We start from the raw sequence: 57,082 nt of genomic DNA on the forward strand, positions 1-57,082 counted from the left end.
GCCCCCCGCGCCGCGGCCGGGGGGGCCGCCGCCCCGGCGGTGGGGGTGCTCGTGGTGGTCGGCGGGGACCCTGCCCCCGCCGACCGGGCCGAGCCGCCGCCCCGCCACTCGCTCGACACCCCCCGTACCGCCGGCGGCTGGACCCTCGACCGCACGCCGGCCGGCCGGGCGCGCGCGGCCGAGCAGGTGGCGGCCGTGGGCGACATCGGCGCGTTGGTGGTCTTCGCCGAGTACGCGCGGGCCGCGGGCGGGGCGCTGGCCTTCCTCGGCCTGGTGCCCGACCCAGACAGCGAGCTCGGCCGCGAGCTGGCCCGGCCGCGCACCGCGCTCGCGGGGTACCTCGCCAGCGCCGGCGTACCTCGACCGACCTTCGCCGACGCCGGCGCCCTCGGCGGGGCGCTGGCCTGCGCGGCCGTGACCGCCCCGCGGGTCACCGACCAGCTCACGTCGTGCGGCTGGGCGGACGCCACCACGCTCGGCGTCGTGACCTACGCGATCGAGGGGCTCAGCCTCCCGGCCGCGGCCGAGCTCACGCGCGACTTCCGCCAGCACGTCACCGTCGACGCACCGTGACGTCAGCCCGGTGACGGGCTGCTCGACGAGGTCCTGCCGCTACCACGAGCGTCAGCCGACCGCCTTCTCGGCCAGCTCGCGCAGCCCCTGGATCGCCTCGGGGCTGGTGCCGAGCACGGTGGAGAACTCGTAGGAGGTGTCGCCGTCGAGCACGTAGATGGTCGACGTGCTGAGGTAGGAGTCGTCGCCGAGGTCCAGCTCCTCGATGTCCTGCATGAGCTCCTTGGTGTCCTCGTAGAGGGACTTCACGGTGACACCGGCGTCCTCGAAGCCCTCGGAGAGGTGCCCCTCGCGGTAGACGACGGCCGAGAACTGCTTGACCGGCGGCGGGTCGGAGTTGCCCCAGATGCATTGGTCGCCCCCGGTCTGCTCCAGGTGGGTGGCCTCACCGTCGTCCCACGGACCGCCGAAGACGGCCTCGATGTCGGCGGTCGCCAGCAGTCCGCAGACGTCGAACGGGCCGTCATCACCCGAGTCGTCGCCCGAGTCGTCGCCCGAGTCGCCGCCGCCGTCGCCGGAGTCGCCGGAGTCGCCCGCGGCGCTGGAGCCGTCGCCCCCGCCGCCGTCGTCGCCGGAGTCGCCGCCGCAGCCGGTCAGCAGCAGGACGGTGGCGAGGAGCAGGGCGAGGAGCTTCCCGAGGAAGGTCGTCATGCTCGCGACCCTAGGGAGCGCCCGGAACTCCGGCAATGGCCCGTTCGGGGCATCCCCGCCGTGCTCAGGCAAAGAAACCCGGGGTGAGGTCAGGCGGTCGGGTCGTCGCCGGCGTCGCTGGGGGCGACGAAGTCGGGGTCGGCCGCGGGGACGTCGGTGGTCACGCCGGCACCGGCCTGCGCCTGGCTCGACCAGGTCTCGAGCTCGCTCATCACCGCGGCGTGCTTGTCGACGCAGATGACCACGAGGTCGCCGGGGTGGGAGCGCGTCATCGCCCGGCGGACCGCCGCGATCTCGTCGTGCACCTCCTCGACCTGCTTGCACCGGGCGCCGTCGGCCATCGCCTGCCGGACCCCCTCGGTGACCAGACCGGCCACCTCGCCGGGCTCGCGGCCGCGCGGGTTCGCGTCCTCGCGGACGATCACGACGTCGAAGTGGCGGGCGGCGATCGCACCCAGCTCGCGCATGTCCTCGTCGCGACGGTCGCCGGCGGTCGCGACGATGCCGATCCGCGACGGCCGGGCGAGCTCGTGGCTCGACTCCAGCGAGTCGCCGACCCGGTCGACGAAGTCGCCCAGCATCTTCATCCCGGGGGCGTTGTGGCAGTAGTCGACGATCACGTTGACGCCGTTGACCTCGACCTCGTTGAGGCGGCCGGGGGAGAGGTAGTAGTTGGTCGAGAACGACCGCAGGCCCTGGCGGATGTCGTGCAGCGGCGCACCGGCCGCGAACGCCGCGGCGGCGGCTGCGAGCGCGTTCTGCACGTTCATCCGGGCCCGGCCGCCGAAGGTCGACGGCAGGAGGTGGGTCCAGGCCAGCTGCATCTCGCGGGGCCCGTGCTTGACCACGATCATCTCGCCGCGCTCGGATGGGTTGAGCACCAGCGCCTTGCCGCCGCGACGGCAGTGTGCGTCGATCATGTCCCGGATCTCCGAGCCGGGCTCCTCCATCGAGAACCACACCACCTGGCCCGAGCAGCGGCGGCGCATCTCGCGCACCAACGGGTCGTCGGCGTTGAGCACGGCGTGGCCGTCGCGCGGCACCGCCTCGACCAGCACCGCCTTGACGTCGGCAAGCTGCTCCACGGTGTCGATGCCGCGCAGGCCGAGGTGGTCGGGCTGGACGTTGAGCACGACGGCGACGTCGTTGCGCTCGTAGCCCAGACCCTCGCGCAGGATGCCGCCCCGGGCCACCTCGAAGACGGCGAAGTCGACGCGCGGGTTCTGCAGCACCATCCGGGCCGAGCGCGGACCCGACGCGTCGGCCCGGATCACCAGCCGCTCGTCGATGACCACGCCGTCGGTGGAGGTCATCCCGACCTTGCGGCCCATGCCCTTGAAGATGTGGCTGATCATCCGCGAGGTGGTGGTCTTGCCGTTGGTTCCGGTCACCGCCACGATCGGGATCCGCGACGTGGCTCCGGGCGGGAACAGCATGTCGACCACCGGCTTGGCGATGAACTGCGGCTCGCCGATGGTCGGGTGGGTGTGCATCCGGAACCCCGGCGCGGCGTTGACCTCGCAGATCGCGCCGCCGGTCTCGCGCACCGGCTCGGTGATGTCGGGGCAGATGAAGTCGATGCCGGCGATGTCGAGGCCTACCATCCGGGCGGCCTCCTCGGCGATCTCGACGTTCTCGGGGTGCGCCTCGAAGGTGCGGTCGATCGAGATGCCGCCGGTGCTCATGTTGCCGGTGAGTGCGAGCCGCACCACCTGGCCCTCGGGCGGCACGTCGGTCATCTCGAACCCCTGGGCCCGCACCCGCTCGACCGCGGCGTCGTCGACCTTGATCCGGGTGAGCACCTTCTCGTGCCCGACGCCGCGGCGCGGGTCGGCGTTGGCGGTGTCGACCAGCTGCTCGACCGTCGAGATGCCGTCGCCGGTCACGCTGGCGGGCACCCGCTCGGCGATCGCGGCGACCCGGCCGTCGATGATCAGGCAGCGGTAGTCCTTGCCCGTGATCTGCGACTCGACCACGATGACGCCGCGGCGCGACTGCTCCTGGGCGACCGCGAACGCCGCCCGCACGTCGTCGGCCGACCCGAGGTCGAGGCAGACCCCACGGCCGTGGTTGCCGTCGAGCGGCTTGACCACCACGGGGTAGCCGATCCGCTCGGCCGCGCGGACGGCGGCGTCCTCGGTGCGCACGGTCTCCTGCTTGGGCACCGGCAGGCCGGCGGCGCTGAGCAGGCGGGTGGTGAGGTCCTTGTCGGAGGCGATGTCGACCGCGATCGCCGAGGTGGCCGACGTCATGGTGGCGCGGATCCGCTTGGCGTGGACGCCCTGCCCCAGCTGCACCAGCGAGTGCTGGTTGAGCCGCAGCCAGGGGATGTCGCGCGAGACGGCCTCGTCGAGGATGGCCTGGGTGGAGGGGCCGAACGCCGTGCGCTCGGCGCGCAGGATGAACGACTCCAGCTCGTCGTCCCAGTCCAGCTCGGGGTCGGCCTGCACCAGGTGGTTGACCAGGCGCACGGCGAGCCGCGCGGCCGCGAGCCCGACCTGTTCGTCCTGGTAGCCGAACACCACGTTGTAGACGCCCTCGCGGCCCTTGACCTGGCGGGTCTTGCCGCGCCGGATGTCGTGACCCACGACCTGCTGGAGCGCAAGGGCCGTGTGCTCGGCGACGTGCCCGAGCCAGGTGCCCTCGTGCAGCCGCTCCACGAATCCGCCGCGCCGGCCGCGCGAGCAGGAGTGGTCACGCAGCCCCGGCAGCATCTCCAGCAGGTTCTCGGTGAACCCGGGCAGCGTGTCGGTGGGGAACCGCTCCAGCGCGCCGAGGTCGACGACGAGGTGGATCGCCTTGTCGTAGGACCAGACGTTGGCCCCGCGGTAGACGCGGGTCTCGAGGATGGTCAGGTCGGGGGTGGGACGCTCGGTCACGCGGGATCTCCGTCCGAGGTGCGGGAGGGGTCGCGGGGCGTGTCGGTGGACCGGTCCACCGACTGGTTCGGGGGCTCCGCCGCCCGGCCGGGACCGGAAGGCCGCGACCGGGTGCGACGGGCCAGGCGCCGGCGCAGCACCGAGGGGGAGGCGTCGGCAGCCGCGATGTCGCGCGCCAGCTGGCGCAGGTCGCGGCCGGCCTCGGCCATCTCGGCGGCCTCGTCGGGGTCGGGGGTGGCGGCCTGCGGCACCAGGGTGCGGGTGGTGAGGTCGAACTCCGCGCCGTCGGGCAGCACGTGCAGCACGACGCCGCTGACCAGCAGGGCCGCCGAGCGGCGGGCCTCGTAGGAGTTCGTGACCAGGCGGGCGGGGTCGACGATCGTGACCGCCCCCTTGCCGATCACCCGGAGCAGCTCGTGGGTCTCGCCGTCGACGTCGGCGCGGGTCACGACCGCGGCGGTGTCCTCGTCGACCCCGATCCCGAGCAGCTGCGGCGACTGGCTGACGATCATCAGCAGCCGCCCGTAGCGGTTGCGCTGGTCGAAGTGCTGGTCGATGACGGTGGCGGAGATCAGCCCGAGCCCGGCGGCGACCTGGGTCATCCGCTGCTTGGGGGTCGCGCCGCCGACACCGAACGCCACCATGTGGCTGGACTGGATGCTGGCCCCGGCCGAGGTGCCGCCGACCACCGCGCCGCGGTGGTGGGCCGCCACGATCGCGTCGCCCACGGGGGTGCCGCCCAGGATGGCGCTGAGCTTGAGCTGGTTGCCGCCGGTCATGAAGACGCCGGTCGCCTGCTCGAGCCGCTCGACCAGGGCGGGGTCGTGGGCGCCGTCGCGGTCCTCGGGCCGCACCGACAGGACCTCGGCGGCGCCCTCGGCGCGGAACACGGCGTCGTAGACCTCCACCACCTCGTCGCCGAGGCTGGAGGCGGTCGGGACTACCGCGATCCGGGCCTCCGGGCCCCCGCTGGCAGCGACGAACTCCTTGAGGATCCGGCGCTTGCGCAGCTTGTCCTCGGCGCCGCCGATGACGAAGAGGGGTCCGCGGGGCATGCCCGCCACCCTAGTGGGGCGGGTCCTCCGACCGGGCTGTGGCGGGGTCGGGTGGAGCCTGCCACGCTGGGTGCGTGAAGACGATCGTCGTGATGCGCCACGCCAGCGCCGAGCAGTCGGCTCCCACGGACTTCGAGCGACGACTCACCGACCGCGGCCTGGCCGACGCCGAGGAGGCGGGTCGATGGCTGGCCGCGCGGGGGCTGGCGCCCGACGCCGCGCTGGTGTCGGCGGCCGCACGGACCCTCCAGACCTGGGAGTCGGTGGCCGAGGGCGCGGGCTGGGACCTGGAGGCGCAGCCGGACGAGGCGCTCTACGACGCCGGGCCGGAGTCGGCCCTCGACCTGGTGCGGCTCACTCCCGAGGAGGTCGGGACCCTGGTCGTCGTCGGGCACAACCCCACCGTCGGCCACCTCGCGCAGCTCCTCGACGACGGCCAGGGCGACGAGGACGCCGGCAACGAGATGGCGCTCGGCTTCCCGACCGCCGCCCTCACGGTGCTGGAGCACGACGGCCGCTGGGCCGACCTGGAGGAGGCCTCGGCCCGGGTGGTGGCGTTCCACGTCGGCCGCGGCCCGGAGGCCTGAGCCCGGCTCAGACCGGGGGCGAGGGCGTCACGATGCCCACCTCGGCGTCGGCGGCGACGATCTCCTCGCGGGAGATGCCGAGCAGGTAGAGGATCGCGTCGAGGTAGGGGACGTTGACGGAGGTGTCGGCGGCCTGGCGCACGACCGGCCGGGCGTTGTAGGCGATGCCGAGGCCGGCGGCGTCGAGCATGTCGAGGTCGTTGGCGCCGTCGCCGATCGCGATCGTCGCCGCCTCCGGGAGTCCCAGCTCGGCGGCGAACTCGCGCAGCGCGCGCGCCTTGCCGGCGCGGTCGACGACGTCGCCGACCAGCTCGCCGGTCAGCACGCCGTCGACGACCGCGAGCTGGTTGGCGCGGGCGTAGTGGATGCCGAGGTCGGCGGCGAGCCGGTCGGTGATCTGGCTGAAGCCCCCGGAGACCAGGGCGAAGCGGTAGCCGAGCCGGCGCAGGGTGCGCACGAGGGTCCGCGCACCGGGGTTGAGCACGATGGCGTCGTAGACCTGGTCGAGCGCGGCCTCCGGCACGCCGGCCAGCAGCTTGACCCGGGCCCGCAGCGACTCCTCGAAGTCGAGCTCGCCGCGCATGGCGGCCTCGGTGACTGCGGCGACCTCGTCCTCGAAGCCGGCGTGGGCGGCGAGCATCTCGATGACCTCGCCCTGGATCAGGGTGGAGTCGACGTCCATCACGATCAGCCGCATCCCGCGGCGGAGCAGGTTGGCTGGCTGGACGGCGATGTCGACGCCCTGGGCCGCGGCCTCCAGGGCCAGCACCCGACGCAGGGCGTCGGGGTCGGCGCCCGAGACGTGCAGGTCGATGGCGGTGACGGGGTAGCGCGCCATCCGCTCGATCCGGTCGATGTTGGCGCCGCTGTCGGCGATCCGCCCCGCCACCGCGGCCATCGCGGCGGCGCTCAGGGGGGTGCCGATCAGGGTGACGTGGGAGCGTCCCGACCGGCGGGCCTGGTTGTCGCCCGACCCGCGCTCCACCTCGACGGCCATGTCGAGCTCCGCGGCGGTGCGCTCGACCGCCTCGCGCAGCCGGCGCCAGTCGCGCGGGACCGTCACGAGCAGGCCGAGGATCAGCCTGCCCCGGAGCACGATCTGCTCGACGTCGACCACCTCCACCCCGGCCCGGCCCAGCGTGGCGAACAGCGTGGAGGTCACCCCGGGCCGGTCCTTGCCGGTGAGGGTGATCAGCAGGGTCTCGGGGCGGGAGCCGTCACGGTCGGTCATGTCGGCACGAGGCTAGGGCATGGCCCGTCCCGGGCCAGGTGTCTGGGCCACCCGCCAGGAGTTCCGGCGTTCCGCTGCGCGGGTGCGCGGGCGCGCGCACCATCGACGGGTGACCACCCTCCCCGCAACGCCGACGGCCTCGTGCCGCGAGTGCGGCTCGACCCGGGTCGACGACGTCGCCGTCGACAGCTGGGCCTGGGCCAACCTCGAGGGGGCCACGGGGTCCGACGAGGGCCACGAGCCGGCCTGGCCGCACCTCGCCACCACCGCACGGCACTGTCGCTCGTGCCACGCGGAGTGGGCCCCGGTCGACGTCTGAGCGCCTGGTCCGTGCGGCGGTCAGTCCGGGGGCCACGCCTCGGGCGACGACGCCGCGACCATGGCGTGCCGGCCGGCGCGGGCCAGCGGCTCCAACGCGGCGCGCCGGGCCTGGATCTCGTGCAGGCTCACGGCTCCGCCGTCGTCCTCGAGCGCCAGGTCCACCACCTGCAGCGCCTGCACCGCCCGGGACAGCAGGTCGACGCTGCGCTGGGGAACGCCGTCGGGAGCGAGGAAGCTCCGTCGGTGCCGGAGGTTCATCAGCTGGTCGGCGACCTCGGGGCGCCAGCGGGCGACGTCGAGGGAGGCCAGCTCGTCGGCGGCCGCGAGCAGAGCGGCGCGCAGGCCCCGGTCGGCCTCCCCGAGGTCGGGCAGCTGGCGCGGTGCCGCGGGCAGGGCGTGCCAGGTGACCACCGCGCCGACCCGCACCGGCACCAGCCCCACGCCGGCGCCCGACGCCACCACCGCTTGGCCGGCATCGACGGCCTCGCTGTTGAACGCCGGTGGGCCGCCCAGGCCCACCAGGTCACCCTCGACGGGGTACGCCGCGCCGAACGACGTCGCGCCCTCCACCCGCAGTCGGGCCAGCCCGGCCATCAGGGTCACGGCGGCGTCGTCGCCGCCGAGGCCCAGCGCCGCCAGGCCGGCGACCGTGTGGGTCGCCTCCTCGCCGATCACCGCGTCGAGCAGGTCGTCGGGGGCCGCCCAACCGCGCAGCCAGGCGGTGCCCCACCAGGCGAGGCGGGTCGCCCAGGGCGCGGCGGTGGCGGGGGAGTCGGGGCTCACGGCGCGCGACGATACGCGCCGCCCCGCGGTCCGCCGACGGCCGCTCCGGGCCACGCCGCCGCGGTGCGGCGGGAGGTCGATAGGGTCGGACCATGTCCGCCGTCCTCGAGCTCACCGACGTGACCGTGAGGAGGGGGGACAACCTCCTCCTCGACCGCGTCAGCTGGACCGTGGAGGAGGACGAGCGCTGGGTGGTGCTCGGCCCCAACGGCGCGGGCAAGACCACGCTGCTCCAGATCGCCGCCGCCCAGCTGCACCCCACGTCGGGGCGGGCGGCAGTGCTCGAGGAGGTGCTGGGACGGGTCGACGTGTTCGAGCTCCGGCCCCGGATCGGGCTCACCTCGGCCGTGCTCGCCGAGCGGATCCCGCGCCACGAGAAGGTCGCCGACGTGGTGGTGTCGGCGTCGTACGGCGTGCTCGGCCGGTGGCGCGAGGACTACGACGAGCTCGACCACGACCGGGCCCGGTGGCTGATGCAGGAGATGGGCGTGACCGGCTTGCGCGACCGCACGTTCGGCACCCTCAGTGAGGGCGAGCGCAAGCGGGTGCAGATCGCCCGGGCCCTGATGACCGATCCCGAGCTGCTGCTGCTCGACGAGCCCGGCGCCGGCCTCGACCTCGGTGGGCGCGAGGACCTGGTGGCCACGCTCTCCACGCTGGCCTACGACCCCGACTCGCCCGCCACCGTGCTGGTCTCGCACCACGTCGAGGAGATCCCCCCGGGCTTCTCCCACGCCCTGCTGCTGCGCGGTGGCCGGGTCACCGCCCAGGGGCTGGTCGACCACGTGCTGACCGAGGAGAACCTCTCGCGCACGTTCGGGATGCCGCTGACCCTCGACCGCGTCGACGGCCGGTTCGCGGCCCGCCGGCGGACCCGCCGGGCCGCCGGCCAGTGACCCGACCAGTGACCCGACCAGTCACCTGCCGGTGACGGGGCCCGGTCCCCGGCCGCGAGCGGCGGAGCGAGCCCTCCGCCGGGGGAACCACCCGATAGGGTCGGGCCATGGACTGGTTCCGCGATCACCTCTGGGAGACGTGGCTCGGGGTGGGCATCGTCCTCGGCATCGCCGAGATGTTCTCCCTCGACCTGTTCCTGGCCATGCTCGCCTTCGGTGCGCTGGTCGGCATGCTGGCCGCGCTGCTCGGGCTGCCGTTCGTGGTCCAGGCGCTGCTCGCCGCCGGCGCGGCGGTCGCCACCCTGGGGCTGGTCCGCCCGCGGCTGGTCCAGCGCCTGCACCAGGGCCCCGAGCTCGCGCTCGGCCACGGCAAGCTGGTCGGCCAGCAGGGCGTGGTGACCGAGCGGATCACCGGTCTCGACGTCGGCCGGGTCCGGCTGGCGGGCGAGATCTGGTCCGCGGCGCCGTACGACTCCACCCTGGTCATCGAGCCCGGTGAGACCGTGGAGGTCCTGCAGATCCGCGGCGCCACGGCGTACGTCCACCCCATCCCCTCCCTGGAAGCGTGAGGAGACGCCCATGACCGTCGTCGTCCTGGTCCTGCTCGTCCTGCTGTTCCTGTTCGTGATCACGGTGCTGGCCAAGACCGTCCGCATCATCCCCCAGGCCCGCGCCGGTGTCGTCGAGCGGTTCGGCAAGTACAAGGAGACGCTGCCGGCCGGCCTCAACATCGTGGTGCCGTTCATCGACAAAGTGCGCTACCTCATCGACCTGCGCGAGCAGGTGGTGAGCTTCCCGCCGCAGCCGGTGATCACCGAGGACAACCTCGTGGTCTCGATCGACACCGTCATCTACTTCCAGGTCACCGACCCGATCGCGGCGACCTACGAGATCGCCAACTACATCCAGGCCGTCGAGCAGCTCACGATGACCACGCTGCGCAACATCGTCGGTGGCATGGACCTCGAGCAGACGCTGACCAGCCGCGAGGAGATCAACCACGGCCTGCGCGGCGTCCTCGACGAGGCCACCGGCAAGTGGGGCATCCGCGTCAACCGCGTGGAGATCAAGGGGATCGACCCGCCGCCCTCGATCAAGGACGCGATGGAGAAGCAGATGCGCGCCGACCGCGACAAGCGGGCGCTCATCCTCACCGCCGAGGGCCAGCGGCAGTCGGCGATCCTCACCGCCGAGGGCAACAAGCAGTCCGCGATCCTCAACGCCGAGGGCGACCGCGAGTCGCTGATCCTGCGCGCCCAGGCCGACCGCGAGGCCGCCATCCTGCGCGCCCAGGGTGAGGGCCAGGCCATCCAGACCGTCTTCCAGGCCATCCACGACGGCCAGCCCGACCAGTCGCTGCTGGCCTACCAGTACCTGCAGATGATGCCGAAGATCGCCGAGGGCGACGCCAACAAGGTCTGGATCGTGCCGAGCGAGATCGGCAAGGCGCTCGAGGGCCTGGGGTCGACGATGAGCAACCTGCAGGGGATCCCGCAGGAGGTCGACGGACCGCGCACCCGCATCGACATGGGTCCGAGCGAGCCGCAGCTGCCCAAGGGCTCCGGCAACGACGCCGAGCAGAGCGAGGCGCAGGCGGCGGTGGAGGCCGCGATCGCCGAGGCGCGCAGCGCCGCCAACCCCGGTGCGGGCGCCGGCGTCGCCCAGACCGACGCCCAGGCCCCGGCCCCGGCACAGCCCGACGCGCCGCCGGCCGCACCGGGTGACGACGGCTCCGGAGCGGCGCCCGGGGCGTGAGCCCGGCCGAGATGGCCCTGGTGCTCCTCGCGGGCACCGGGGCCGGTGGCATCAACACGCTCGTGGGCTCAGGCACGCTGATCACGTTCCCGACCCTGCTCGCGCTCGGCGTGCCGCCGGTGACCGCCAACGTCTCCAACAACATCGGGCTGGTCTCGGGGTCGGTGTCGGGGGCGATCGGCTACCGCCGCGAGCTCGCCGGGCAGCGCGCCCGGGTGCTGCGGCTGCTCTCGGCGTCGTTGGTCGGCGGGTTGGTGGGCGCGGTGCTGCTGCTGGTGCTGCCCGACGACGCGTTCTCGGCGATCGTGCCGGTGCTGATCATGGTGGGCGTGGTGCTGGTCGTGCTGCAACCGCGGCTGCAGCGCTGGGTCGCCGGTCGCCGGACCGCGGCCGCGGGCGACCGACCGGCCGGCGACCCGTGGTGGGCGTGGCCCGCGGCCCTGGGCACGGGGGTCTACGGCGGCTACTTCGGCGCCGCCCAGGGCGTGATCCTGATGGGCGTGCTCGGCATCGCCGTCGACGAGCCCCTGCAGCGGCTCAACGCGGTCAAGAACGTGCTCGCCGCCGGCGTCAACGGCGTCGCGGGGCTGCTGTTCGTGGTCGTGGCCGACGTCGACTGGGTGGTGGTGCTGCTGATCGCGGTGGGTTCGACGCTGGGCGGCGTGCTCGCGTCGGCCTACGGGCGCAAGCTGCCCGCGATCGTGCTGCGCTGCCTGATCGTCGTCGTCGGCCTCACCGCAGTGACGGTGCTGCTGCTCACCTGACCGCCCGACCCGGGCGGCCGGCGATGCGACCGGGCTGACGACCGGTGCGCCCGGACCTGTCGGCCAGAACCTCGACCTCTCGGCCAGAACTCCGGCCGAGAGGTGCGGATTTCCCCGGTGAACCGGGGAAACCACCCGCCCCGTCAGGCAGCCTTGCGGGCCGCCCTGCGCGCCTTCCTCGCCGCCCGGCGGTCGGCGCGCGAGGTGGTGCGCAGGCCGAGGACCCCCGCGAGAACGGCGCCCGCGGCCGGGGCGGCGAGGGCCAGGCCGGTGCGCTGCGGCACCTCGCCCTGCCGCGGGCCGATCAGGCCGGTGGCCAGGTCGGCGGCGTCGACAGCGATGCCCAGCGTGACCAGGCCGGTGCGACCACGGCCCTTGGCGAACAGCGTCGCGAGCCCGATGGCGATCTCGCGGGAGCCGAACATCCGCGACAGGTAGGGCAGCTGCGGGTTGGCCCGGGCGTCGAGCTGGAGGGCCTGCGCGGCCAGGTCGGGGCGGGCCAGGGCCAGCGTGCCGACGGCGATCCGGCCGAGGGAGAGTCCGGTGACTGGGTTCACCCCAGGGAGACTAGCGCCCGCCCCTCGGCGACGGTGCGAGCCCTCGCCGCGCGGTGCTGGGTCCGTGGCGGGGCGCCACCAGCGGCATGGCACCCTCGCAGCGTGGACGCACGGGTGAGCGGACGGGGCTGGGTCGCGATCGGGGCGGCGGGCGCGGTGGTCGCCGCCCTCCTCGTCGCGTGGGTGGTGACCCGCGGCGGCTCCGGGGAGGAGGACGGCGCCGGGAAGCGGTCGCGGATCGCCGAGCTCGGCCCGGTGGTCCTCGACGGCGACCTGGTCGTGGGTGGGGCGACCGTGAGCGACGGCGACCTGCCCCCCACCTCGGTGGGCTCCTCGACCGACGGCTACGTCGTGAGCTACCAGGAGCGCAGCAGCGGTGCGAGCCGGGTGCTGGTGCTCGACCGCGACGGCGCCGAGCTGCGGCGCGTCGACGACACGTTCGGCCTCGCCATCACCGACCCCGGGTCGGGCTCCGCGGCCTGGGTCGAGGGCACCGGGCGCCGCCGCGAGCTGGTGCTGGCCGAGGTCGGCAGCGGCGACGAGCTGGGCCGCTGGCCGGTCGACGCCTTCGCCCTGCCCGGTGCCGTGCACGGCGCGGAGGTCGCGGTGAGCGACGGCGAGACCTCGCAGGTGTACCGGGCCGGCGACGACGAGCCCGCCACGCTCGGCTTCGTGCCCGCCGGCGACGTCGTGCTCGACCTCGACGACGACCTGCTGGTGACCGGCGACCTCGACGGTCGGGTCACCACCTGGACCCGCGACGGGGAGGTCCTCGGCGAGCTCGAGGGCATGTTCTCGGCCGTCCTCGACCCCGCCGGCGACCGGCTCGCCGGCATCGGGCAGCCCGAGCCCGCCGTGGTCGCCGGGACGGACGGGGCGGTCGAGCCCCTCGACCTCGACGACGAGGCGGTGCTCGGCGTCGCCTGGCACGGGAGGTCGACGGTGGTCGTCGACGTCGGCGTCGCGGCCGCGGAGGAGCAGGTGGGCGCCCGCTACGCCTGCGACGCCGCCGCCCGGTCCTGCCGAGCGGTGCCCGCCCCCGACGGGGCCACCGTCGGCACCCTGGTCTCCAACGACGCCGTCGGGCAGCTGCTGGTGAGCGGCGGCTGACTCAGATCAGGTCGCGCTTGGGCGGGGCGACGTACGCCGCCAGCCAGCGCCCGATCTCGTCGTAGGCCTGCTTGCGCGGCCCGGGGCGCGAGAGCACGACGTCGTGGCGGGCCCCGGCGACGGCGATGTAGGTGACGTGGCTGCCGTAGGACGTCGCCCAGCGACGGATCTGCGGCACCGAGAGCACGATGTCGGTGCCGTGCACGTCGTCGCCCATCGCCGTGGGGGTCGACGACCGGTCCGACGACAGCACCAGCACCGGGCAGTCGAGCCCCAGGCCGCGGTGCAGCCGGGCGTGACCGCGACGGATGGCGGCCAGCCACCCGGCGTAGACCGTGAACGACGAGACCGGCTTCCAGTCGAGGTTGAACTCCCACTCGCCCTCGTGGTCGACGTGGAGGCTGCGTGCGTAGAGCCCGGTCACGGTGCGCTTGATCTCGCGCATCGGCCGCCGGGTGGCCACGCCCTTGATCACCGGGGTGCCCACCACCCGCATCACCGCCGAGCCCTGGAGGTCGAGCCAGGGGGAGTTCATCACGGCGCCCCTGAGCTCATTCGGACGCCGCTCGTCGGCCCACAGCCCGCTGATCAGGCCGCCGGTGGAGTGGGCCGAGACGACCACGTGGTCGTGCCCGTCGCGCACGGTGACCCGGCGCCAGGCCTCGTCGAGCTCGGGGAAGTAGTCGCGCAGGTCGGTGATGAAGTTGGGCGTCTGGTGCGGGCGGAGCGAGCGACCGTACTTGCGCAGGTCGAGGGCGTAGAAGTCGTAGCCGCGCGCGGTCCACCACTCGGCGAACTCGGCCTGGAAGAAGTAGTCGGCGAAGCCGTGGAGGTGCAGCACCGCCTTGGTCGTCGGCACGTCGGAGGCGCGGGAGACCAGCGTGGCGACCACCTCGCCCTCGTCGTCGCGGGGGAGCGGGATCGTCTCGGCCGCGAAGGGCCGGCCGAGGACGTCGGTGACGGCGTCTGCTGGGTCCACGGGCACGCCTGCATCCTCGCAGGCCCGGGCCGAAGTCGGCGGCAGCCCCACCCGGTCGCGGACGCGGGGGCCATTGACCCTCAGCCGCGGTACGACGCCGCGGCGGCGACCAGGCCGGCGAGCAGGCCCACGTCGGCTGCGGTCTCGGGGTGCCACTGCACGGCCACGCAGAACCGCTCGCCAGGGGCCTCCATCGCCTCCACGGTGCCGTCGGCGGCGTGCGCGACCGCGGCGAAGCCCGGGTGGGCGGCGACCGACTGGTGGTGGTGGCAGTTCACGGTCAACGACGGTCCGACCAGCCCGCCGACCCGCGAGCCGTCCGCCGTGGTGACGTCCACGGCACCGAACGCGTCGCCACCCGGGTCATGGCCGTCGTGGCCCACCAGGTCGGGGGTGTGCTGGTCGAGCGCGCCCCCGGCGTGCACCGCCATCAGCTGCATGCCCCGGCACACGCCGAGCAACGGCACCCCTGCGGCGGCTGCCGCGTCGAGCAGCGCGAGCTCCCAGGTGTCGCGGTCGGTGCGCCACGAGCGGGTGCGCTCGTGGGGCTCGGCGCCGTAGCGACCGGGGTCGACGTCGGCGCCGCCGCTGATGACCAGCCCGTCGATCCGCCCGACCACCGCCTCCGCCGCTCCCACCGGGTCGACCGGAGGCAGCAGCACCGGCACGCCGCCCACCGACCGCACCGCGTCGGCGTAGTCGCTGGGCAGCAGGTCGGCGCGCTGCGACCAGACGCCCCAGCGGGCGTCCTCGCGGTAGGTCGACAGGCCGATGACCGGAGCCGTCACGGCCGCCTCACAGCGGGGTGACGTAGGCGCCGGAGATGCCGCCGTCGACCAGGAACGTGCTGGCGGTCATGAACGAGGAGTCGTCGGAGGCCAGGAAGAGCACGGCGGCCGCCATCTCCTCGGGCTCGCCGAACCGGCCCATCGGCACGTGCACCAGCCGACGGGCGGCGCGCTCGGCGTCCTTGGCGAACAGCTCCTGCAGCAGCGGCGTGTTCACCGGCCCGGGGCACAGCGCGTTGACCCGGATGCCCTGGCGGGCGAACTGGACGCCGAGCTCGCGCGACATCGAGAGCACGCCGCCCTTGGAGGCGGAGTAGGAGATCTGACTGGTGGCCGCGCCCATCACCGCCACGAAGGAGGCGGTGTTGATGATCGAGCCGCGGCCCTGCTCGAGCATGTGGGGGATCGCGGCCTTGCAGCACAGGTAGACGCTGGTGAGGTTGACCTCCTGCACCCGGCGCCAGGCATCGAGGTCGGTGTCGAGGATCGAGTCGTCCTCGGGCGGGCTGATGCCGGCGTTGTTGAACGCGATGTCGACCGAGCCGTAGGTGTCCTTGGCGGTCTGGAAGAGTGCGTCGACCTGCTCCTTGTCGGTGACGTCGACGTGCACGTACGTCGCGACCTGCTCGCCGCCGAGCTGGCCCACCACCTCGTGGCCGCGCTGGTCGTCGATGTCGCCGATCACGACCCGGGCGCCCTCCTCGACGAAGCGCTGCACGGTCGCCAGGCCGATGCCCGAGCAGCCGCCGGTGACGACCGCGACCCGGTCCTGGATGCGTCCTGCCATGGGTGGTGGTTCTCCTTCGTGCCGAGGTGGGGGGTGGATCGGGTCAGTGGGCGAGGAAGACGTTCTTCTCCTCGGTGAACGCCATCGGGGCGTCGGGGCCGAGCTCCCGGCCGAGGCCGGACTGCTTGTAGCCGCCGAACGGGGTCCAGTAGCGCACCGAGGAGTGGGAGTTGACGCTGAGGTTGCCGGCCTCGACCGCTCGGGCGACCCGCAGCCCGCGGCCGAGGTCGGAGGTGTAGATCGAGCCGGAGAGGCCGTACTCGGTGTCGTTGGCGAGCTCGACGGCGTGGGCCTCGTCGTCGAACGGCATCACCGCCACCACCGGCCCGAACACCTCCTCGCGCCAGATCCGCGCGGCGGGGTCGTCGACGGCCACCACGCTCGGCGGCACCCACCAGCCGGCCCCGTCGGGAGCCTGCCCGGCGATCGCCACCTCGACCTCGTCGAGGTAGCCGCGCACCCGGTCCCGCTGACCCGAGGAGATCAGCGGGCCCATCTCGCTCGCCTCGTCGCTGGGGTCGAGCACCCGCAGCGCCTCGACGGCCGGGGCGAGGTGGGTCAGGAACTCGTCGTACGCCGAGCGCTCGACCAGGATCCGGGAGCGGGCGCAGCAGTCCTGGCCGGCGTTGTCGAAGACGGCGTACGGCGCGCTGGCGGCCGCCGCGGCCAGGTCGCTGTCGGCGAACACGATGTTGGCGCTCTTGCCGCCGAGCTCCAGCGTCACCCGCTTCACCTGGTCGGCACAGCCGGCCATGATCCGCTTGCCCACGTCGGTGGAGCCGGTGAAGCAGACCTTGCGGACCAGGGGGTGGGTGACGAACCGCTCGCCGACGACCGAGCCCTTGCCCGGCAGGACGGTGAGCACGTGCTCGGGCAGCCCGGCCTCCAGCGCCAGCTCGCCGAGCCGGACCGCCGTGAGCGGGGTCAGCTCGGCGGGCTTGAGCACCACGGTGTTGCCGGCGGCCAGCGCGGGGGCGAACCCCCAACCGGCGATCGGCATCGGGAAGTTCCACGGCACGATCACGCCCACCACGCCGAGCGGCTCGTGGAAGGTGACGTCGGTGCCGCCGGCCACCGGGATCTGGCGGCCGAACAGCCGTTCCGGAGCGCCGGCGTAGTAGTTGAGGCAGTCGCGGACGTTGCCGGCCTCCCAGCGCGCGTTGCCCCAGGTGTGGCCGGCGTTGCGCACCTCCAGCTCGGCCAGCTCGTCGACGTGGGCGTCGACGACCGCGGCGAACCGGCGCAGCAGCGCGGCCCGGTCGCCGGGGGAGACCGCGCGCCAGGCGTGGAAGGCCTCATGGGCGGACGCGATCGCGGCGTCGGCCTGCTCGACCGTGGCGAGCGGCACGTCGGCGACCGGCTGCTCGGTCGCGGGGTTGACGACGGTGAAGGTGTCCATGGGTGGTGCTCTCAGAGCCTTTCGAAGCCGCGGCGCAGCTCCCAGTCGGTGACGGTGGCGTTGTAGGCGGCGAGCTCGACGTCGGCCATGTTGACGTAGTGGTCGACGACCTCGTCGCCCAGCGCGGCGCGGGCCACGGCCGAGGCCGCGAACCGCTCGCGCGCGGCCCCCAGGGTCTGCGGGACCCGGGGGCGGTCGGAGGTGTAGGCGTTGCCGACGAGCTCGTCCTCGAGCTCCAGCCCGCTCTCGATGCCGTGCAGCCCGCCGACGAGCATGGCGGCGATCGCGAGGTAGGGGTTGACGTCGGCGCCCGGCAGCCGGTTCTCCATCCGGGCGCCGGCGCCGTGGCCGACCAGCCGGAGGGCGCAGGTGCGGTTGTCGAGACCCCAGGCGATCGCGGTCGGCGCGAACGAGCCGTCGGCGAACCGCTTGTAGGAGTTGACGTTCGGCGCGTAGAGCAGGGTGAAGTCCGCGGCGGTGGCGAGCACACCGGCCACGAACTGGTCGTAGAGCGGGGTGCGTGCCCCGGACTCCTCGTCCCAGAACACCAGCTCGCCGTCGGTGCCGCGCAGCGAGAGGTGGATGTGGCACGAGCTGCCCTCGCGCTGGTCGTACTTCGCCATGAAGGTGATCGCCTTGCCCTGCTGGGCCGCGATCTCCTTGGCGGCGGTCTTGTAGACGACGTGGTTGTCGGCGGTGGTGAGGGCGTCGGCGTAGAGGAAGCCGATCTCGTGCTGCCCGAAGTTGCACTCGCCCTTGGCACCCTCGACGTCGAGCCCGGCGTCGTACATGGTGTTGCGGATCGCCCGGAGCAGCGGCTCCACGCGCGTGGTCCCGAGGATCGAGTAGTCGACGTTGTACTGGTTGACCGGCACCAGGTCGCGCCAGCGCGCGTCGTGGGCAGCCTCGTAGGTGGTGTCGAACGCGATGAACTCCAGCTCGGTGCCGGCCAGCGCCACCCAGCCGTGCTCGGCGCACCGGCCGAGCTGGCGCTGCAGGATGCTGCGCGGCGACTGCGCCACCGGGGTGTGGTCGGGCCAGACCAGGTCGCACTGCACCATCGCGGTCGCCGGCAGGTGGGTCAGCAGCCGGATCGTGCGCTCGTCCAGCACGAACTCCATGTCGCCGTACCCGCGCTCCCACGACGAGATCGCGTAGCCGTCGACGGTATTCATGTCGACGTCGACCGCGAGCAGGTAGTTGCAGCCCTCGGTGCCGTGGTCGACGACGTGGTCGACGAAGTAGCGACCGTGCAGGCGCTTGCCCTGCAGGCGACCCTGCATGTCGGTGAAGGCCACGACGACTGTGTCGACCGCGCCGTCCTCGATCCTCCGGACCAGATCGGCCATCGAGAGGTGCCGGTCGTTGCGCAGGTCCACGTGCAGGGGGTCGGCCACGGGCGTCTCCTTCATCCCACGAGCCCGCGCAGCAGCGCGGCCGTGTCGTCGCAGTGCTCCGCCATCGCCCGGCGGGCGTGGTCGGGCTTGCCGGCCAGGACCGCCCGGGCGACCCGGGCGTGCTGGCGGTCGGAGTGGGCGATGTTGGTGTCGAGCACCGGGATCGCCAGCAGCATCTCGTGCAGCACCGACTGCACCTGGGTGACCGCCTCGACCGTGCGCGGCGAGTCGGTGAGCGCGGCGACGGTGAGGTGGAAGCGCGAGTCGGCCTGCCGGTGCTCGGCGGGCCGGCGCGCCGCCTCCACCTCGGCCAGCGCCTGCTCGAGCTGTATCCGCCGGTCCGCCGGCAGCCGCCGCGACGCGGCGAGGTGGGCGGCGCCGGGCTCGACGATGCGCCGGTAGTCGAGGGCGTCGAGCCAGTCGCGACGCCGGGCAGCGGTGGTCCGCGCGGCGGCGCGGCCCGAGGGCGTCGAGGGCTTGAGCGTGACCACGGTGCCGCCGCCGCGACCGCGGGTGGTCTCGACCAGCCCCGCCTCGCGCAGCGCCGCCATCGCCTCGCGCAACGTCGCCCGAGAGACCCCCAGGCGCGCGGCCAGGTCGCGCTCCGGGGGCAGCGTCGACCCGCGCGGGTAGACGCCCAGCCGGATCGCGGTGGCCAGCTGCTCCACGCACGCCTCGAACGCGTGGTGACCCCGGACCGGACGCAGCACCGCCTCGGGCAGGTGCTCGGGGGTCGCGGTCATGGCGCAATCCTGTGGTCGGGGTCGGGGGGCGTCAACGGGACCCGACGGTAAAGGTCGGAGTTCATACCAATTTTACGGCGACCTGTTTACACCCTCCGGCGCCCGGGTCTAGGTTCCCGTTCACGATTGCACGATCGTCTCCGAGAGGTTGTCCATGACAGACCAGATCCACAACGACGACGAAGCACTCCTCGCCAAGCTCGGGTACAAGCAGGAGCTGAACCGCACGTGGTCCAGCTTCTCCAACTTCGCCATCTCGTTCTCGATCATCTCGATCCTGGCTGGCTGCTTCACGACCTTCGGTCAGGCGTGGAGCAACGGCGGACCGATTGCCATCTCGTGGGGCTGGCCGATCATCTCGCTCTTCATCCTGATCATCGGCTTCACGATGTCGGAGCTGGTGTCGGCATACCCGACGTCCGGGGGCATCTACTGGTGGTCGGCCAAGCTGGGTGGGCCCGCCGCCGGGTTCTTCACCGGCTGGCTGAACCTCATCGGCCTGATCGCGGTGACGGCATCGGTCGCGTACGGCGCGGCCAACTTCGTCGACATCTTCTTCAGTCTGCTGAGCGACGAGTGGGCAGCCAACTACAGCCTGCAGCGGGTGTTCCTCGTGTTCGTCGTGATCCTGGCGTTGGCCGCGCTGGCCAACATCTTCTCCAGCCACCTGCTGGCGATCATCAACAACATCTCTGTCTGGTGGCACGTGGCGGGAGCCGCGATCATCATCGCGCTGCTGATCGTCGTCCCCGACGACCACCAGAGCCTGGGTTGGGTGTTCAGCGAGCGGATCAACAACTCCGGCTACGACGACGGGGCCAGCAGCGGCCTGATGTTCTGGTTCCTGGTGCTACCGCTCGGCTTCCTGCTGACCCAGTACACGATCACCGGCTTCGATGCCTCCGCCCACCTCTCGGAGGAGACCGACGCCGCATCCAGCTCGGCCGCCAAGGGGATCTGGCGCTCGATCTTCTACTCGGCCGTCGGTGGCTGGATCCTGCTCCTGGCGCTGCTCTTCGCCGTCCAGGACCCCCAGGCGGTGACCGACGGCATCAACGTCGGCGCCTACGGCTCCAACGTCATCCTCGACCAGGCGCTCGGCGATGCCACGCACACGATCGTCATCGCCATCTCCGCCTTCGGACAGCTGTTCTGCACGACGGCCTGCCTGACCAGCGCCTCCCGGATGACGTTCGCGTTCAGCAGGGACGGAGCGATCCCGGGGTCGGGTCTGTGGTCGAAGGTCAACCGCAAGAGGGTGCCGGTCAACGCGGTCCTCTTCGTCACCGTCATCGCCGCCCTCATCACCCTTCCGGCGCTGATCGAGGTCAACTTCGGCACCGAGGAGGCGCCGATCATCCTGCCGACGGCGTTCTACGCCGTCGTGTCGGTCGCCGTCATCGGTCTGTACTCGTCGTTCGCCATCCCGATCTGGCTGCGCTGGCGCAAGGGCGACGACTTCGAGGCCGGCAGCTGGACCAACGGTGCGAAGTACAAGTGGATGAACCTGGTCGCCGTCGTCGAGATCGTCATCATCTCGATCTACTTCATCCTGCCGCTCTACCCGTCGGGCTGGATCACCAGCGACGACTTCGAGTGGAAGTTCGTCAACTACGCACCGATCCTCACCGGCGGCACCATCATCCTGGTGGCGCTCTGGTGGCACCTGTCGGCCAAGAAGTGGTTCACCGGACCAAAGCACACCATCGACCGCGCAGTCATCGACGCCTTCGACGACTGAGTGATCGCCAGCCCAGCCGCCCTGGACCGCCTCGCCTGCCTGGCGGGGCGGTCCTGGCGCGTCGCCGAGCTGCCTGGCGGCCTGACCAACCACAACCTCCGGGTCACCACGACCGACACGGGTGAGCCGCTCGACGTGGTGGTGCGGTGCTCGCAGGGCGACGCCGGGCTGCTCGGCATCGACCGCGACGCCGAGCACCTCAACACGGCCACCGCGGCAGCCGCGGGGGTGGGCGCGGAGGTGGTCGAGTACCGGCCCGAGCTCGGCATGCTGGTGATCACCTACCTCGGCGGCCGCGCCCTCACGAACGCCGACTTCGCCGACCCCGCCGTGCTGGCCCGCGCAGCCGACGCCTGCCGGCGGCTGCACGCCGGGCCGTCGTTCGTGGGCCGGTTCGACATGTTCGAGCGCCAGGCGTCGTACCTCGCCACGGTGCGCGAGCGCGGCTTCGCCCTGCCCGCGACGTACGACGACCACGCCGACCGCTGGGAGCAGGTACGGCGGGCGCTCGGTGCCGCGCCCCGGCCGAGCGTGCCCTGCAACAACGACCTGCTGGCCGCCAACTTCATCGACGACGCCGGCTGGCACGGGGAGGGCCGGGTCTGGCTGATCGACTACGAGTACTCCGGCAACAACGACGCCTGCTTCGAGCTCGGCAACACCGCCACTGAGTGCGACTTCGACGGCGACCGGGTCGAGGCCTGGGTCGAGGCCTACTTCGGCAGCCCGTCCCGCGCCGACCTGGCCCGGGTGCGGCTCGGCGCGCTGTGCAGCGAGTACGGCTGGTCGCTGTGGGGCTTCATCCAGGCCGCCACCAGCCCGCTCGACTTCGACTTCCACGCCTGGGGGAGCGAGCGGTTCGAGAAGGCCGAGGCGACGTTCCGGGGGCCGGCCTTCCCCCGCCTGCTCGAGGAGGTCGTCGGATGACCGGGCTGCCGCAGCGGGCCCGGGTGGTGGTCGTCGGCGGTGGCGTCGTCGGCTGCTCGGTGGCCTACCACCTCACCCGGCTCGGGTGGACCGACGTGCTGCTGCTCGAACAGGGCCGGCTCTCCTCCGGCACCACCTGGCACGCCGCCGGGCTGGTCGGGCCGCTGCGGGCCTCCGAGAGCGGCACCCGGCTGGTGCAGTACTCCGCGGAGCTCTACACCGCGCTGGAGGAGGAGACCGGGCTCGCCACCGGCTACCGCAACGTCGGCGGGGTGATCGTGGCACGCACCGAGGACCGGATGGTGCAGCTGCGGCGCACGGCGGCCAACGCCGCGGCGTACGACATGGACTGCGAGCTGATCGGGCCGGAGCGGGCCCGCGAGCTGTGGCCGCCGATGCAGGTCGACGACGTGCTCGGCGCGATCTGGCTCCCCGGCGACGGCAAGGTCAACCCCACCGACGTCACCCAGTCGCTGGCCAAGGGGGCCCGCCAGCGCGGCGCCCGGATCGTCGAGAAGGTCCAGGTCACGGCCTTCGACGTCACCGAGACCGCCGCGGGGCGGCGGGTGACGGGCGTGCGCACCGACCGTGGCGACGTCGAGGCCGAGGTCGTCGTCAACTGCGCCGGTCAGTGGGCCAAGGCGCTCGGCGACCTGGTCGGCGTACCCGTGCCGCTGCACTCGGCCGAGCACTTCTACGTCGTCACCGAGGAGGTCGAGGGCACCCACCCCGACCTGCCGATCATGCGCGACCCCGACGGGTGGACCTACTTCAAGGAGGAGGTGGGCGGCCTGGTCGTGGGTGGCTTCGAGCCGGAGGCCAAGCCCTGGCGCTCGCCCGACGACCTGCCCCACCCCTTCGAGTTCCAGCTGCTCGAGGAGGACTGGGAGCACTTCTCGGTGCTCATGGACGAGGCGCTGGTGCGGGTGCCGGCACTGGAGCACACCGGGATCCGGAAGTTCTACAACGGCCCCGAGTCGTTCACCCCCGACAACCAGTTCCTTCTCGGCGAGGCGCCCGGCCTGGCCGGCTTCTTCGTGGGAGCCGGGTTCAACTCCGTCGGCATCGCCTCGGCCGGCGGGGCCGGGCGGGCGCTGGCCGAGTGGATCGTGGCGGGGGAGCCGCAGGACGACCTGGTCGGCGTCGACCTGCGCCGGTTCGCGTCGTTCCACGCCGACAACGCCTGGCTGCGCTCGCGGGTCTCGGAGGTGCTGGGGCTGCACTACGCCGTCCCCTGGCCCAACCGCGAGCTCGAGTCGGGGCGTCCGCAGCGCACCTCGCCGGTGCACGACCGCCTCGCCGCCCGGGGTGCGGTCTTCGGCACCCGGATGGGCTGGGAGCGGCCCAACGTCTTCGCGCCGACCCCGGCCGAGGCTCGGCTGGACTACGCGTGGGGCCGCCCGTCGTGGCTGCCGTGGTCGGTGCGGGAGCAGGAGGCGTGCCGCGGCGACGTGGCGGTCTTCGACCAGACCTCGTTCTCCAAGTACGTGGTCGCGGGCGCCGACGCGCTCGCCGGCCTCCAGCGGGTCTGCGCGGCCGACGTCGACGTGCCTGTCGACCACTGCGTCTACACGCCGTTCCTCAACAGCCGGGGCACCTACGAGGCCGACCTCACCGTCACCCGCACCGGCACCGACTCGTTCCTGCTGGTCTCGAGCTCGGCCACGACCGTGCGCGACCTCGACTGGCTCACCCGCCACGGCGTCGCGGCCAGCGACGTCACCGACGAGCACGCCGTGCTCGGCGTGATGGGGCCCCGCTCGCGTGCGCTGCTGTCGGGGCTCTCCGACGACGACTGGGGCGAGGAGGAGTTCCCGTTCGCGACCAGCCGTGAGGTGGCCGTGGCCGGTGTCCGGTTGCGGGCGACCCGGATGACCTACGTCGGCGAGCTCGGCTGGGAGCTGATGGTGCCGGTCGCGGGGGCCGGGGAGGTGCTCGACGCCCTCTCGGCGGGCGGGGCCGCCGACGCCGGCTACTACACGATCGACTCGCTGCGTCTCGAGAAGGGCTACCGCGCCTTCGGCCGCGAGCTCACGCCCGACGTGACCCCGGTCGAGGCCGGGCTGGTCTTCGCGACCGCGCTCAAGGGCGACAAGGACTTCCTCGGCCGGGCCGCGCTCGAGGCGCGGCGGACCGAGCTGGCCGCGGGCGGCCCGCGCCGGCGGCTGGTGTCGTGGGTGGCGAGCGACCCGGAGGTGATGCTGTGGGGCGGTGAGCTGCTGCTGCGCGACGGCGATCCTGCCGGCCAGGTCACCAGCGCCGCGTGGGGCGCCGCCGTCGGCGCCTCGGTCGGGCTGGCCTGGTACCGCGCGCCCGGCCCCGTCACCGCCGCCGACCTCGCCCGCGGCGGCTTCCAGGTCGACGTGGCCGGCGCGCTGGTCGACGTACGCGTGACGCTGAAGGCGCCGCTGGTCTGAGCGCCGCCTGCCGCTTGTAACGCTCAGTTATCCGAACTGGTGCGCCCCTACAAGGGCGCGGTAGTTCGGATAAACGGGCGTTACAAGCGGCGCGCGGCGCGGATCCCCAGCGCCCGACGGGGGAAGTTCGTCGTGACCAGCCAGGCCCGGCCGGGCCGCATCCAGTAGCGCAGGGCGCCAGGGGTGTCGACTGTCCACACCAGCAGGGGCAGACCACGCCGCCGGGCGAACGCACGGACGCCGAGCCGCGCCAGCGTGTGCTTGGCGACCACCAGGTTGGCGTGGGACTGGCTGACCCGCAGCTGCGGCCGCAGCTCCGAGACCCGCACCCGCACCTGCTCCCACCACGGCAGCCCGCGCACCGAGCGACCCAGCGACAGCCCGACCAGCAGCTGGTGCCCGTGCGCGTCGGCCCAGTCGCGCACCGCCCGCACGCCCTTGTCCTCCAGCGTCGTGACGATCACGTTGTCCACCCCGAGCGCCTCGACGGCGAGCCGGGTCGCCTCCACCTCGTACGCCGCCCCAGGATCGCGGTACTGCTCGTGGCTGGAGGTCATCTTGAGATCGAGGTGCGCACGGGCGCGGCCCCGGATCGCGTCGAGCACCTCGGCGTAGAGCAGCACGTCGGGCTGCAGCACCCGCAGCTGGTCGAGAGTCAGCGCGGCGATCCGCGCGCGGGCGTCACCGATGCGCACGTGCGCGGAGTGCGAGACCACCAGCGTCCCGTCGAGGCAGCGCTGCACGTCGAACTCGACGTACTCGATCCCCAGCTCGAGCGCGCCGAGCAGGGCCCCCATCGAGTTCTCGGCCTCGACGGCGTCGCCGGCGCCGAAGCGGTGGGCACTCAGCAGGGTCTGCTGGCGTTGCCGGGTGCGGAGGAGTCCAGCCACGCCGGACAGCCTGCCAGCACCGCGACCGGACCCGGAGGCGGCCCCGGAGCGGGGCTCCAGCCTGCGACGTGACTCACCCCCAGGGGCGGGGAGGAACGACCACGCACACCCGCATCGGTGACTAGGCTCGTCGTCATGGAGCGGACGGGGAGGGGACGCGAGGGCGCAGCCCTACGCTTCGTCCACGACCGCGTGCAGAGCTGGCGCAGCGGCTCGCCGCGCAGCCAGCTCAACGTGCTGGCCGTGCTGCTCACCGGCGTGACCGGCTCGTTCGCCGTCTCGCTGTGGAACTACTCCTACATGCCGCTGACCACGTACTTCGCCTGGCTGCTGCTCGGCATGCTGCTGCTCCGGTTCCGGCCCCTCACCGTGCTCTCGCTCTACGCCGCCACCGCGGCCGTGGTGGCGATGGTCGTCGACGTGCGGCCGATCGATGGTGCCCGGGTGGCGGCCCTGGTCACGCTGGCACTCTCGGTGGTGCTGATCCTCTACCAGTCGAGCCGCCAGCGCAGCGGGTTGCCGGTCACCCTCGGTGAGGCGATGCTGTCGGACCTGCGCGACCGGCTCCAGGCCCAGGGCCGGGTGCCCGAGCTGCCGGGGGAATGGCAGTCGACGTCCGCGATGCTGGCCTCCCACGGCGTCGGCTACGCCGGCGACTTCCTGGTCGCCGATCTCAGCGACGACGGTCGCCGGCTGGAGATGGTGCTCGTCGACGTCTGCGGCAAGGGGGTCGCCGCCGGGGCCCAGGCCCTGCAGTTCGCCGGTGCGCTCGGCGGCCTGATCGGCGCGATGGACCAACCCGACCTGTTCCGCGCCGCCAACGCCTTCCTGCTGCGCCAGCGCGCCGACGAGTCGTTCTCGACCGCGGTGCACCTGCGTGTCGACCTCGACACCGGCGCCTACCGGGTCACCAGCGCCGGCCACCCGCCCGCCCTGCGCTACGACGGTCGCGCGGCCGAGTGGCGCGTCGACAACGCCCGCGGCACCGCGCTCGGCATCGTCCCCGACCCCGAGCTGCACAGCAGCGAGGGCGTGCTGCTGCCGGGGGAGGCGCTGCTGTTCTACACCGACGGCGTGGTCGAGTCGCGCGGCGCCGACCTCGACGCGGGCATCGAGTGGCTGCGCACGGCGGCGGGCGAGGCCGTGCGGCGGGGGTACGCCGGGGCCGCCCGCCGGATCGTGCGCCAGGTGCGCTCGGGCGACGACGACCGCGCGGTGCTGGTGCTCAGCCGCGGTCCACGCCCGCGCCCGGTCGGCGCGCCGGCGAGCACGATCCCGGGCACCAGCACCGGCTCCTGAGCCGAGGCGACCGACCCCGGAGGCACTGGTCTGGACCGGCCACGCGCCGGGTGTCCCCTTATGCCCCCAGGGGTACTGCGGCGACGGCGTTCCGTACCGGGATCGGGGACCGGGAGGAGTGCCTGCTCCCTCCACCCTCCCGAGAAGGACAACTCCATGAGGAACTCCGCACTGGCGGCCCTGGCCGCCCTCCTGGTCGTGCTCGCCCACCCCGCGCCCGCCACCAGCGCGCCACCGGCGAAGAACATCACGTGCGACAACACCGCCAGCACCCCGCTCAGCGGCACCTACAAGAACGTCACGGTCCGCCCCGGCGACTCCTGCTACCTGCTCGACGCCACGGTCACCGGCAACCTCCACGCGCGCGACCCGCACACCGTGCGCGTCATCGACACCGAGGTCCGCCGGAACATCATGGTGATGGGCGCCACCCACGACGTCGTGATCGGCTCCCGCGGCTGCGCCTACGACCCGGTGGCCGGCAACAACATCATGGTCAAGAAGTCCCACAACGTCGTCGTGTGCTGGATGACCGTGAAGAACAACATCAAGCTGTCACAGAACGACGGACGGATCTCGCTGTTCCGCAACACCGTCGGTCGCAACATCCAGGTCACCAACAACCTGGCCTACGCCCCGCAGGCCGGGGACGGGCAGCACAAGCGCATCAACGCCATCCGGCTGCGCCACAACCGGGCCGGCGGACACATCACCGTGAGCCGCAACGCCGGCCGCCCGGTGATCGCCCACCACAACAGCCCAGCGATCCGGGGCTGACGCAGGATCACCCGGGCGCGGTCCCGGCCGGCTCTCGGGGCCGGCCGGGACCGTTCAGTCCCCGGCGCCGCTCCCTGTGCGCGCCCGCCACCACGCGACGAGGCCCGCACCCACCGTGCCGCCCAGGGTGCCGAGCACCTCGTCGCCGAGGGTGTCCTCGTAGGCCGTGTCGAGCTCGGTGCCGTGGCGGATGAACGTCCACCACTCACCGACCTCCCAGCCGATCGCCAGCACCGCGCCCAGACCGGCGACCATCACCACCAGCGCCCAGGTCGGCTCGACCGCCCGGCCGATCACCAGGCCGAGACCGAAGAGCAGGAAGACCCAGTTCACGAAGTGGTTGAGGTCGTCCCACCACACCACGCTGTCGTAGAGGTCGAGGCTGTTGCCCGTGACGTCGACGAGGAAGCCGAGCATCACCAGCGAGAACGCGCCGTACGGCGGGTCGGCGGCCGGTCGCCGACGCCGCACGACGAGCCACCACAGCGCCGGCACCAGCAGCATCAGCAGCGGATAGGCCACCAGCCGGGCGCCGAACGCCTTGTCCGCGAACCGGTCGATGCCAGGCACCCACTCCGCCACCGCCAGCTGAACCACGGTGAGCACGATGATCCCGGCCGGCACCCACACGGGGACGCCACGGCGACTGGTGGACGGGATCGTGGGGGTCTCGGTCACGGGTGCATCATGGCGGTCCGGGCCGGCCCCGACGGTGGAATACCGGGTCCGACACGCGCGTTGGGCCAAGTGGTTCCACATTCAACTACCCTGGTGGGACCGGTCGACGAGGAGGAGCGGTCATGCAGTTCGGGATCTTCAGCGTCGGGGACGTCACCCCCGACCCGACGACGGGGCGCACGCCCACCGAGCACGAGCGGATCAAGGCCCAGGTCGAGATCGCCAAGAAGGCAGAGGACGTCGGACTCGACGTCGTCGCCGTCGGCCAGCACCACAACCCGCCGTTCGTGGCCTCGTCGCCGACCACCACGATGGCGTGGATCGCCGCGCAGACCGAGCGGATCGTGCTCTCGACCGCCACCACGCTGATCACCACCACCGACCCGGTGCGGATCGCCGAGGACTACGGCACCCTGCAGCACCTCACCGACGGCAGGGTCGACCTGATGATGGGTCGGGGCAACACCGGCCCGGTCTACCCCTGGTTCGGCAAGGACATCCGCGAGGGCATCAACCTCGCCATCGAGAACTACGCGCTGCTGCACCGGCTGTGGCGCGAGGACGTCGTCGACTGGCAGGGCCGGTTCCGCACGCCGCTGCAGGGCTTCACCGCCACGCCGCGACCGCTCGACGGCGTGCCGCCGTTCGTCTGGCACGGCTCGATCCGCAGCCCCGAGATCGCCGAGCAGGCGGCCTACTACGGCGACGGGTTCTTCCACAACCACATCTTCTGGCCGGCCTCGCACACCAAGCAGATGGTCGACCTCTACCGCCGCCGGTTCGAGCACTACGGCCACGGCGGCTACGACCAGGCGATCGTCGGGCTCGGCGGCCAGTTCTTCATGCGGCCCAGCAGCCAGGACGCCTGGAACGAGTTCCGCCCCTACTTCGACAACGCCCCGGTCTACGGCCACGGTCCGTCCCTGGAGGAGTTCACGACCCAGACGCCGCTGACCGTGGGCTCCCCCCAGCAGGTCCTCGAGCGCACCCTCGGCTTCCGCGACTACGTCGGCGACTACCAGCGCCAGCTGTTCCTGGTCGACCACGCCGGGCTGCCCCTCAAGACCGTGCTGGAGCAGCTCGACCTGCTCGGCGAGATCCTGCCCGCGCTGCGCGCCGGGATGGCCGAGGGCCGCCCCGCCCACGTGCCGGACGCCCCCACCCACGGGTCGCTCGTGGCCGCAGCCGGCGGCGCCCGCGACACCACCGTGCACGCCGAGGACGATGTCACCGGCCGGGTCGCCGACGAGGCGCAGGACGACGCGCAGGAGGTCTCGGCATGACCCGCCGCGTCGTCGTGGTCTCGGCTGGCCTGTCGGTGCCGTCGTCGACCCGGCTGCTGGCCGATCGGCTCGGGGCGGCGGTGGTGGAGCGTCTCGGCGCCGACACCCGTCTCGACGTCGTCGAGCTGCGTCCGCTCGCGCACGCGCTGGCCGACGCGCTGGTGACCGGGTTCGCCTCCGGCGACCTGGCCGAGGCCCAGGACCTGGTGCGTCGCGCCGACGGGCTCGTGGTCGTGACGCCGGTGTTCGCGGCGTCGTACAGCGGGCTGTTCAAGACCTTCTTCGACGTCCTCGAGCAGGGCACCCTCGACGGCAAGCCGGTGCTCCTGGGGGCGACCGCCGGCACGGCGCGGCACTCGCTGGTGCTCGACCACGCCCTGCGCCCGCTGTTCTCCTACCTGCACGCCGTCGCGGTGCCGACCGGCGTCTTCGCGGCCACCGACGACTTCGGCACCGACGCCGACCTCTCCGGGCGGATCGCCCGGGCGGCCGGCGAGCTGGCCGACCTCGTGGGCGGCGGGCCGGCGCTGCACGTGGTCACCGACGCCGAGGTCGCCGAGGCGGGCGCGGTGCCGTTCGAGCAGCTGCTCGCCCGGGCGTCCGGTCGGGAGTGACCCGGCACTGACGCCGCCGCCCGGCCGACCTCAACCCTGCTCGGCCAACCAGGCGTCGACCCGTCGGTCGGCCTCCGCCGGGTCGACGTCCTCGACCCTGGTCAGCACCGCCCAGCGGTGGCCCCAGGGGTCGAGGAGGGAGCAGAAGCGGTCGCCGGTGACGAAGGTCTGCGGCTCCTCGTAGGCCTTGGCGCCGGCGGCGACCGCCGCCGCGAAGACCGCGTCGACGTCGTCGACGTAGACGACCGTGGAGTGGTGCACGGCGTCGTCGCCTGACGGCGCGTGCAGGTGGTTGTCGGGAGCGGGGTCGCTGAGCTGCAGCCGCCCGCTCGGCAGCTGGAGCTCCGCGTGGGCCACGGTGCCGTCGGGCCCGTCGTTGCGGCTGACCAGCTCGGCGCCGAGGACACTGCAGTAGAAGTCGATGGCGGCGCTCGCGCCGTCGACGCAGAGGAACGGCGTGAGGCTGGTGTAGCCGGCGGGCGGGTTCTGGGGGCGGTCCTGGTTCTGGTTCCGGTTCTGGTTCTGGGCCTGGTTCTCGGTCTGCGAGGTCATGTCCCCGATCCTGCCTAGGCTGGCGGCGTGGGCTCTTGGACAAACCCGACAGCCGTGGCGCCCCGCTCGGTGGGCGTGCTGCGCCCGGAGGTGCAGGACGTGCTCGTGCACCGCGACCGGCTCGACCCCGACCCCGCCCTCGCCACCTGGGTGGAGCACTACTGGACCGTCCGGTGGGACCTGCGCGACGCCGAGCCGTTCGTCGCCGAGGTGGTCTCGCACCCCTCGGTGCACGTGACCGTCGAGACCGGCACCGAGCCCCGCTTCGGCCACGTGCTGCCCGCCGGGCTCGTGCACGGCGTCGTCACCAGGCGGTTCTCCCAGCGGATCGCCGGGGCCGGACGGGTGTTCGGGGTCAAGTTCCACCCCGGAGGCTTCGGGGCGTTCACCGGCGCCGACGTGGGTGGGTGGACCGACCGGGTGGTGCCGCTGGTCGAGGCCCTCGGCGCGGAGGCCACCGGGTTCACGCGCGCGGTCCTCGACCTCGACACCGACGAGGAGCGGGCGCGCTGCGCCGACGGGTTCCTGGCCGCCCGCGCCCCCGCACGCGACCCACGCTACGACGACGTGCTCGCGGTGGTCGACGACATCCGCTCCGATCCCCGCCTCACCTCGGTCGACCTGGTCGCCCGGCGCCACGGCGTCTCGGAGCGCACCCTCCAGCGGCTGTTCCGGCGCTACGTCGGGGTCGGGCCGAAGTGGGTGCTGCAGCGCGCCCGGCTGCATGACGCCGTCGACCGCATCGACACCGGTCGGTACGTCGACCTGGCCGGCCTCGCCGTCGAGCTGGGGTGGTTCGACCAGGCCCACTTCACCCGCGACTTCACCGCTCTGGTCGGGCAGTCGCCCGCGGCGTACGCCGCCCGCCGTCCGGTCTGAGGACCGAGCGCCTGCCGGCGCGGCGTCAGTGCTGGTAGGTCCCGTGCACGTAGCCGCGCGCGGCGGTCTTGAACGCGAGGTTGAACGACACCACCGCGGGCGAGGCGTCGGAGTCGACGCCCAGGGTGGGCTCCTTCACCGCGTGCACGGCGAAGTAGTAGCGGTGCACCTGGTCACCGGCCGGGGGAGCGGCACCCATGAACGCCTTGGCGCCGCCGTCGTTGCGGCACATGAATGCGCCACCGGGCAGGCTCGCGCCCTCGGCGCCCGCGCCGGCGTCGAGCGAGGTGACGTCGGCGGGCAGGTCGACCAGCACCCAGTGCCAGAACCCGCTCGGGGTGGGGGCGTCGGGGTCGAAGCAGGTCACCGTGTAGCTCTGGGCGTCCGGCACCGGCTCCCAGGCGAGCTGGGGCGAGGTGTTGCCGGCGTCGGCGACCTGGTCGTCCTTGAGCGGCTGGCCGTCGGTGACGTCGTCGCTGGTCACCGAGACGGCCGGGACGGCCGGGAGCAGGTCGTAGGGGTTCGGGCTGACGGGACGCTCGAGACTCATGGGCGCCACGGTAGTCCGGAGACTGAACCGGTGGAACCGGGCCGGCGACGGGGGCGGCGAGAATGGGCCGGTGGACGACGACTTCCCGATCTACCCGTCGGGCCTGCGACTCTCCGGGCGCCGCGTGGTGGTGGTCGGCGGCGGCCACGTCGCTCAGCGCCGGGTGCCGCAGCTGATCGGGGTGGGCGCGGACGTCGTGGTCGTCTCGCCCGCGGTGACGCCGGCGATCGAGGGCATGGTCGGGGCGGGCGAGCTGACCTGGCACGAGCGCGGCTTCGTCGAGGACGACCTCGACGGCTGCTGGTACGTGATCGCCGCCACCGACGACGCGGACGTCAACGCCCGGGTGAGCGCCGCGGCCGAGGAGCGCCGGATCTTCTGCGTGCGCTCCGACGACGCCACCCGAGCCACCGCCTGGACCCCCGCGGTCGGCCGCCACGAGGGCTTCACCGTCGCGGTGCTCGGGCAGCGGACGCCGCAGCGCTCCGCCGCGATCCGCGACCGGGTGCTCGAGCTGCTGCGCACCGGCCGGATCACGACCCGCGAGGAGCGCGAGCGCGCCCCCGGCGTCGTGCTCGTCGGGGGCGGGCCGGGCGACCCGGAGCTGGTGTCGTTCGCGGCGCGGGCCGCGCTGATGGACGCCGACGTGGTGATCGCCGATCGGCTCGCGCCCCGCGAGCTGCTGGGTGACCTGCCGGCCGACGTCGAGCTCGTCGACGTCGCCAAGCTGCCCCGCGGCCGCTCGGCCCAGCAGGAGGAGATCAACCGGGTCATCGTCGCGCGCGCGCTCGAGGGCAAGCGGGTGGTGCGGTTCAAGGGCGGCGACAGCTTCGTCTTCGGTCGCGGCTACGAGGAGGTGCTGGCCTGCCGGGAGGCCGGCGTGCCGGTGCGGGTGATCCCGGGCCTGACCAGCCCGGTCGCCGTACCCGCCGTCGCCGGGATCCCGGTGACCCACCGCGGCGTCGCCCACGAGTTCGCCGTGGTCTCCGGGCACCTGCCGCCGGGGCACCCCGACTCGCTCACCGACTGGTCGGCGCTGGGCCGGCTGCGCGGCACGGTGGTGGTGATGATGGGCGTCGAGAACGCGCCCGCGATCGCGGCCGCGCTGGTCGAGGGCGGCCGGTCGGCGGACACGCCGGTCGCGGTCGTCTGCGACGGGACGATGCCCGGCGAGCGCACCGTGCTCAGCCGGCTCGGCACGCTCGCCGACGACCTGCGCACCCAGGCGGTGCGGCCCCCGGCGATCATCGTGGTCGGCGACGTGGTGGCGGTGGCCCACCCCGACGAGTACGCCTGATGGGGGAGCGGATCGAGGTCACCGACCCCGCCGACCCGCGGCTGGCCGACTACCGCGACCTGCGCGACGTCGAGCTGCGCAAGCACCTCGAGGCCGAGCACGGGCTGTTCCTGGCCGAGGGGGAGAAGGTGGTCCGCCGCGCCGTCGCCGCCGGCCACACCCCGCGGTCGTTCCTGATGGCGCCGCGCTGGCTCGCCCGCCTCGCCGACGTGCTGGAGCGCCACGACGCCCCGGTCTACGTCGTCTCGGAGGCGCTGGCCGAGCAGGTGACCGGCTTCCACGTCCACCGCGGCGCGCTGGCCTCGCTGGAGCGCCGACCGCTGCCCCCGGTCGAGGAGGTGCTCGCCGGCGCCCGGTCGGTGCTGGTGCTCGAGGACGTGGTCGACCACACCAACGTCGGCGCCATCCTCCGCTCCGGGGCCGCCCTGGGCTTCGACGCCGTGCTGCTCTCGCCCCGCTGCGCCGACCCGCTCTATCGGCGCGCGGTCAAGGTCGCGATGGGGGCGGTGTTCTCCCTGCCGTGGACCCGGCTCCCGGACTGGGCGACCGCGCTGCCGGACCTCTCCGCCCGCGGCTTCACCACCGTCGCCCTCACCCTCGCCCCCGACGCCGTGCCGGTGGAGGACGCCGTCGCCGGCCTCGACCAGGTCGCCCTCGTGCTCGGCTCGGAGGGCCACGGCCTCTCGGCGCGCTGGGAGCAGGCCGCCGACCGCCGCGCCATCATCCCGATGACCGCCGGCATCGACTCCCTCAACGTCGCCGCCGCCAGCGCCGTCGCCTGCTACGTCACCGCCCGGCGCTGAGCCGGGTTCCGGGGTCCAGGGGGTGCGGTTTGGTCACCAACCGCAGCCCACGGGCCCCCCGGAGCGCGGTTTGTGACCAAACCGCGGGCACACCCGACGGCTATCCCGTCTGCCTCCAGGCCGGGGTCGGTTGGGGTCACCGTGGTGCGGTTTGGTCACCAACCGCAGCCCACGGGCCACCCGAAGCGCGGTTTGTGACCAAACCGCAGCCCCACCCGACGGCCACCCCTGTCTGCCCCCGCCCGGACCGGGCACCGCGAGGCATGCGCATCGTGGTGACGGGAGCGACCGGCAACATCGGCTCGGCGGTGGTCCGGCGGCTGCTCGCGGAGGGTGGCCACGAGGTGGTGGGCGTCGTCCGCCGCCCGCCCCCCGACGACGCCGGCGGCGACGTGACCTGGCACCGCGCCGACCTCTCCAGCGACGAGGGCAGCGCCGCGCTGGCCGACGCCTTCCGCGGCGCCGACGCGGTGGTCCACCTGGTCTGGGGGTTCCAGCCCTCCCACGACCCCGACTACCTGGAGCGGGTCGGGGTCGGCGGTACTCGGCGCGTCGTCGAGGCGGTCGAGGCCGCCGGGGTGCCCCACCTGCTGCACATGTCGTCGGTCGGCGCCTACGCACCGCGCGCCGACGACCGCGGCGTCGACGAGGCCTGGCCCACGACCGGCGTGCCGACCTCGATGTACAGCCGGCACAAGGTCGCCGCCGAGCGGCTCCTTGACGACCACGAGGCCTCCGGCGCGGACACCCTGGTGACGAGACTGCGGCCCGGGATCGTCGGCCAACGCACCGCCGCCAGCGCCCTGCTGCGCTACGGCGTCCCGGGCGTGGTCCCGGCGCGGGCCCTGGGCCTGCTGCCGGTGTTGCCGCTCGACCGGGGCATGGTCGTGCCGATGGTCCACTCCGACGACGTCGCGGAGGCGGTCGCCGCGGTGCTGCACCAGCGTGCCGGCGGTGCTTTCAACCTCGCCTCCTCGGAGCCCGTCACGGCCGCCGACGTCGCCGACGCGCTCGGCGCCCGGCTGGTGCACGTGCCGTCCTCGGTGCTGCGCCCGGCCGTGTCCGCCGCCTGGCGGCTGCGGCTCCAGCCGGTCGACACCGGGTGGCTCGACCTCGCCTTCGCACTGCCCAGCCTCGACAGCACCCGGGCCCGGGTCGAGCTCGGCTGGGCGCCGACCCGCACCGGGCCCGAGGTGCTCCGCGAGGTGGTCGCCGGGATGCGCGAGGCCGCCCACGGACCCACTCCGGCGCTGCGGCCCCGCACCGTGCCGGGGGCGCTGCGCGACGCGGTCCGCCGCGGACCGGTGGCCGTGCGCCGCCGACCCTGACCCCCACCAGGTCAGGCCGGAAGGATCAGGCCGGAAAGATCAGGCCGGAAAGATCAGGCCGGAAAGATCAGGCCGGAAAGATCAGGCCGGAAAGATCAGGCGGCAAGATCAGGCCGGCCAGGACTCGGGGTAGTCCGGCGCCGCCTTCTCCATCAGCTTCTGCAGCTTCTTGCGGGCCTTGGTCGGCACCCGGTCGCCGAAGACGGTGCCGAGCGTGTGGTCGGTCTCGTGCTGCAGGCACCGCGCCAGCAGCCCCGAGCCCGAGAACTCCACCGGCGTCCCGTCCGGCCCGGTGCCCGTGACCGTCGCGAAGTCCGGCCGCGCGCACTCGACGTACGCCCCCGGGTAGGACAGGCAGCCCTCCTCGGCGACGTCCAGCTGACGGTCCTTGCCCTCGGGCAGGGTCAGCACCGGGTTGCACACGACCCCCACCGTGCGGGTCCCGGTGTCGTCGGGGCAGTCGAAGACGAAGACGGCCAGGTCGACGCCGATCTGGCAGGCCGCCAGCCCCACGCCGTCGGCGGCGTACATCGTGGCGACCATGTCGGCCACCAGCGTCGCCAGCTCCTCGTCGTACGACGTGACCGGCTGCTGCGGCCGGTGCATGACCGGGGTGCCCCAGCGGGTCATCGGTCGCACCGTCCCTCCGGTGGGCAGCTGGCCGTGGGGGGCGTGGACAGGCGCGTCGGGCATGCCCCGATCCTAGGAACGGCGGGTGTGACGCGCGCAACCGGCACGGCTGTAGCCCGGTGTGTAACTCTCAGTTACATTGACGCCATGTCCCTCCTCCAGAGCCTCAAGCCGGGCGGCAAGCACGGCCTGTCGTCGAAGGAGTCGCGCGACCCGATCGGCTACGCCGTGGCGGCCCTCAACCGACTCGCCCAGACCGACCTGCTCGACCGGATCGGCCTGCGCAAGCCCGCCGAGCAGGCGGTGTTCACCGCGACCCGCAACGGCTTCAAGACCGTCACCACCGCGAGCCGCACGTTCGCGCGGGCCGGCCGCAAGGACGCCCCCGGCACCCGCGCCACCGCGACCCGCACCGAGGGGGTCTTCGACCTCACGCCCACCGACGACGAGCAGATGCTCCTCGACGTGGTCACCGAGTTCGCCGACGAGGTGGTGCGGCCCGCCGCCGCCGAGGCCGACGACGCGTGCGCCGCGCCCGAGGCGCTGCTCAAGGCCAGCCTCGAGATCGGGCTGCCGATCCTCGGGGTCCCCGAGGCCCTGGGCGGCGTCACCGAGGAGCGCTCCGCGATGGCCGGCACCCTGGTCGCCGAGGCCCTGGCCAAGGCCGACATGGGCCTGGCGGTGGCCGCGCTGGCGCCCGGCTCGGTCGCCACCGCGCTCGGGCTGTGGGGCACCGACGCCCAGCAGCAGACCTACCTCCCGGCGTTCACCGGCGACGACGTGCCGGCCGCCGCCCTCGCGCTCACCGAGCCCACGGTGCTCTTCGACGTGCTCAGCCCAGCGACCACGGCGGTGCGCCAGGGCGACTCCTACGTGCTCAACGGCGTGAAGTCGCTGGTGCCCCGCGGCGACCGGGCCGAGCTCTTCGTCGTGGGCGCCGCCCTCGACGGCAAGCCGGTGCTGTTCCTCGTCGAGTCCTCGACGCCCGGCCTGCAGGTCGAGGCCGACCCCGCCATGGGCGTGCGCGCCGCCTCGCTGACCCGGCTGACGCTCACCGACGTCACCGTTCCCGCCGACGCCGTCCTCGGCGCGACCGACGGCACGACGTACGCCGAGTGCGTCCGCCTCTCCCGGCTGGCCTGGTGCGCGCTGGCCGTCGGCACCGGGCAGGCGGTCCTCGACTACGTCACGCCCTACGTCAAGGAGCGCGAGGCGTTCGGGGAGCCGATCGCCCACCGGCAGTCGGTGGCGTTCATGGTCGCCAACATCGCGATCGAGCTGCAGGCCATGCGCCTGCTCACCTACAAGGCCGCCGGCCGCGCGGCCGCCGGCAAGGACTTCTCCCGCGAGGTCGCCCTCGCCCGCAAGCTGTGCGCCGACAAGGGCATGCAGATCGGCCTCGACGGCGTCCAGCTGCTCGGTGGTCACGGATTCGTCAAGGAGCACCCGGTGGAGCGCTGGTACCGCGACCTGCGCGCCATCGGGATCATGGAAGGTGCAGTGATCGTCTGATGGCCATCAACCTCGACGACCCCCGGAAGTTCCGCACGCTCACCGACCAGGCCCACCAGGTCGCGATGAACATGCTGCGGCCGATCTCGCGCAAGTACGACCGCGCGGAGCACGAGTACCCCCGCGAGCTCGACATGCTCGCCGCGATGATCGATGGCCTGTCCGAGTCGGGCGCGAGCGAGGGAGCCGGTGCCGCCGGAGTCCGCCGCGACGACAAGGCCGAGGAGCGCGGCGGCGTCAAGAACGGCGCCAACCTCGCCTCGGTGATGTCGATCGCCGAGATGTGCTGGGGCGACGTGGGCCTGCTGCTCTCCATGCCGCGACAGGGCCTGGGCAACTCCGCGATCGCCTCGGTGGCCGACGACGAGCAGCTCGAGCGGTTCGCTGGGGTCTGGGCCGGCATGGCCATCACCGAGCCCGGCGTGGGCTCCGACTCCGCCAACATCACCACCACCGCCGTCCTCGACGGCGACGAGTACGTCATCAACGGCGAGAAGATCTACGTCACCGCCGGCGACCGGGCCGACCACATCGTGGTGTGGGCGACGCTCGACCGCTCGCTGGGGCGGGCCGCGATCAAGTCGTTCGTCGTTCCCAAGGGCACGCCCGGCATGCGGGTCGACCGGCTCGAGCACAAGCTCGGCATCCGCGCGTCCGACACCGCCACGATCATCTTCGAGGACTGCCGGGTGCCGAAGGAGAACCTCCTCGGCTCGCCGGAGATCGACACCAAGCAGGGCTTCGCCGGCGCGATGGCGACCTTCGACAACACCCGGCCGCTGGTCGCGTCGATGGCGGTCGGCTGCGCCAAGGCCGCCCTCGACCTCACCCGCGACCTGCTCGAGCAGGCGGGCGTGACCATCGACTACGACCGCCCCGCCCACGTTCAGTCCGCCGCCGCGGCGAAGTTCCTCCAGATGGAGGCCGACTGGGAGGGCGCCCGGCTGCTCATGCTCCAGGCCGCCTGGAAGGCCGACAACCGCGAGCCGAACTCGCTCGAGGCGTCGATGGCCAAGGCCAAGGCCGGCCGGGTCGGCTCCGACATCACGCTCAGCTGCGTCGAGCTGGCCGGGTCGGTGGGCTACAGCGAGGCCGAGCTGCTCGAGAAGTGGTCGCGCGACTCCAAGATCCTCGACATCTTCGAGGGCACCCAGCAGATCCAGCAGCTGATCGTGGCCCGTCGGGTCCTGGGCCTCACCAGCGCCGAGCTGCGCTGACCCCAGACCCGGCACGACTCAGCACTGCCCCGGCTCGCGGTGAGCCGGGGCAGTGCTGTCGTCGCGGTCGAGCCGGGAGCGGTCTCAGCCCTTGTCGGGGTCGGCCGCGCGCGACAGGGTCTGCGACTCGCTGACGACCCGGGCGACCGTGGCCGGCGTGACGACGTCCTCGGTGTCGACCTGGTGCAGGTCGGTGTCCGTGGTGTCGGGGTTGGTCGCCAGGTCGGCCGCGGGGGTTCCGGCCGGGGTGACCAGGTCGTCGTCGGGACCCCCGGTGGGCTGCACCGAGATGCTCGGCCGGTTCAGGTCGGGCTCCGACTGCTCGCGCGCCACGGCGGCGGCGGCGGCCTCGGCGGGCGACGGCGGCTCGGCGAGCACGACCTCCGGCTCGCGGTCGGCGGTGTCGGTGGCCGCCTCGGGCGTCTTCGTGGGGATGGCCTCGGGGGCGGGCGTGGCCTCCGGGTCGGCCTGGTCGTGCCGGCCGGCAGCGACGTCGGCGAGCCCGCGAGCGAGGCCGACCCCCCGGGCCGCCACCACCAGCGGGACGCGCGCCACCGTGGTGACACCGTGGGTGACGCCGTGGACGAGGGTGCTGAGCGGGTTCACGATCGAGGTCCTCCTCGGACGGGTGCGAACGGACCTGCCCTCGGTACCCGTTGCGAGGTCGCGGAACCGGGTCAGGAGACGCTGCGGAAGGGGTCGTGCTCCGCGAGGAGCTTGTCGACCCGGGCCTGGTCGAGGCGGGAGACGACGTACTGGTTCTCCTGCGCGTCGCGCACGCACTTGGCCAGGGTGAAGGCCGAGCTGGTGAGGAACAGGGTGGTCATCGCCAGGAACGCGCGCACCCACGGGTCGACCGGGAGGTAGCAGATCGCCAGGATCATCGCTCCGAGGGCCACGGCGAAGGAGATGCCGGCCTGGGCGAAGAACGCGGTGGTGTTGCGGGACGGGGCGGTGGTCTGGGTGGTCATGACCGCAGTGTGGGCTCGCGGCGGAGCGGCCGACATCGTCCGGCGTACTCAGGTGGCGCCACCTCGGCGGGCTCAGCCGAGCAGCGCGGCCCCGCTCGACGCGACCGCCCGCAGGTGCGCCGGCGGCCGGTGTCCGGCCGCCGCGAACGCGGTGTCGACCGCCGCCGCCACCGCCTCGACCCGCTCGGCCGGCACCAGCGCCACCGCCGAGCCGCCGAAGCCGCCCCCCACCATCCGCGCGCCCAGCGCGCCGGCCTCGCGCGCGGTCGTTGTGGCAAGGTCGAGCTCGGCGCAGGACACCTCGTAGTCGTCGCGGAGCGAGGCGTGGGAGGCGTCGAGGAGGCCACCGACCGCCGTCCAGTCGCCGCTCTCGAGGGCGTCGACCGTGGCGGCGACCCGTTCGATCTCGGTGACGACGTGACGGGCCCGGCGGCGCAGCCGCTCGTCGCCGAGGTCGTCGAGCATCCCGAGCCGGGCCTCGCGGAGGCTCTCCAGCCCCAGCCTGCGGGCGGCCTCCTCGGAGTCCTCGCGCCGGGCGCCGTAGCCGCCGTCGACCAGGGCGTGGCTGACCCGGGTGTCGGTGACCAGCAGCGCCAGGCCCTCCGCGGTGAGGTCGAGCGGCACCTGGTGGGTGGAGTCGTCGTCGAAGTCCACGAGCAGGGCGGCCCCGGCCTCGGCGAGCATCGCCACGGTCTGGTCGAGCCCACCGGTCGGCGCACCAGCCACCTCGCGCTCGGCCCGGATGCACAGCTGGGCGAGCTCGCGCCGGCCGGTGGTGAGCAGGTCGGGGTCGACCAGGGAGGCCACCGCGACGCCGACGGCGCACTCCAGCGCCGCCGAGCTGGACAGCCCGGCGCCCACCGGCACGGTGGAGTCGACGGCGAGGTCGAGGCCGGGCACCGCGCGGCCGGAGTCGCGCAGCGCCCACAGCACCCCGGCGGCGTACGCCGCCCACCCGGTGGCCGAGGCGCACTCGTCGAGCGTGCCCTCCCACGGCTCGTCGGAGTGGCGGCTCACCAGCCGCACCCGGTCGTCGTCACGAGGACGCAGCGCGACGTGGGTCGCGTGCTCCAGCGCGAGCGGGAGGCAGGGGCCGCGGTGGTAGTCGACGTGCTCGCCGATCAGGTTCACCCGCCCGGGTGCCCGGGCCGCGACCGTCGCCTCGGCCCCGTAGTGCTGCCGGAGAATCGCGGCGGCGCCGAGGCGCAGGTCGTCGGGGTCGCCGGGGGTGAGGAACACCCCCGCACCCTAGGACCGGTCGGGGTCCGGGCCCGCCTCCGGGTCGCGGTCGACGGAGATCACGAAGTCGTCGCCGTGCTCGGTGACGCCGGTGACCACGGCCTGCTCGACCGCCTCCACGGCGTACGCGCGGCGCACCATGAGCGGGTCCTGGCGCAGGTCCTTCACCAGCGCCACCGCGAGACCGATCATCACCAGCACGAACGGCACCGCGGCCACGATGGTGATCCGTTGCAGGCCCGAGAGTGCGTCGGAGCCGCCCACCAGCAGCATCACCGCCGCGACCGCACCGGTCGCCACGCCCCAGAACACCACCGTCGGGCGTCGCGGCTCGGAGCTGCCGTGCTCGGACAGCGAGCCCATGACGACGGACGCGGCGTCGGCGCCGGAGACGAAGAAGATGGCCACCAGCACCATCACCAGGACGCTCGCGAGGGTCGACAGCGGCAGCTGCTCCAGCGTGGTGAACAGCTGGCTCTCCAGGCCGCCCGCGCCGGCGATGTCGGTGCCGGCCTCCTGCAGGTCGATGGCGGTGCCGCCGAAGATCGCGAACCAGACCAGGCTGACCAGGCTCGGCACCAGCAGCACCCCGGTGACGAACTGGCGGATCGTGCGACCGCGGGAGATGCGCGCGATGAACATGCCCACGAACGGTGTCCACGACAGCCACCAGGCCCAGTAGAAGATCGTCCACGACTGCAGCCAGGCGTCGGTCTCGGCGCCCTCGGCCCCGGTGCGGGCGGCCATCATCGGCAGGTCGCCGAGGTAGCTGCCCATCGCGGTCGGCAGCAGGTTGAGGATGAACACGGTCGGACCGACCACGAACACGAACGCCGCGAGGGTCACGGCCAGCACCATGTTGATGTTCGAGAGCCACTGGATGCCCCGGGCCACGCCGGACACCGCGGACAGCACGAAGGCCGCCGTGAGCACGGCGATGATCCCGACCAGCACGGCGTTGCCGACCTCGCCGATGCCGGCGACGATCTCGAGGCCGCTGCGGATCTGGAGGGTGCCGAGCCCCAGCGACGCGGCCGACCCGAAGAGGGTGGCGAAGATGGCCAGCATGTCGATGACGCGGCCGGCGGGGCCGCGGGCGTGCCGGCCCAGGAGCGGCTCGAACGCCGCCGAGATCAGCTGGACGCGGCCCTTGCGGTAGACGCCGTAGGCGATCGACAGGCCGACGACGGCGTAGATGGCCCACGGGTGGAGGGTCCAGTGGAACAGGGTGGTGGCCATCGCGGTCTGCGTGGCCTCGGGGTTGCCGGCCTCGCCGGTGCCGGGCGGCGGGGTGGCGAAGAACGAGATCGGCTCGCTGACGCCGTAGAACATCAGGCCGATGCCCATCCCGGCGCTGAACATCATCGCGATCCAGGAGGCGGTGCGGAACTCCGGCTCCTCGTCGTCGCGGCCCAGGGGGATCCGGCCGAACCGCCCGATCGCGAGCCAGAGCACGAAGACCACGAAGCCGCTCGCCGACAGGACGAACAACCACCCGAGGCTGTCCATCACCCAGCCGAGGGCGTCGGTGCTCGCCGTGGCCAGGGTGTCCTTGCTGACGAAGCCCCACACCAGGAAGCCCACGGCGAAGGCGCTCGTGACCCCGAAGACGAGGCGGTCCAGGCGGGGCGGCGACTGGGCCCCCTCGTCGACGGGGACGTCGAGGGCGGGGTGGGGGGCCTCGGACCGGGGGACGACCCCGGAGGTGGGATGGCGGGACGGGGTGTTCTGCCTCAATGTCACCACTGACTGCTACCCGCTGGTACCCCGGGGCATGCCCGAACGGGTGAGGCGAGCGTCACGCGCGGGCGTCAGCCGCGCGAGCTGCGCTCGGTGCGACCGCGGACCACGCCGATGAACGACTGGACCCGCTCCTCGTCGTTGTCGACCAGCCAGGCCAGCCCGATCCGGGTGGGCGGTAGGTCGGTGACGGGGCGGTGGACGACGTCCTTGCGGTGGTGCAACCGGGCGACCGACATCGGCACCAGCAGCACCCCCGAGCCCGACGCGACCACCTCGACCGCCTCCTGCTCCGACATCGCCGGCCAGTCCAGCTGGGGCACGTCGGGCGTCCACCCGGAGGCGTGCGGTCGGACCAGCTGCTCGCCGGCCAGGTCGTCGAGGGTCACCTCGTCGACGACGGAGACGACGTGGTCGGCCGGCACCACGACCACCGGCACCTCCTCGTAGAGGGGGATGCAGTGCAGCCCGGCACGGTCGACCGGCAGCCGGACCAGGCACATGTCGAGGCTGCCGTCGCGCAGCCCCACCTCCTGCTCGGCCTCGGTGACCGGCACCAGCTCGAGCGTGGCCCGGGTGCGCTCGCGCCAGGTGCGGGCCCACTTGTCGGGGGTGGCGCCGGTGACGAAGCCGACCCGGAACCCGCTCACAGGCGGCACTCCTTCCCCGAGCAGGCCAGCAGCGCGCGGAGGGTGCGACGCAGCTCGCGCACCGTGCGCTGCCGCTCCGGGCCCATCGCCCGCAGCGACGCCCCGCCCCGCGCGAGCAGGTTGTCGAGCTCGTAGGGGTCGCTGCGGAGGTCGTAGAGCTCTTCGTGGTGGTTGTTGATGTAGTCGACCAGCTTCCACCGGCGGCTCACCACGGCGTTGAAGTCCGAGAGCATCGCCCGGCGCGGCGACTCCACGACCGTCTCGGGGTACTCGTCGACACCGGTCAGCGTCTGCTTCTCCAGCGGGATCAGCCCCCGCGAGAGCAGCAGGTGGCGGCGGGGGAGCCGGTCGACCCGGCCCCGGGCGAGCGGGAGCAGGGAGAGCCCGTCGACCCGGGCCGGGATCGGCGTACCGGTCATCGCCGCGATCGTGGGGGCGAGGTCGATGTTGCCGGCGAGCTCGTCGACGTGGCGACCGCGGGGGATGCCCGGTCCGCGCACCCACAGCGGCACGCTGACGGTCTCCTCGAACTGGTTGTACTTGGCGATGTCGAGCCGGTGCTCGCCCATGTTGTAGCCGTTGTCGGAGGTGAAGAGCAGGTAGGTGTTGTCGAGCGTGCCCTGCTCGCGCAGCCGCTTGACCACCTCCTGGACGGTCTGGTCGAGCACCTGCACCGACCGGATCCGGTCGCGGAAGGCGGCGTCGACCTGGGCCATCTTGGCCGCACTCAGGCGCTTGCGGGTGCGGACCGTGCCCCACTTGTCGGAGACGTCGGCCTCGTCGAACGACGGCACCCGCGGGTAGCGCACGTCGGTGAAGTCGTTGTCGTAGCGGTCGGGATGGGCGTACGGCGAGTGCGGCGAGTACGACGCGTAGTAGACGAGTTTGCCGCCCTCGCGGAAGTCCATGCCGTCGAGACCGTCGACCAGCTGCGCGACCCGCTCGCCCATCAGGCTGTCGAGGTAGCCGGCCCGCGGTTCGTCGTCGACCTCGCCGTTGGTGTTCATCACCGTGTCGGCCTGCTGGTAGGGCTTGCCGCCGACCGGGCTGAACCACGATTCCCACGCCGGTGGCACGTAGGTGCGGAGCGAGGCCTTGTCGGGGCCGTCGTAGCCGCCGGGGAAGGGGTACTCGTTGAGGTACTTTCCGAGCAGCGCGTTGTCGTAGCCCTCGGCGGCCAGCCAGGTCGGCAGCGCCCGGTCCTCGCCGGCGCCGCGCCAGCGGAAGAAGCCGCCCGCGGGGTAGTGGTTCCCGCGCACCCCGTGGTTGTGGGTGTACTGCCCGCTGAGGATGCTGGCCCGGGAGGTGCAGCACGTCGACTGCTCGACGTAGTAGCGGTCGAAGGTGGCCCCGGCGTCGGCGATCAACCGCTGGGTGTTGGGCATCCACCGGGCCAGCTTCTTGTCGAGGTCGTCGGCGACGAAGACCACGACGTTGGGGCGACCGGCCGCCTCGCGCTCGCCGCCCGAGGAGCTGAGCTGCACCGCGCCGGCGACGGCGAGGACGCCCGCCAGGGCGACCGCCGCGACGCCCGCGATCAGCCGGTCTCGCCTGGTCACGGACGCACTCCCTCCTGTCCGCTGGTGGTGTCGTGGGGCTGCTCGCCGGGCCCGTCCGAGCAACAGCCCGCAGGTCGGCAGACCTGCGGGCTCTGGCTGCGCGCGAGTCTAGCCGGGGCCGCGCCGGCTCCGGAGCCGCCGTGCCGGGGCCGCTGCGCGAGCGGTCGCGGACGAGGCGGCGGCTGCCGAAACACGAGCGACACCGACCCGCAACGCGGCGCTCCTAGCCTGCGCCGGTCGGTCGAGGACCGACTTCCCGAGAGACAGGAGAAGCCGTGAGGGTCTTCACCTCCACGCGAGCACGTCGCTGGGCGCTGCTCCCGCTCCTGGCGGCGCTGGCGCTACCACTGGCCACGCCGTCCCAGGCCGCGGAACCCATTCCCACCGCCGTCGACCCGACGACGCTGCCGGACCCGCTGGAGCGAGGTGACTACACCCCGGCGACCATCCAGGAGACGAAGCTGGGGCTCGCCGCGCTGCAGGAGCCGAGCTCGTCCGGCGCGGCACCGACGGCCGGGACGGCGCAGGCTGCCGAGAACATCCAGATCCGCGGCTCCCTCTACTACCCCGTCGACCGCACCGAGCCGTCGCCGGTCATCGTGCTCGTGCACGGCAACCACGGCTCCTGCGACGCGGGTCAGAACAGCGCCACGCTGAGCTGCACGCAGTTCAAGCGCAACGAGGCGGGCTACGCCTACCTCGGCGAGAACCTCGCGACCTGGGGCTACACCACCTTCTCCCTGTCGCAGGACCAGCTGATGATGCGCCAGGACAACCCCAAGGGGAAGGGCATGCACCAGCGGCGACTGCTGATCGCCGCGGCCCTCGACGCGCTCACCGCCGCGAACGCCGAGGGCGGCCTCCCGGTCGACGCCGACACCACCATCGGCACCACGCTGGTGGGCAGGCTCGACCTCACCCGGATCGGCCTGATGGGCCACTCCCGCGGCGGCGACGCCGTCACCAGCTTCATCGACTACAACCGGCAGCGCACCGACGGCCCCCGCTACCCCCTGCGCGGCGTCATCTCGCTCGCGCCGGTGGACTACGAGCGCAAGGCGCCGTACGGCACGCCGTACCTCTCGATCCTGCCGTGGTGCGACGGCGACGTGTCGAACCTGCAGGGCGCCCGCTTCTTCGAGCGCAGCCAGTACGTCAACGGCGACGACCCGTTCCCGCGGATCCAGATGTCGCAGCAGGGCGCGATCCACAACTGGTACAACACCGTCTGGTTCGCCGACGGCCAGGACGGCGGCAACGTCAACGACGCGGCGTGCGGCAACTCCCAGCCCACCGACGGCGGCAACGTGCAGCCGAACAACCTGCGGCTCAGCGGCGCGGCCAGCTACGACCCGTGGTCGTACGTGATCGACAACTCCGACACCTACAACCCGCTGGTCAACACCAAGATCTCCGGCGACCCGGCGCGGATGGGCGACCAGGAGAAGATCGGCCTCGCCACCATGTCGGCGTTCTTCCGCCGCTACGTCGGCGGCGAGGGGGCGTTCGACCCCTACCTGACCGGTGAGCTCTCGGACACCCCGTCGCACCGGCAGATCCCCGACTCGGCCTGCCCCACCAGCGTGTCCGGCACCCGCATCGGCTGCGATGAGTACGTCTCCACGAGCTACTTCGCGCCCCCGGCGGAGCGGGTCGACGTGATCCGGCCCGAGGTGACCAACCCGCTGAGCCTGAACGCGCTGGGCGGGTCGCTCAGCGGTAGCGGCTTCGCCTACCCCTACGTCGACAACGGCGGGGTCGCGCTGCCGAAGAAGACCCCCGGCGGCTACGACTGGTGCAACCCCGAGCCCGACGACTTCGCGCCGTCCCAGCTGGGCAAGAGCACGCAGCCCACGGGCGCCAAGGCCTGCCCGCTGCCGGGGAAGGCCGAGCTCGGCGGCCAGAACGGCATCCGGGAGAACGCGCCGGTCAACCACTCCTACGGCCGCCAGCTCGCGCTGGCGTGGGAGCCGGCGCAGGACGCGCGGCTGACCGCCGACATCCCGGCCGCCAACGGCGACGTCAGCGGCCTGAAGGCGCTGGCGATGGGCGCGGACGTGAACTTCTTCGACCTCCGCAACCCCGGCGCCGACGCCGACCGGCTCGACGCCGAGGGCGACCAGCTGCCGGTGTCGTACGACCCCACGGCGACCACGCAGGACTTCGTGATCGCGCTGACCGACACGGCCGGCCACGAGGGCACCGTGCACGCCGCCGACGAGCGGTGGGGCAACGCCCTGCACATGTCGACCGGCACCGTCACCGCACGCACCCACATCGTGCTCGACCAGATCCGGGTGCCGCTCAGCGAGTTCGCCGCCCAGGGCGTCGACCTGACCTCGGTCGACGAGGTCGAGCTGCGCTTCGGCGTGCCCGGCACCCCGCAGTCCGGCTCGATCCAGCTGGCCGACGTCCGGTTCCAGGAGGCGGTGACCGACGAGCCCCTGGTGCTCTCCGACGGCACCGACGTCGACCAGGGCGCCGGCCACGGTGCGCCGGAGACCGGGCCGGACCCGGCGGCGTTCCTCGCCGAGACCGACAACACCCCCGGCAACCTGGCGCTCACCGACCAGGTCGACAACCCGTGGGCCAACACGACGTGGGTCGTCGACGACGACCGCGCGCAGTGCCCCGACGCGAACGTCACCTCGGTGCAGGCTGCGGTCGACCTCGCCTCGCCGTGGGACACGATCGTGGTCTGCGAGGGCACCTACGAGGAGTCGTCGACCCCGGTCTTCGGCCCCGGCAACCCGGTCGCCACCGAGGCGCGCAACGGCCTCACCATCACCAAGCCGCTCAAGATCAAGGGAGCGGGAGCCGACAAGGTGACGATCAAGCCCGACCCGGCGATCGACTCGCTGGCCGGCCTGGTGCCGTACCTGCGCGACGGCGGCGGCAACGTGGTCACGGTGTCACGGCAGTCGCTGGGTTCGACCGACACCAACGAGATGTTCGTCGACATCTCCGGGGTGACGGTCACCTCCGGCGACACCTGGGCCGAGGCCGGCATCGCCTTCTTCGGGGCGGCCGGTCGGGTCTCCGACAGCGTGGTCGGTCCGCTGCGCCGGGCCACCGACGCCGAGGAGCTGGCGGCGAACCCGCACGGCTGGGGCATCGTCAAGACCAGCCTCGTCCTGGGCGCCGGCCCCGGCACCGTGGAGAACGAGGTGACGGTGGCCGACAGCCTCGTCACGGGCTACCAGTCGGGCGGCATCCTGTTCGACGGCGCCCGGGGACCGGACGGGCACACCGACAACACGGTGCGCACCGGCACCGAGCAGCACGGCTACGTCTCGGGCACCGTCGTCCGCGGCACGCCCAACGCGGTCCACCCGCAGACCGGCGTGCAGTACGCCAGCGGGGCGGACGGGTTCGTGCGGGGGAGCCGGATCGTCGGCAACTACTTCCGTCCCGACCCGGCCCGGTCCTACGGCCTGCTGCTGACCGACGCTCGCACCGAGGTGCCGGGCGCGCTGACCGGCACCGGCAACGTGATCACCGGCAACGGCTTCGCGGTCTACAACGCCAACGCCACCGGCACCGGCGTCCGGCAGGGTGGTGCCTTCGCCCTGCAGGCCAGCTTCGTCGGTCAGGGCAACCCGGTGCCGGGCGGTCCGGCCGACCCGAGCGCCGGGCTCGAGGCGATCTCCGGCCCCGACGGGGCCACGCCCACGGTGACCACCCCGGGCCGGCTCTCCGCCCCGCCCTCGAGCGTGCCGACGTCGTACGGCGCGACCGTCGACGCCGCCCCCTCGGCGGCGCTGGTCGACCCGCTCGACGGTGCCGAGGTGAAGGTGGGGGAGACGCTGTGGCCGCTGGTGCGCGGTCTCGACGACCACGCGCTCTCCGGGGTGACGCTGCTCGTCGACGGCGCTCCGGCGGGTGCCGACACCTCGGCGCCGTACCAGTTCAGCTGGACGCCGACCGCGGCGCACGCGGGGCGGACCGTCACGCTGACCGCGGTGGTCACCGACTCCGCCGGCCAGCAGACGACCGCGGAGGCGCTCAGCATCGAGGTGGTCGACGAGGAGGTGACCCCGACGCTGGCGCTCGGCAAGCCGGTCAAGAACCGCAAGGCCGGCACCGTCGCCCTCGCGGTGACCACCAACACCGGCGGCACGATCACGCTCACCGGCGCCAAGGTGGTCTCGGCCACCACCCGGCCCGGCGGCGCGACGACGACGAGGCTGGTGGTGCGGGCGACCAAGGCCCAGCGCAGGAAGCTGGCGCGGAAGGGTCGGCTCCAGGTGCGGGTCACGGTGCGGTTCACCGCCGCCACCGGAGGCACCGTGGTGAAGACCAGGACGGTCGTGCTGGTGAAGAAGAGGAAGTAGCAGCACCCGGCAGCACCGGCAGGGGTCCCGCGCTCGCGGGGCCCCTGCCGGCCGTCGTACGCCGGACTCGACCGCGAGGCTCGACGGGCTGGGCTCGACGGGCTGGGCTCGACGGGCTGGGCTCGACGGGCGGAATGGCGGGACGGGCTGGGAGATGCGTCAGGGCCACCTCCGCGGAGGTGGCCCTGGGGTGCAGCCGATCTGGTGTCCGAGGGGGGACTTGAACCCCCACGCCCTAATACGGGCACTAGCACCTCAAGCTAGCGCGTCTGCCAATTCCGCCACCCGGACGAGTGCGCGAGGAACTCTAGCAAAGGGATTCGGGATCACCCGCATCGGCATCGGCCCCGTCCGGGGAGGGGGCGGATGGCATGCTGAGGACATGTCCGACGCCCCCGCAGAACGTGCCTCCGGGACCCCTCCCGAGCCGGCGGGGGACCCCGCCGCGGAGGTCGTGGAGATCTGTCGCGACCTGCTGCGCATCGACACCAGCAACTACGGCGACGGCTCCGGCCCGGGCGAGCGCAAGGCCGCCGAGCACGTCGCCGCGCTGCTCGACGAGGTGGGCCTCGAGCCCGAGGTGATCGAGACCGGGCCCGGTCGCGCGAACGTGCTCGCCCGCTGGGGCGGCACCGAGGGCGACGGCCTGCTGCTGCACGGCCACCTCGACGTGGTGCCCGCCGCGGCGGAGGACTGGCGGGTCGACCCGTTCTCCGGCGAGCTGGTCGACGGCTACCTGTGGGGCCGCGGCGCGGTGGACATGAAGGACTTCGACGCGATGCTGCTCTCGGTGGTCCGCGAGCGGCAGCGCACCGGCCGGGTGCCGACCCGGCCGATCGTGCTCTGCTTCACCGCCGACGAGGAGGCCGGCGGCCACCACGGCGCGGAGGTGCTGGTGAACGAGCACCGCGACTGGTTCGACGGGGTCACCGACGCGGTCGGCGAGGTGGGCGGCTTCAGCGCCACCGTCCGCGGCCGCCGGGTCTACCTGATCGAGGCCGCCGAGAAGGGCATGGCCTGGATGAAGCTGACCGCCCGCGGCCGCGCCGGCCACGGTTCGATGGTCAACTCCGACAACGCCGTCACCCGGCTGACCGCCGCGGTGGCCCGGATCGGCGCCCACGAGTGGCCGGTCCGGCTGACCCCGGCCATGGAGGTGCTGCTCGCGACCGTCGCCGACCTCGCCGGCACCGAGGCGACGCCCGAGAACGCCCGCGACCTGGTGGAGGAGTTCGGCGGCGCGACCCGGATGATCGGCGCGGTCATCAGCAACACCACCAACCCGACGATGCTGGGCGCCGGCTACAAGGTGAACGTCATCCCCACCGAGGCCACCGCGCACGTCGACGGCCGGTTCCTGCCCGGCTACGAGGACGAGTTCTTCGCCACCCTGGCCGAGCTGTGCGGCGACGACGTCGAGATCGAGTACGTCAGCAACCAGCAGCCGTGGGAGACGCCGTACGAGGGGTCCCTGGTCGACGCGATGACCCGCAGCATCCTGGCCGAGGACCCCGAGGCCATCGTGGCGCCGTACCTGATGAGCGGCGGGACCGACGCCAAGCACTTCCGCAAGCTCGGCATGGGCTCGTTCGGCTTCGCCCCGCTCCGGCTGCCCGCCGACCTCGACTTCACCGCGCTCTTCCACGGCGTCGACGAGCGGGTGCCGGTGGACGCGCTGGAGTTCGGTGCCCGGGTGTTCGACCGGTTCCTCGACGGGGTCTGAGGGTCGTTGGGTGTGCGGTTTGGTCACCAACCGCACTCCGCGGGCCGCTGGCGCTGCGGTTTGTGACCAAACCGCACACCCGCGTGCGGGTCACGTCCGCGCCACCGTCTGACTCGCACCCGGGACACTCGGACCGGGGGGCCGCGGTCTGGTCACCAACCGCACTCCCGGGCAGCTCTGCGTCGCGGTTTGTGACCAAACCGCATCCCACCGAGGCCCTTCAGGCGGTGCGGACCGCCCGGATGATCTTGCGCCGCAGGATCACCCGACGGGTGCCGTCGGGGCCGATCCGCACCCGGTCGAGCTCCCAGCCGCCGTGCTCGGCGCGCTCGACGAGCAGCTTGGTGACGACGTTGCGGGGGAACTCCCGGGAGAACGTCACCTTGTCGAACTCCCACTCCACCCCACGACCGAGTGGACGGACCACGGCGCGCGAGGGCACCCGCGACATCAACCCACCTCCGACACGTCGTCAAGGGCCGCGCGGATCTCCGCGGGCAGCTCGAGCTTCTCCGTGGCCAGCGCCGCGGTCAGCTGCGCGGTGGTGCGGGCGCCGACGATCGGGGCGGTGACGCCCGGCCGGTCGCGCACCCAGGTGAGCGCCACCTGCAGCGGCGTCCAGCCGAGGCCGTCGGCGGCCCGGACGACCGCCTCGACCACGGCGGCCGACCGGTCGTCGAGGTACTGCTCCACCATCGCCGACGTCTCGGAGGCGCCGCGGGAGTCCGACGGGGTGCCGGTGCGGTACTTGCCGGTGAGCACGCCCCGCGCCAGCGGCGAGTACGGCAGCACGCCGAGGCCCAGGGCCCGGGCCGCGGGCAGCACCTCAGCCTCGAGGTCGCGGTTGAGCAGGGAGTACTCCATCTGGGTCGAGGCCAGCGGCGTGCGGCCGGCGCCGGCCCGCTGCCAGGTCGCCGCCTGCGCGGTCTGCCAGCCGACGTAGTTGGAGATGCCGACGTAGCGCACCCGGCCGGAGGACACCGCGACGTCGAACGCCGACAGCGTCTCCTCCAGCGGCGTCCGGTCGTCCCACACGTGCTGCTGCCACAGGTCGACGTGGTCGACCCCGAGCCGCTTCAGCGACTGGTCGAGGCTGGCCAGCAGGTAGCCGCGCGAGCCGTCGTAGACCCGCTGCCCCCGGCGTACGCCGAACCCGGCCTTGGTCGCCACCACGACGTCGTCACGCGACACCACGTGGCCGAGGAACGAGCCGAGCATCGTCTCCGAGGCGCCGCCGCCGTAGACGTGGGCGGTGTCGAGCAGGCTCCCGCCGGCGTCGACGAACGCGCGCAGCTGGTCGCGTGCCTCGTGCTCGTCGGTGGCAGTGCCCCAGCCCATCAGCCCGAGCGCCAGGCGCGAGACCTGGAGCCCGGTGCGACCCAGGGAGCGGTGCTGCATGGCGAAACCGTAGCCGCCGCGCCGCGACCCCTCCCGGGCGGCTCGCCGGACGTTCGTAGACTGCGACCCCGTGTGGGACCTCCTCCAGGCCGTCGTGCTCGGCACGATCCAGGGACTGACCGAGTTCCTCCCGATCTCCAGCAGCGCCCACCTGCGGATCTTCCCCGAGCTGTTCGGGTGGGGGGACCCCGGCGCGGCGTTCACCGCGGTGATCCAGATCGGGACCGAGCTGGCCGTCCTCATCTACTTCCGCCACGACATCTGGCGGATCGCGTCGACCTGGCTGCGCTCGCTGGTGCGCCCGGAGTACCGCGGCCACCTGGACGCCCGGATGGGCTGGTTCATCATCATCGGCTCGCTGCCCATCGTGGTCCTGGGCATCCTGCTCAAGGACGTCATCGAGGACGACTTCCGCAGCCTGTGGATCATCGGCACCACGCTGATCGTGCTCGGCCTGGTGCTCGGCCTCGCCGACCGCGTCGGCGGCACCTCCAAGACCCTCAAGCACCTCTCGGTGCGCGACGCGGTGCTGATGGGCCTGGCCCAGGCGTGCGCGATCGTGCCCGGCGTCTCGCGCAGCGGGGCGACGCTGTCGATGGGCCGGTTCCTCGGCTACGAGCGCGAGACGGCGACCCGCTACGCCTTCCTCCTGGCGATCCCCGCCGTGGTCGGCGCCGGGCTCTTCGAGCTCAAGGAGATCCCGCACGGCGACAACACCTACGGCTGGGGTCCGACGATCGTGGCGACCGTCGTGTCGTTCGTGGTCGGGTACGCCGCGATCGCCTGGCTGCTCCGCTACGTCACCACGCGCTCGTACGCGCCGTTCGTCGTCTACCGGGTGCTGCTCGGCGCGGCGGTGCTGGTGCTGGTCGGCACGGGGGTGCTCGCGGCCTGAGGGGTGCGGTTTGGTCACCAACCGCACGCCTCGGGTCGCGCGGGATGCGGTTTGTGACCAAACCGCACACCCCGGAGCCGCTCAGAGCCACCCGGAGCGCTTGAACCACACCAGCAGCCCGGCCGACGTGGCGACCATCAGCACCAAGGCCATCGGGTAGCCGAACACCCAGTGCAGCTCGGGCATGTGGGTGAAGTTCATGCCGTAGACGCCGGCGATCAGGGTGGGCGCGGCGACCAGGCCGACGCCGGCTGAGATCTTGCGCATGTCGTCGTTCTGCTGCACCGAGATCCGCGCGACGTGCGCCTCGAACGCCGAGGAGAGCAGGGCGTCGAGGGTCTCCACCGCCTCGGCCACCCGGGTGACGTGGTCGAGCACGTCGCGGAAGAACGGCGCCGCGTCGGGTGGGACGTGCTGGGCGCCGCCGGAGGCGAAGCGCCGCATCGGCTCGCGCAGCGGCATCACCGCGCGGCGCACCTCGGCGATCTCGCGCTTGAGGGTGTAGATCCGGACGGCGTCGTCGGTGCGGGCGGGGGAGAACACCGAGGCCTCGACCTCGTCGACGTCGACCTGGAGGTCCTCCATCACCTCGCCGTAGCCGTCGACGACGGTGTCGCAGACCGCGTAGACCACCGCGGCGGGGCCGTGGCCGAGGAGCGCGTGCTCGGACTCGAGGCGGCTGCGCGCGGACTGCAGCTGCGACCCCTCGCCGTGGCGCACCGTGATGACGAAGTCCGCACCGGCGAACAGGTTGATCTCGCCGGTCTCGACCGCGTCCTCGGCGTCGACGTACCAGAGCGTCTTGAGCACCAGGAAGATGCTGTCGCCGTAGCGCTCCAGCTTGGGTCGCTGGTGCGCCTTGACCGCGTCCTCGACCGCCAGCGGGTGGAGGCCGAACGCGGCGGCGACCTCGTCGAGCTCGACCCGGGTCGGCCGGTGCAGCCCCACCCAGACGAAGTCGCCGTCCTCGGTCGCGGCCGCGCGGAGCCGGGCGTAGTCGTCGGGCTGGCAGGCGACCTCGACCCGGTCCCCGTGGCGGTACACGGCGCTGTCGACGATCACGCACCGAGGCTAGCCCCGGCGGTTTCCGGCGGGCCCTAGGCTCGCGGCATGGCAACGGTGATCCTCGTGCGTCACGGACGCACGACCGCCAACGCGTCCGGCACCCTGGCCGGTCGGCTCCCCGGTGTCCGGCTCGACGAGGTCGGGGCGGGGCAGGCGGCCCGCACGGGCGAGCGGCTCGCGGTCGTGCCGCTGGTGCGGGTGGTGACCAGCCCGCTGGAGCGCTGCAAGCAGACCGCCAAGGCGCTGCTCGCCGCCCAGCCCGGCGACCCGGCGACCGCCACGGAGCGCGCGATCACCGAGTGCGACTACGGCGAGTGGCAGGGCCGCTCGCTGCGCGAGCTCGCCAAGGAGAAGCTCTGGCGCACCGTGCAGGCCCAGCCCTCGGCGGTGACCTTCCCGGGCGGTGAGTCGATGGGGCAGATGCAGCACCGCGCGGTCTCCGCCGTACGCCGCATCGACGCCGAGGTCGAGGACGAGCACGGCCCCGGCGCGGTCTGGGCGGCGGTGAGCCACGGCGACGTCATCAAGTCGGTGCTGGCCGACGCCCTGGGCATGCACCTCGACGCGTTCCAGCGGATCCAGGTCGACCCCGCGTCGGTCTCGATCATCCGCTACACCGAGGCCCGGCCCTACGTGCTGGCCAGCAACACCTCGGCCGGCGACCTGTCCTGGCTGGCGGCCAAGCCCACCGCCCGTCGGGGACGACGCGCCGCAGGCACGAGCCGGGCCGCGGACGCAGCGGTAGGCGGCGGCGCCGGGCCGGGTACGCCGTGACCACCCCGTCTCCTAGGCTGGCGACATGCCCCCGCTGATCCACCGGTTCGACCCCCCGGAGCGCTTCGTCACCGGCACGGTCGGCCCTCCCGGTGGACGCACGTTCTTCCTCCAGGCGCGCACCGGCACCCGGCTCGTCAGCGTCTCGCTGGAGAAGCAGCAGGTCGCCGCGCTGGCGGAGCGGATCGACCAGCTGCTCGACGAGGTGATGGCCGGCGGCGCGACCGAGGGCGTGGTGCCGGCGGTGGCCCCGCTCGCGCTCGAGGACTCCGCGCCGCTGGACCAGCCGATCGAGGAGGAGTTCCGCGCGGGCACGATGACGCTGTCGTGGGACCCCGACGACGATCGGGTGGTGATCGAGGTCTTCCCGTTCACCGAGGCGGCCGTCGTCTCACCGGACCAGCTCGACGAGGACCTCGAGGAGCCCGAGCCCGACGAGGTGTTCCTGGTACGGCTGCCCGCCGGCACGGCGCGGGCGTTCGTCAAGCGCGCCGAGCGGGTGCTCGAGGCCGGCCGGCCCAGCTGCCCCTTCTGCGGCAACCCCATCGATCCCGACGGTCACCTGTGCGTGCGGGCCAACGGCTTCCGGCGTCGAGACCCCTGACATGACCGCCGAGCCCGAGGGCCACGAGGTCGACCTCCTCGCGGACGAGCTGGTCGTCGAGGGCCGGATCATGCCGGCCAGCAACGCCACCTACTACGGCACCGTCGGCGGTCTCCCGGTCGTCTACAAGCCGGTCGCGGGGGAGCGGCCGCTGTGGGACTTCCCCTCCGGCACCCTCGCCGACCGCGAGGTCGCGGCGTACCTGCTCTCGGAGGCCACCGGCTGGGACGTCGTCCCGCACACCTGGCTGCGCGACGGTCCCGAGGGTCGCGGCATGGTGCAGCTGTGGCAGGAGGTCGACGCCGAGCAGGAGGCGATCACGATCGTCGGCCTGGGGGAGACCCCGGCCGGCTACCGCCACGTGTTCGACGGCGTCGACGGTCGCGACCTCCCGGTCTCGCTGGTGCACGAGGACTCCGCCGCGCTGCGGCGGATGGCCGTCTTCGACGTGCTGGCCAACAACGCCGACCGGAAGGGCGGCCACGTGCTGCCGATGGCGGACGGGCACCGCTACGGCGTCGACCACGGCCTGACCTTCCACGCCGAGCACAAGCTGCGCACGGTGCTGTGGGGCTGGCTCGGTGAGCCGCTGCCGGCCGAGGACCTCGAGGTCGTCGAGCGGGTACGGACCCTGGCCCGCGGACCGCTCGGCGACGCCCTGTCGGCGCACCTGGCCGACGAGGAGCTCGAGGCCCTGCTCGGTCGTTGCCGGCGGCTGGCCGAGCGGGCGGTGATGCCCGCCCCCCGCGGGGAGATGCCGGCGATCCCGTGGCCGCCGTTCTGACCTCGGACCACTAGGCTCGACCCATGCGCGCCTGGCCTGCCCCCGACGTACCGACCCTGTCCGTCACCGGCCCGCAGGTCTCCCTCCACGACACCGCGACCGGCAGCCGGGTGACGCCCGTGCCCGAGGGCGCCGCCCGGCTCTACGTCTGCGGCATCACCCCCTACGACGCCACCCACCTGGGTCACGCCGCGACCTACGTCGGCTTCGACCTGCTCAACCGCGCGTGGCGCAACGCCGGCCACGAGGTCGTGTACGTGCAGAACGTCACCGACGTCGACGACCCGCTGCTGGAGCGGGCCGCCAAGGTCAACATCGACTGGGTCGAGCTGGCCGAGCGCGAGACCCAGCTGTTCCGCGACGACATGACCGCGCTGCGCGTGCTCCCGCCCGCGCACTACGTCGGGGCGGTCGAGTCGATCCCGCTGGTGATCGACCTGGTGCAGCGGCTGCAGGCCGCCGGCAGCGTCTACAGGGTCGAGGACGACCTCTACTTCTCGGTCACGGCCGATCCCGCGTTCGGGCAGGAGTCCGGCCTCGACCGGGCCGCCATGCTCGAGATCTTCCCCGAGCGCGGCGGCGACCCCGACCGGCCGGGCAAGAAGGACCCCCTCGACTGCGTGGTGTGGCGCGGCGAGCGCGAGGGCGAGCCCGCCTGGGACTCGCCGTTCGGCCGCGGCCGGCCGGGCTGGCACGT

Annotated in this window: 54 protein-coding genes and 1 tRNA gene (1 of these 55 cut by a window edge); 28 read left to right on the forward strand and 27 right to left on the reverse strand. The window is 73.1% G+C overall.

Translation table 11 applies throughout. The features are described 5' to 3' along the window. A partial coding sequence (locus JT721_RS06975; protein ID WP_205472238.1) for a hypothetical protein occupies window positions 1-573 on the forward strand: 573 nt, incomplete at its 5' end. 51 nt (window positions 574-624) lie between these two features. On the opposite strand, the gene JT721_RS06980 is transcribed toward JT721_RS06975, so the two are convergent. The 3 genes from JT721_RS06980 to JT721_RS06990 form a co-directional block, all read right to left on the reverse strand. Next, a complete protein-coding gene (locus JT721_RS06980) occupies window positions 625-1,224 on the reverse strand; it encodes a hypothetical protein (protein WP_205472239.1) in 600 nt (199 codons plus the stop codon). 89 nt (window positions 1,225-1,313) lie between these two features. Further along, entirely contained in the window at window positions 1,314-4,103 is a 2,790-nt protein-coding gene (gene cphA / locus JT721_RS06985) for a cyanophycin synthetase (protein ID WP_205472240.1), read from the reverse strand. After that, entirely contained in the window at window positions 4,100-5,158 is a 1,059-nt protein-coding gene (locus JT721_RS06990; protein ID WP_205472241.1) for a cyanophycinase, read from the reverse strand. Before JT721_RS06990 ends, cphA begins: the two co-directional genes overlap by 4 nt. A gap of 74 nt (window positions 5,159-5,232) precedes the next feature. Here JT721_RS06990 and JT721_RS06995 point away from each other — a divergent pair, with 74 nt between their 5' ends. Then, window positions 5,233-5,745 carry a histidine phosphatase family protein gene (locus JT721_RS06995; RefSeq protein ID WP_205472242.1) on the forward strand — a complete coding sequence of 171 codons (513 nt, stop codon included), beginning with the start codon at window positions 5,233-5,235 and terminating at the stop codon, window positions 5,743-5,745. Window positions 5,746-5,752: 7 nt separating this feature from the next. Here JT721_RS06995 and serB read toward each other — a convergent pair whose 3' ends face one another. Next, window positions 5,753-6,976: a phosphoserine phosphatase SerB gene (gene serB, locus JT721_RS07000; protein WP_205472243.1), complete on the reverse strand. Its 1,224-nt coding sequence runs from the start codon at window positions 6,974-6,976 to the stop codon at window positions 5,753-5,755. Between the two features lie 109 nt (window positions 6,977-7,085). Here serB and JT721_RS07005 point away from each other — a divergent pair, with 109 nt between their 5' ends. Beyond that, a complete protein-coding gene (locus JT721_RS07005; protein ID WP_205472244.1) occupies window positions 7,086-7,295 on the forward strand; it encodes a hypothetical protein in 210 nt (69 codons plus the stop codon). 20 nt (window positions 7,296-7,315) lie between these two features. Here JT721_RS07005 and JT721_RS07010 read toward each other — a convergent pair whose 3' ends face one another. Beyond that, complete coding sequence (locus tag JT721_RS07010) at window positions 7,316-8,080, reverse strand: hypothetical protein (RefSeq protein WP_205472245.1); 765 nt, start codon at window positions 8,078-8,080, stop codon at window positions 7,316-7,318. A 92-nt stretch (window positions 8,081-8,172) separates the two neighbouring features. Between JT721_RS07010 and JT721_RS07015 the strand changes: the two genes are divergently transcribed. The 4 genes from JT721_RS07015 (at window position 8,173) to JT721_RS07030 (ending at window position 11,495) form a co-directional block, all read left to right on the forward strand. Continuing rightward, window positions 8,173-8,976, forward strand: coding sequence for an ABC transporter ATP-binding protein (locus JT721_RS07015; protein WP_205472246.1), 804 nt, complete (start codon window positions 8,173-8,175; stop codon window positions 8,974-8,976). Window positions 8,977-9,083: 107 nt separating this feature from the next. After that, window positions 9,084-9,545 carry an NfeD family protein gene (locus JT721_RS07020; protein ID WP_205472247.1) on the forward strand — a complete coding sequence of 154 codons (462 nt, stop codon included), beginning with the start codon at window positions 9,084-9,086 and terminating at the stop codon, window positions 9,543-9,545. 10 nt (window positions 9,546-9,555) lie between these two features. Continuing rightward, complete coding sequence (locus JT721_RS07025) at window positions 9,556-10,731, forward strand: SPFH domain-containing protein (RefSeq protein ID WP_205472248.1); 1,176 nt, start codon at window positions 9,556-9,558, stop codon at window positions 10,729-10,731. Then, entirely contained in the window at window positions 10,728-11,495 is a 768-nt protein-coding gene (locus JT721_RS07030; RefSeq protein ID WP_374220880.1) for a sulfite exporter TauE/SafE family protein, read from the forward strand. The genes JT721_RS07025 and JT721_RS07030 overlap by 4 nt, the downstream gene beginning before the upstream one ends. Window positions 11,496-11,638: 143 nt before the next feature. On the opposite strand, the gene JT721_RS07035 is transcribed toward JT721_RS07030, so the two are convergent. Beyond that, window positions 11,639-12,052, reverse strand: coding sequence for a hypothetical protein (locus JT721_RS07035; RefSeq protein ID WP_205472249.1), 414 nt, complete (start codon window positions 12,050-12,052; stop codon window positions 11,639-11,641). A gap of 102 nt (window positions 12,053-12,154) precedes the next feature. Here JT721_RS07035 and JT721_RS07040 point away from each other — a divergent pair, with 102 nt between their 5' ends. Beyond that, window positions 12,155-13,162, forward strand: coding sequence for a hypothetical protein (locus tag JT721_RS07040; RefSeq protein WP_205472250.1), 1,008 nt, complete (start codon window positions 12,155-12,157; stop codon window positions 13,160-13,162). A 1-nt stretch (window position 13,163) separates the two neighbouring features. Here JT721_RS07040 and JT721_RS07045 read toward each other — a convergent pair whose 3' ends face one another. The 6 genes from JT721_RS07045 to JT721_RS07070 form a co-directional block, all read right to left on the reverse strand. Continuing rightward, window positions 13,164-14,147 carry an alpha/beta hydrolase gene (locus JT721_RS07045; RefSeq protein ID WP_307827930.1) on the reverse strand — a complete coding sequence of 328 codons (984 nt, stop codon included), beginning with the start codon at window positions 14,145-14,147 and terminating at the stop codon, window positions 13,164-13,166. Between the two features lie 74 nt (window positions 14,148-14,221). Next, entirely contained in the window at window positions 14,222-14,929 is a 708-nt protein-coding gene (locus tag JT721_RS07050) for a gamma-glutamyl-gamma-aminobutyrate hydrolase family protein (protein WP_205472251.1), read from the reverse strand. Between the two features lie 7 nt (window positions 14,930-14,936). After that, window positions 14,937-15,716 (reverse strand): 3-oxoacyl-ACP reductase, encoded by a 780-nt coding sequence (locus JT721_RS07055; RefSeq protein WP_205472252.1) that lies wholly within the window; start codon window positions 15,714-15,716, stop codon window positions 14,937-14,939. Between the two features lie 43 nt (window positions 15,717-15,759). After that, window positions 15,760-17,115 carry an aldehyde dehydrogenase gene (locus tag JT721_RS07060; protein WP_205472253.1) on the reverse strand — a complete coding sequence of 452 codons (1,356 nt, stop codon included), beginning with the start codon at window positions 17,113-17,115 and terminating at the stop codon, window positions 15,760-15,762. 11 nt (window positions 17,116-17,126) lie between these two features. Beyond that, window positions 17,127-18,512 carry a glutamine synthetase family protein gene (locus JT721_RS07065; protein ID WP_307827931.1) on the reverse strand — a complete coding sequence of 462 codons (1,386 nt, stop codon included), beginning with the start codon at window positions 18,510-18,512 and terminating at the stop codon, window positions 17,127-17,129. An 11-nt stretch (window positions 18,513-18,523) separates the two neighbouring features. Then, on the reverse strand, window positions 18,524-19,255 hold the full coding sequence (locus JT721_RS07070; RefSeq protein WP_205472254.1) for a FadR/GntR family transcriptional regulator: 732 nt from the start codon (window positions 19,253-19,255) through the stop codon (window positions 18,524-18,526). Between the two features lie 154 nt (window positions 19,256-19,409). Here JT721_RS07070 and JT721_RS07075 point away from each other — a divergent pair, with 154 nt between their 5' ends. The 3 genes from JT721_RS07075 to JT721_RS07085 are packed head-to-tail and all read left to right on the forward strand — an operon-like array spanning window position 19,410 to window position 24,340. After that, the gene (locus JT721_RS07075; RefSeq protein ID WP_205472255.1) at window positions 19,410-20,996 is read left to right on the forward strand and encodes an amino acid permease; all 1,587 of its coding nucleotides are present in this window, start codon (window positions 19,410-19,412) and stop codon (window positions 20,994-20,996) included. Beyond that, window positions 20,997-21,923 carry a phosphotransferase gene (locus tag JT721_RS07080; RefSeq protein ID WP_307827932.1) on the forward strand — a complete coding sequence of 309 codons (927 nt, stop codon included), beginning with the start codon at window positions 20,997-20,999 and terminating at the stop codon, window positions 21,921-21,923. It begins immediately after the preceding gene. Further along, window positions 21,920-24,340, forward strand: coding sequence for an FAD-dependent oxidoreductase (locus JT721_RS07085; RefSeq protein ID WP_205472256.1), 2,421 nt, complete (start codon window positions 21,920-21,922; stop codon window positions 24,338-24,340). Before JT721_RS07080 ends, JT721_RS07085 begins: the two co-directional genes overlap by 4 nt. A gap of 80 nt (window positions 24,341-24,420) precedes the next feature. Here the strand turns inward: JT721_RS07085 and JT721_RS07090 are convergent, their stop codons facing one another. Then, entirely contained in the window at window positions 24,421-25,230 is an 810-nt protein-coding gene (locus tag JT721_RS07090; RefSeq protein ID WP_205472257.1) for a glycerophosphodiester phosphodiesterase, read from the reverse strand. Window positions 25,231-25,365: 135 nt separating this feature from the next. On the opposite strand from JT721_RS07090, the gene JT721_RS07095 reads away from it, so the two are divergent. After that, window positions 25,366-26,529: a PP2C family protein-serine/threonine phosphatase gene (locus JT721_RS07095; protein ID WP_205472258.1), complete on the forward strand. Its 1,164-nt coding sequence runs from the start codon at window positions 25,366-25,368 to the stop codon at window positions 26,527-26,529. Window positions 26,530-26,685: 156 nt separating this feature from the next. Then, window positions 26,686-27,306, forward strand: a complete 621-nt coding sequence (locus JT721_RS07100) for a hypothetical protein (protein WP_205472259.1) — start codon at window positions 26,686-26,688, stop codon at window positions 27,304-27,306. 54 nt (window positions 27,307-27,360) lie between these two features. Here the strand turns inward: JT721_RS07100 and JT721_RS07105 are convergent, their stop codons facing one another. Then, window positions 27,361-27,984 (reverse strand): hypothetical protein, encoded by a 624-nt coding sequence (locus JT721_RS07105; protein WP_240340304.1) that lies wholly within the window; start codon window positions 27,982-27,984, stop codon window positions 27,361-27,363. Between the two features lie 122 nt (window positions 27,985-28,106). Between JT721_RS07105 and JT721_RS07110 the strand changes: the two genes are divergently transcribed. Beyond that, the gene (locus JT721_RS07110; protein ID WP_205472260.1) at window positions 28,107-29,267 is read left to right on the forward strand and encodes an LLM class flavin-dependent oxidoreductase; all 1,161 of its coding nucleotides are present in this window, start codon (window positions 28,107-28,109) and stop codon (window positions 29,265-29,267) included. After that, window positions 29,264-29,881, forward strand: coding sequence for an FMN reductase (locus tag JT721_RS07115; protein ID WP_205472261.1), 618 nt, complete (start codon window positions 29,264-29,266; stop codon window positions 29,879-29,881). Before JT721_RS07110 ends, JT721_RS07115 begins: the two co-directional genes overlap by 4 nt. A gap of 30 nt (window positions 29,882-29,911) precedes the next feature. On the opposite strand, the gene JT721_RS07120 is transcribed toward JT721_RS07115, so the two are convergent. Beyond that, window positions 29,912-30,433 (reverse strand): glyoxalase/bleomycin resistance/extradiol dioxygenase family protein, encoded by a 522-nt coding sequence (locus JT721_RS07120; protein ID WP_205472262.1) that lies wholly within the window; start codon window positions 30,431-30,433, stop codon window positions 29,912-29,914. 27 nt (window positions 30,434-30,460) lie between these two features. Between JT721_RS07120 and JT721_RS21650 the strand changes: the two genes are divergently transcribed. Further along, window positions 30,461-31,312, forward strand: coding sequence for an AraC family transcriptional regulator (locus tag JT721_RS21650; protein WP_205472263.1), 852 nt, complete (start codon window positions 30,461-30,463; stop codon window positions 31,310-31,312). 25 nt (window positions 31,313-31,337) lie between these two features. Here the strand turns inward: JT721_RS21650 and JT721_RS07130 are convergent, their stop codons facing one another. Further along, the gene (locus tag JT721_RS07130; RefSeq protein WP_205472264.1) at window positions 31,338-31,862 is read right to left on the reverse strand and encodes a YbhB/YbcL family Raf kinase inhibitor-like protein; all 525 of its coding nucleotides are present in this window, start codon (window positions 31,860-31,862) and stop codon (window positions 31,338-31,340) included. Between the two features lie 70 nt (window positions 31,863-31,932). On the opposite strand from JT721_RS07130, the gene cobA reads away from it, so the two are divergent. The 3 genes from cobA to JT721_RS07145 all read left to right on the forward strand — a co-directional run bounded on the left by cobA (window position 31,933) and on the right by JT721_RS07145 (window position 35,290). Continuing rightward, window positions 31,933-33,159, forward strand: a complete 1,227-nt coding sequence (gene cobA, locus JT721_RS07135; RefSeq protein WP_307827933.1) for a uroporphyrinogen-III C-methyltransferase — start codon at window positions 31,933-31,935, stop codon at window positions 33,157-33,159. Next, complete coding sequence (locus JT721_RS07140; RefSeq protein ID WP_205472266.1) at window positions 33,159-33,962, forward strand: RNA methyltransferase; 804 nt, start codon at window positions 33,159-33,161, stop codon at window positions 33,960-33,962. Before cobA ends, JT721_RS07140 begins: the two co-directional genes overlap by 1 nt. Before the next feature lie 263 nt (window positions 33,963-34,225). Further along, window positions 34,226-35,290 carry an NAD-dependent epimerase/dehydratase family protein gene (locus JT721_RS07145; protein ID WP_205472267.1) on the forward strand — a complete coding sequence of 355 codons (1,065 nt, stop codon included), beginning with the start codon at window positions 34,226-34,228 and terminating at the stop codon, window positions 35,288-35,290. A 108-nt stretch (window positions 35,291-35,398) separates the two neighbouring features. Here JT721_RS07145 and def read toward each other — a convergent pair whose 3' ends face one another. Continuing rightward, entirely contained in the window at window positions 35,399-35,983 is a 585-nt protein-coding gene (def, locus tag JT721_RS07150; protein WP_205472268.1) for a peptide deformylase, read from the reverse strand. Between the two features lie 84 nt (window positions 35,984-36,067). Here def and JT721_RS07155 point away from each other — a divergent pair, with 84 nt between their 5' ends. Together JT721_RS07155 and JT721_RS07160 are read left to right on the forward strand one after the other, a co-directional pair. After that, complete coding sequence (locus tag JT721_RS07155; protein WP_205472269.1) at window positions 36,068-37,432, forward strand: acyl-CoA dehydrogenase family protein; 1,365 nt, start codon at window positions 36,068-36,070, stop codon at window positions 37,430-37,432. Beyond that, window positions 37,432-38,649, forward strand: coding sequence for an acyl-CoA dehydrogenase family protein (locus JT721_RS07160; protein WP_205472270.1), 1,218 nt, complete (start codon window positions 37,432-37,434; stop codon window positions 38,647-38,649). Before JT721_RS07155 ends, JT721_RS07160 begins: the two co-directional genes overlap by 1 nt. An 84-nt stretch (window positions 38,650-38,733) precedes the next feature. On the opposite strand, the gene JT721_RS07165 is transcribed toward JT721_RS07160, so the two are convergent. The 6 genes from JT721_RS07165 to JT721_RS07190 all read right to left on the reverse strand — a co-directional run bounded on the left by JT721_RS07165 (window position 38,734) and on the right by JT721_RS07190 (window position 44,808). Further along, a complete protein-coding gene (locus JT721_RS07165; RefSeq protein ID WP_205472271.1) occupies window positions 38,734-39,255 on the reverse strand; it encodes a hypothetical protein in 522 nt (173 codons plus the stop codon). Between the two features lie 71 nt (window positions 39,256-39,326). Beyond that, entirely contained in the window at window positions 39,327-39,620 is a 294-nt protein-coding gene (locus tag JT721_RS07170; RefSeq protein WP_205472272.1) for a YiaA/YiaB family inner membrane protein, read from the reverse strand. A gap of 72 nt (window positions 39,621-39,692) precedes the next feature. Then, the gene (galK, locus tag JT721_RS07175; RefSeq protein ID WP_205472273.1) at window positions 39,693-40,859 is read right to left on the reverse strand and encodes a galactokinase; all 1,167 of its coding nucleotides are present in this window, start codon (window positions 40,857-40,859) and stop codon (window positions 39,693-39,695) included. 9 nt (window positions 40,860-40,868) lie between these two features. Continuing rightward, window positions 40,869-42,602: a BCCT family transporter gene (locus JT721_RS07180; protein WP_307827934.1), complete on the reverse strand. Its 1,734-nt coding sequence runs from the start codon at window positions 42,600-42,602 to the stop codon at window positions 40,869-40,871. Window positions 42,603-42,670: 68 nt separating this feature from the next. Beyond that, window positions 42,671-43,249 carry a LysR substrate-binding domain-containing protein gene (locus JT721_RS07185; RefSeq protein ID WP_205472274.1) on the reverse strand — a complete coding sequence of 193 codons (579 nt, stop codon included), beginning with the start codon at window positions 43,247-43,249 and terminating at the stop codon, window positions 42,671-42,673. Next, window positions 43,246-44,808: a sulfatase gene (locus JT721_RS07190; RefSeq protein WP_205472275.1), complete on the reverse strand. Its 1,563-nt coding sequence runs from the start codon at window positions 44,806-44,808 to the stop codon at window positions 43,246-43,248. Before JT721_RS07190 ends, JT721_RS07185 begins: the two co-directional genes overlap by 4 nt. Before the next feature lie 275 nt (window positions 44,809-45,083). On the opposite strand from JT721_RS07190, the gene JT721_RS21655 reads away from it, so the two are divergent. Then, entirely contained in the window at window positions 45,084-49,142 is a 4,059-nt protein-coding gene (locus JT721_RS21655; RefSeq protein WP_205472276.1) for an Ig-like domain-containing protein, read from the forward strand. 202 nt (window positions 49,143-49,344) lie between these two features. Here JT721_RS21655 and JT721_RS07200 read toward each other — a convergent pair. After that, window positions 49,345-49,433: transfer RNA gene (locus tag JT721_RS07200), tRNA-Leu, on the reverse strand. Between the two features lie 91 nt (window positions 49,434-49,524). Between JT721_RS07200 and JT721_RS07205 the strand changes: the two genes are divergently transcribed. Next, window positions 49,525-50,865, forward strand: coding sequence for a M20/M25/M40 family metallo-hydrolase (locus JT721_RS07205; protein ID WP_205472277.1), 1,341 nt, complete (start codon window positions 49,525-49,527; stop codon window positions 50,863-50,865). Between the two features lie 220 nt (window positions 50,866-51,085). Here the strand turns inward: JT721_RS07205 and JT721_RS07210 are convergent, their stop codons facing one another. Continuing rightward, on the reverse strand, window positions 51,086-51,268 hold the full coding sequence (locus JT721_RS07210) for a DUF5703 family protein (RefSeq protein ID WP_205472278.1): 183 nt from the start codon (window positions 51,266-51,268) through the stop codon (window positions 51,086-51,088). Between the two features lie 47 nt (window positions 51,269-51,315). Beyond that, window positions 51,316-52,263 (reverse strand): aldo/keto reductase, encoded by a 948-nt coding sequence (locus tag JT721_RS07215; RefSeq protein WP_205472279.1) that lies wholly within the window; start codon window positions 52,261-52,263, stop codon window positions 51,316-51,318. A 70-nt stretch (window positions 52,264-52,333) separates the two neighbouring features. Between JT721_RS07215 and JT721_RS07220 the strand changes: the two genes are divergently transcribed. Continuing rightward, window positions 52,334-53,158 (forward strand): undecaprenyl-diphosphate phosphatase, encoded by an 825-nt coding sequence (locus tag JT721_RS07220; protein WP_205472280.1) that lies wholly within the window; start codon window positions 52,334-52,336, stop codon window positions 53,156-53,158. 81 nt (window positions 53,159-53,239) lie between these two features. Here the strand turns inward: JT721_RS07220 and corA are convergent, their stop codons facing one another. Further along, window positions 53,240-54,220, reverse strand: coding sequence for a magnesium/cobalt transporter CorA (gene corA / locus JT721_RS07225; RefSeq protein WP_205472281.1), 981 nt, complete (start codon window positions 54,218-54,220; stop codon window positions 53,240-53,242). A 48-nt stretch (window positions 54,221-54,268) separates the two neighbouring features. Here corA and JT721_RS07230 point away from each other — a divergent pair, with 48 nt between their 5' ends. The 4 genes in view from JT721_RS07230 to mshC are tightly spaced (at most 25 nt apart) and all read left to right on the forward strand, a layout consistent with a single transcriptional unit that may run on beyond the window. After that, window positions 54,269-54,997 (forward strand): histidine phosphatase family protein, encoded by a 729-nt coding sequence (locus JT721_RS07230; RefSeq protein WP_205472282.1) that lies wholly within the window; start codon window positions 54,269-54,271, stop codon window positions 54,995-54,997. A 25-nt stretch (window positions 54,998-55,022) separates the two neighbouring features. Next, window positions 55,023-55,601 carry a DUF3090 domain-containing protein gene (locus JT721_RS07235; RefSeq protein ID WP_205472283.1) on the forward strand — a complete coding sequence of 193 codons (579 nt, stop codon included), beginning with the start codon at window positions 55,023-55,025 and terminating at the stop codon, window positions 55,599-55,601. Window position 55,602: 1 nt separating this feature from the next. After that, a complete protein-coding gene (locus JT721_RS07240) occupies window positions 55,603-56,385 on the forward strand; it encodes an SCO1664 family protein (protein ID WP_205472284.1) in 783 nt (260 codons plus the stop codon). 23 nt (window positions 56,386-56,408) lie between these two features. After that, window positions 56,409-57,082 carry the 5' portion of a cysteine--1-D-myo-inosityl 2-amino-2-deoxy-alpha-D-glucopyranoside ligase gene (mshC, locus tag JT721_RS07245; protein ID WP_205472285.1) on the forward strand. Its footprint extends 565 nt past the window's final position, so 674 of the gene's 1,239 nt are visible here — the first part of the coding sequence; its start codon is at window positions 56,409-56,411; its stop codon lies off the right edge, out of view.

Source organism: Nocardioides sp. SYSU D00038 (assembly GCF_016924665.1).
Taxonomy (GTDB): domain Bacteria; phylum Actinomycetota; class Actinomycetes; order Propionibacteriales; family Nocardioidaceae; genus Nocardioides.

Coding starts and splice junctions, on each gene's coding strand:
- JT721_RS06980 (WP_205472239.1), bottom strand. CDS start 1,224: ATGACGACCTTCCTCGGGAAGCTCCTCGCCCTGCTCCTCGCCACCGTC.
- JT721_RS06990 (WP_205472241.1), bottom strand. CDS start 5,158: ATGCCCCGCGGACCCCTCTTCGTCATCGGCGGCGCCGAGGACAAGCTG.
- serB (WP_205472243.1), bottom strand. CDS start 6,976: ATGACCGACCGTGACGGCTCCCGCCCCGAGACCCTGCTGATCACCCTC.
- JT721_RS07015 (WP_205472246.1), top strand. CDS start 8,173: ATGTCCGCCGTCCTCGAGCTCACCGACGTGACCGTGAGGAGGGGGGAC.
- JT721_RS07020 (WP_205472247.1), top strand. CDS start 9,084: ATGGACTGGTTCCGCGATCACCTCTGGGAGACGTGGCTCGGGGTGGGC.
- JT721_RS07025 (WP_205472248.1), top strand. CDS start 9,556: ATGACCGTCGTCGTCCTGGTCCTGCTCGTCCTGCTGTTCCTGTTCGTG.
- JT721_RS07055 (WP_205472252.1), bottom strand. CDS start 15,716: ATGGCAGGACGCATCCAGGACCGGGTCGCGGTCGTCACCGGCGGCTGC.
- JT721_RS07060 (WP_205472253.1), bottom strand. CDS start 17,115: ATGGACACCTTCACCGTCGTCAACCCCGCGACCGAGCAGCCGGTCGCC.
- JT721_RS07070 (WP_205472254.1), bottom strand. CDS start 19,255: ATGACCGCGACCCCCGAGCACCTGCCCGAGGCGGTGCTGCGTCCGGTC.
- JT721_RS07075 (WP_205472255.1), top strand. CDS start 19,410: ATGACAGACCAGATCCACAACGACGACGAAGCACTCCTCGCCAAGCTC.
- JT721_RS07085 (WP_205472256.1), top strand. CDS start 21,920: ATGACCGGGCTGCCGCAGCGGGCCCGGGTGGTGGTCGTCGGCGGTGGC.
- JT721_RS07095 (WP_205472258.1), top strand. CDS start 25,366: ATGGAGCGGACGGGGAGGGGACGCGAGGGCGCAGCCCTACGCTTCGTC.
- JT721_RS07100 (WP_205472259.1), top strand. CDS start 26,686: ATGAGGAACTCCGCACTGGCGGCCCTGGCCGCCCTCCTGGTCGTGCTC.
- JT721_RS07110 (WP_205472260.1), top strand. CDS start 28,107: ATGCAGTTCGGGATCTTCAGCGTCGGGGACGTCACCCCCGACCCGACG.
- JT721_RS07115 (WP_205472261.1), top strand. CDS start 29,264: ATGACCCGCCGCGTCGTCGTGGTCTCGGCTGGCCTGTCGGTGCCGTCG.
- JT721_RS07120 (WP_205472262.1), bottom strand. CDS start 30,433: ATGACCTCGCAGACCGAGAACCAGGCCCAGAACCAGAACCGGAACCAG.
- JT721_RS07130 (WP_205472264.1), bottom strand. CDS start 31,862: ATGAGTCTCGAGCGTCCCGTCAGCCCGAACCCCTACGACCTGCTCCCG.
- JT721_RS07140 (WP_205472266.1), top strand. CDS start 33,159: ATGGGGGAGCGGATCGAGGTCACCGACCCCGCCGACCCGCGGCTGGCC.
- JT721_RS07145 (WP_205472267.1), top strand. CDS start 34,226: ATGCGCATCGTGGTGACGGGAGCGACCGGCAACATCGGCTCGGCGGTG.
- def (WP_205472268.1), bottom strand. CDS start 35,983: ATGCCCGACGCGCCTGTCCACGCCCCCCACGGCCAGCTGCCCACCGGA.
- JT721_RS07155 (WP_205472269.1), top strand. CDS start 36,068: ATGTCCCTCCTCCAGAGCCTCAAGCCGGGCGGCAAGCACGGCCTGTCG.
- JT721_RS07160 (WP_205472270.1), top strand. CDS start 37,432: ATGGCCATCAACCTCGACGACCCCCGGAAGTTCCGCACGCTCACCGAC.
- JT721_RS07170 (WP_205472272.1), bottom strand. CDS start 39,620: ATGACCACCCAGACCACCGCCCCGTCCCGCAACACCACCGCGTTCTTC.
- JT721_RS07205 (WP_205472277.1), top strand. CDS start 49,525: ATGTCCGACGCCCCCGCAGAACGTGCCTCCGGGACCCCTCCCGAGCCG.
- JT721_RS07215 (WP_205472279.1), bottom strand. CDS start 52,263: ATGCAGCACCGCTCCCTGGGTCGCACCGGGCTCCAGGTCTCGCGCCTG.
- JT721_RS07230 (WP_205472282.1), top strand. CDS start 54,269: ATGGCAACGGTGATCCTCGTGCGTCACGGACGCACGACCGCCAACGCG.
- JT721_RS07235 (WP_205472283.1), top strand. CDS start 55,023: ATGCCCCCGCTGATCCACCGGTTCGACCCCCCGGAGCGCTTCGTCACC.
- JT721_RS07240 (WP_205472284.1), top strand. CDS start 55,603: ATGACCGCCGAGCCCGAGGGCCACGAGGTCGACCTCCTCGCGGACGAG.